The organism is Flectobacillus sp. BAB-3569, from assembly GCF_002270355.1.
Classification (GTDB): Bacteria; Bacteroidota; Bacteroidia; order Cytophagales; family Spirosomataceae; genus Flectobacillus; species Flectobacillus roseus.
On sequence record NZ_NJFZ01000019.1, the window covers coordinates 115,343 to 168,116 of the forward strand.

At 37.3% G+C, this 52,774-nt stretch carries 36 protein-coding genes (1 of these 36 only partly in view); 25 read left to right on the forward strand and 11 right to left on the reverse strand.

Features of this window, described 5'->3' with window-relative positions:
• The 8 genes from BWI92_RS17900 to BWI92_RS17935 form a co-directional block, all read left to right on the forward strand.
• Positions 1-1,874, forward strand: partial view of a glutaminase family protein gene (locus BWI92_RS17900; RefSeq protein ID WP_095165245.1) — the 3' portion only. The gene continues 532 nt to the left of window position 1, outside the view; 1,874 of the gene's 2,406 nt are visible here — the last part of the coding sequence; the start codon falls outside the window, past its left edge; its stop codon occupies positions 1,872-1,874.
• A gap of 209 nt (positions 1,875-2,083) precedes the next feature.
• Complete coding sequence (locus BWI92_RS17905) at positions 2,084-3,604, forward strand: two-component regulator propeller domain-containing protein (RefSeq protein ID WP_141234827.1); 1,521 nt, start codon at positions 2,084-2,086, stop codon at positions 3,602-3,604.
• 104 nt (positions 3,605-3,708) lie between these two features.
• Positions 3,709-4,701, forward strand: coding sequence for a triple tyrosine motif-containing protein (locus tag BWI92_RS17910; protein ID WP_095165004.1), 993 nt, complete (start codon positions 3,709-3,711; stop codon positions 4,699-4,701).
• A complete protein-coding gene (locus BWI92_RS17915; protein ID WP_095165007.1) occupies positions 4,695-6,038 on the forward strand; it encodes a response regulator in 1,344 nt (447 codons plus the stop codon). Before BWI92_RS17910 ends, BWI92_RS17915 begins: the two co-directional genes overlap by 7 nt.
• Positions 6,039-6,560: 522 nt before the next feature.
• On the forward strand, positions 6,561-9,776 hold the full coding sequence (locus BWI92_RS17920) for a TonB-dependent receptor (RefSeq protein WP_095165009.1): 3,216 nt from the start codon (positions 6,561-6,563) through the stop codon (positions 9,774-9,776).
• Positions 9,777-9,794: 18 nt separating this feature from the next.
• Complete coding sequence (locus tag BWI92_RS17925; protein WP_095165012.1) at positions 9,795-11,684, forward strand: RagB/SusD family nutrient uptake outer membrane protein; 1,890 nt, start codon at positions 9,795-9,797, stop codon at positions 11,682-11,684.
• 19 nt (positions 11,685-11,703) lie between these two features.
• Positions 11,704-12,402, forward strand: a complete 699-nt coding sequence (locus BWI92_RS17930; RefSeq protein ID WP_095165014.1) for a DUF3823 domain-containing protein — start codon at positions 11,704-11,706, stop codon at positions 12,400-12,402.
• A gap of 861 nt (positions 12,403-13,263) precedes the next feature.
• Positions 13,264-14,814, forward strand: a complete 1,551-nt coding sequence (locus BWI92_RS17935) for a replication initiation protein (RefSeq protein WP_095165016.1) — start codon at positions 13,264-13,266, stop codon at positions 14,812-14,814.
• A 52-nt stretch (positions 14,815-14,866) separates the two neighbouring features.
• On the opposite strand, the gene BWI92_RS17940 is transcribed toward BWI92_RS17935, so the two are convergent.
• Together BWI92_RS17940 and BWI92_RS17945 are read right to left on the reverse strand one after the other, a co-directional pair.
• Complete coding sequence (locus tag BWI92_RS17940) at positions 14,867-15,772, reverse strand: HTH domain-containing protein (RefSeq protein WP_095165018.1); 906 nt, start codon at positions 15,770-15,772, stop codon at positions 14,867-14,869.
• Between the two features lie 2 nt (positions 15,773-15,774).
• Positions 15,775-16,719, reverse strand: coding sequence for a ParA family protein (locus BWI92_RS17945; protein WP_095165020.1), 945 nt, complete (start codon positions 16,717-16,719; stop codon positions 15,775-15,777).
• Positions 16,720-17,314: 595 nt separating this feature from the next.
• On the opposite strand from BWI92_RS17945, the gene BWI92_RS17950 reads away from it, so the two are divergent.
• The 8 genes from BWI92_RS17950 (at position 17,315) to BWI92_RS17985 (ending at position 28,285) form a co-directional block, all read left to right on the forward strand.
• A complete protein-coding gene (locus BWI92_RS17950) occupies positions 17,315-19,600 on the forward strand; it encodes a TonB-dependent receptor (protein WP_095165022.1) in 2,286 nt (761 codons plus the stop codon).
• A gap of 37 nt (positions 19,601-19,637) precedes the next feature.
• Positions 19,638-21,032: an HmuY family protein gene (locus tag BWI92_RS17955; protein WP_095165024.1), complete on the forward strand. Its 1,395-nt coding sequence runs from the start codon at positions 19,638-19,640 to the stop codon at positions 21,030-21,032.
• Between the two features lie 37 nt (positions 21,033-21,069).
• Entirely contained in the window at positions 21,070-21,906 is an 837-nt protein-coding gene (locus BWI92_RS17960) for a hemin ABC transporter substrate-binding protein (RefSeq protein WP_095165026.1), read from the forward strand.
• 4 nt (positions 21,907-21,910) lie between these two features.
• Entirely contained in the window at positions 21,911-22,996 is a 1,086-nt protein-coding gene (locus BWI92_RS17965; RefSeq protein WP_095165028.1) for an iron ABC transporter permease, read from the forward strand.
• Positions 22,997-23,215: 219 nt separating this feature from the next.
• On the forward strand, positions 23,216-24,061 hold the full coding sequence (locus BWI92_RS17970) for a heme ABC transporter ATP-binding protein (RefSeq protein ID WP_095165030.1): 846 nt from the start codon (positions 23,216-23,218) through the stop codon (positions 24,059-24,061).
• Positions 24,049-25,071: a hemin-degrading factor gene (locus BWI92_RS17975; RefSeq protein ID WP_095165032.1), complete on the forward strand. Its 1,023-nt coding sequence runs from the start codon at positions 24,049-24,051 to the stop codon at positions 25,069-25,071. The genes BWI92_RS17970 and BWI92_RS17975 overlap by 13 nt, the downstream gene beginning before the upstream one ends.
• Positions 25,072-25,343: 272 nt before the next feature.
• Positions 25,344-25,895, forward strand: coding sequence for a hypothetical protein (locus BWI92_RS17980; RefSeq protein ID WP_141234828.1), 552 nt, complete (start codon positions 25,344-25,346; stop codon positions 25,893-25,895).
• A 203-nt stretch (positions 25,896-26,098) separates the two neighbouring features.
• Positions 26,099-28,285 carry a TonB-dependent receptor domain-containing protein gene (locus BWI92_RS17985; protein WP_095165036.1) on the forward strand — a complete coding sequence of 729 codons (2,187 nt, stop codon included), beginning with the start codon at positions 26,099-26,101 and terminating at the stop codon, positions 28,283-28,285.
• A gap of 96 nt (positions 28,286-28,381) precedes the next feature.
• Here the strand turns inward: BWI92_RS17985 and BWI92_RS17990 are convergent, their stop codons facing one another.
• From BWI92_RS17990 to BWI92_RS18015, 6 genes are all read right to left on the reverse strand, one after another.
• Positions 28,382-28,738 (reverse strand): type II toxin-antitoxin system HigA family antitoxin, encoded by a 357-nt coding sequence (locus tag BWI92_RS17990; protein ID WP_095165038.1) that lies wholly within the window; start codon positions 28,736-28,738, stop codon positions 28,382-28,384.
• A gap of 13 nt (positions 28,739-28,751) precedes the next feature.
• Positions 28,752-29,057, reverse strand: a complete 306-nt coding sequence (locus BWI92_RS17995) for a type II toxin-antitoxin system HigB family toxin (protein ID WP_095165040.1) — start codon at positions 29,055-29,057, stop codon at positions 28,752-28,754.
• A 105-nt stretch (positions 29,058-29,162) separates the two neighbouring features.
• Positions 29,163-30,242, reverse strand: coding sequence for a PepSY domain-containing protein (locus tag BWI92_RS18000; protein ID WP_095165042.1), 1,080 nt, complete (start codon positions 30,240-30,242; stop codon positions 29,163-29,165).
• A gap of 57 nt (positions 30,243-30,299) precedes the next feature.
• On the reverse strand, positions 30,300-31,793 hold the full coding sequence (locus BWI92_RS18005; protein WP_176464473.1) for a PepSY domain-containing protein: 1,494 nt from the start codon (positions 31,791-31,793) through the stop codon (positions 30,300-30,302).
• Between the two features lie 113 nt (positions 31,794-31,906).
• Entirely contained in the window at positions 31,907-34,255 is a 2,349-nt protein-coding gene (locus BWI92_RS18010) for a TonB-dependent receptor (RefSeq protein ID WP_310588928.1), read from the reverse strand.
• 385 nt (positions 34,256-34,640) lie between these two features.
• Positions 34,641-35,039, reverse strand: a complete 399-nt coding sequence (locus tag BWI92_RS18015; protein ID WP_095165049.1) for a hypothetical protein — start codon at positions 35,037-35,039, stop codon at positions 34,641-34,643.
• A gap of 160 nt (positions 35,040-35,199) precedes the next feature.
• Between BWI92_RS18015 and BWI92_RS18020 the strand changes: the two genes are divergently transcribed.
• Positions 35,200-35,673 (forward strand): hypothetical protein, encoded by a 474-nt coding sequence (locus BWI92_RS18020; RefSeq protein ID WP_095165055.1) that lies wholly within the window; start codon positions 35,200-35,202, stop codon positions 35,671-35,673.
• Between the two features lie 163 nt (positions 35,674-35,836).
• Here BWI92_RS18020 and BWI92_RS18025 read toward each other — a convergent pair whose 3' ends face one another.
• Positions 35,837-39,121, reverse strand: coding sequence for a glycoside hydrolase family 2 TIM barrel-domain containing protein (locus BWI92_RS18025; RefSeq protein WP_095165075.1), 3,285 nt, complete (start codon positions 39,119-39,121; stop codon positions 35,837-35,839).
• Positions 39,122-39,517: 396 nt separating this feature from the next.
• On the opposite strand from BWI92_RS18025, the gene BWI92_RS18030 reads away from it, so the two are divergent.
• The 4 genes from BWI92_RS18030 to BWI92_RS27040 all read left to right on the forward strand — a co-directional run bounded on the left by BWI92_RS18030 (position 39,518) and on the right by BWI92_RS27040 (position 44,871).
• Complete coding sequence (locus tag BWI92_RS18030) at positions 39,518-42,847, forward strand: PAS domain S-box protein (RefSeq protein ID WP_095165076.1); 3,330 nt, start codon at positions 39,518-39,520, stop codon at positions 42,845-42,847.
• Between the two features lie 15 nt (positions 42,848-42,862).
• Positions 42,863-43,300 (forward strand): response regulator, encoded by a 438-nt coding sequence (locus BWI92_RS18035; protein WP_095165110.1) that lies wholly within the window; start codon positions 42,863-42,865, stop codon positions 43,298-43,300.
• The gene (locus tag BWI92_RS18040) at positions 43,293-44,318 is read left to right on the forward strand and encodes a PAS domain S-box protein (protein ID WP_095165119.1); all 1,026 of its coding nucleotides are present in this window, start codon (positions 43,293-43,295) and stop codon (positions 44,316-44,318) included. Before BWI92_RS18035 ends, BWI92_RS18040 begins: the two co-directional genes overlap by 8 nt.
• Before the next feature lie 319 nt (positions 44,319-44,637).
• Positions 44,638-44,871, forward strand: a complete 234-nt coding sequence (locus BWI92_RS27040; RefSeq protein ID WP_141234829.1) for a hypothetical protein — start codon at positions 44,638-44,640, stop codon at positions 44,869-44,871.
• A gap of 130 nt (positions 44,872-45,001) precedes the next feature.
• On the opposite strand, the gene ccsA is transcribed toward BWI92_RS27040, so the two are convergent.
• Positions 45,002-48,094, reverse strand: coding sequence for a cytochrome c biogenesis protein CcsA (gene ccsA / locus BWI92_RS18045; protein WP_095165126.1), 3,093 nt, complete (start codon positions 48,092-48,094; stop codon positions 45,002-45,004).
• 557 nt (positions 48,095-48,651) lie between these two features.
• On the opposite strand from ccsA, the gene BWI92_RS18050 reads away from it, so the two are divergent.
• The 4 genes from BWI92_RS18050 (at position 48,652) to BWI92_RS18065 (ending at position 51,886) form a co-directional block, all read left to right on the forward strand.
• Positions 48,652-49,353 carry a response regulator transcription factor gene (locus tag BWI92_RS18050; RefSeq protein ID WP_310588929.1) on the forward strand — a complete coding sequence of 234 codons (702 nt, stop codon included), beginning with the start codon at positions 48,652-48,654 and terminating at the stop codon, positions 49,351-49,353.
• Positions 49,350-50,732 carry an ATP-binding protein gene (locus BWI92_RS18055; RefSeq protein ID WP_095165131.1) on the forward strand — a complete coding sequence of 461 codons (1,383 nt, stop codon included), beginning with the start codon at positions 49,350-49,352 and terminating at the stop codon, positions 50,730-50,732. The genes BWI92_RS18050 and BWI92_RS18055 overlap by 4 nt, the downstream gene beginning before the upstream one ends.
• A gap of 177 nt (positions 50,733-50,909) precedes the next feature.
• Positions 50,910-51,359, forward strand: a complete 450-nt coding sequence (locus BWI92_RS18060; protein ID WP_095165137.1) for a hypothetical protein — start codon at positions 50,910-50,912, stop codon at positions 51,357-51,359.
• Between the two features lie 170 nt (positions 51,360-51,529).
• Entirely contained in the window at positions 51,530-51,886 is a 357-nt protein-coding gene (locus tag BWI92_RS18065; protein WP_095165148.1) for a hypothetical protein, read from the forward strand.
• 6 nt (positions 51,887-51,892) lie between these two features.
• Here the strand turns inward: BWI92_RS18065 and BWI92_RS18070 are convergent, their stop codons facing one another.
• The gene (locus tag BWI92_RS18070) at positions 51,893-52,543 is read right to left on the reverse strand and encodes a transposase family protein (protein WP_176464474.1); all 651 of its coding nucleotides are present in this window, start codon (positions 52,541-52,543) and stop codon (positions 51,893-51,895) included.
• Between the last annotated feature and the right edge of the window lie 231 nt (positions 52,544-52,774).

Below are 52,774 nucleotides of genomic sequence, written 5' to 3' on the forward strand. Positions count from 1 at the left end.
CCTATGAGTGTGGACCTTGCTATATTGCTGGATATGAACAATATAAACTTTCTCCTGCAGCACAAAAAGCTATTAAGCCTGGCAAAAATATTATTGCAGTACACTGTATTAATCCAATTGGTGGTGGTTTTGTTGATGTCGGTATTCAGGAAGAATTACCCCCTGCAACACCAGTAACAGCGGCAACTCAAACGAGTGTTCAAGTAAAAGCTACTAACACGATTTATACATTTGATGCTAATGGTGTACAGGTAAAAGCGACTTTTACTTCTCCCCTATTGATGGACGAATTAGAAGTTTTGGCTCGTCCTGCTTCCTATATCACTTTCGAAACAAGTTCTAAAGATGGTCGTTCTCACAAAGTAAAAGTGAAAATGGATGTTTCGGCAGACTTAGCTGTGAATATGCCTTCTCAGGAAGTAGCAACAAAGGTATTACCAAATACCACTGGTGGATTAAAATTGATGTCGGCTGGTTCGGTTGAGCAAAAAATCCTAGGAAAACGTGGTGATGATCTTCGTATCGACTGGGGATATGCGTACGTAGCAGCAAAAAATGCTACTTTTACCACAGGAACTCCTCAAGAAAGAGTGTTGAAAAGTACCTTTGATTTTGGTACGGTTGGTCAAACTTCAAAATCTAATCACTTGATTTTGGCATATGATGATATTTACGCAGTTCAATATTTTGGTAAAAACTTGCGTGCTTGGTGGCGTAGAGATGCTTCGATGACAGCAGAAAAAATGTTGGATGAAGCTGAAAAAGATTATACAAGATTAATGGCAAAAACTGCGGCTTTTGATCAACAATTGTATCAAGATGCCCAAAAAGCAGGTGGTAAAGAATACGCTGATTTATGTGAATTAGCTTATCGTCAAGCTATTGCGGCACATAAAACTGTTGACCGTGGTGATGGTACCTTGTTGTTTTTCTCAAAAGAAAACTTTTCAAATGGTTCTATTGGTACAGTTGACGTAACTTATCCTTCAGCGCCGATGTTCTTGTTGTACAACAATACGTTAATGAAAGGTTTGTTAGAGTTTATTTTCGAATATTCTGAATCTGGAAAATGGGCAAAACCATTCGCAGCACACGATGTAGGTACATATCCATTGGCAAATGGTCAGACTTATGGCGAAGATATGCCAGTAGAAGAATGTGGCAACATGATTATCTTGGCAGCAGCTACTTGTTTGAAAGATGGCAATGGCGATTATGCTAAAAAACACTGGTCAACGCTTTCGACTTGGGTAAAATACTTGGAAGAATATGGTTTTGACCCGGCCAACCAATTGTGTACTGACGATTTTGCTGGTCACTTGGCTCGCAATATCAACTTGTCTGCCAAAGCAATCATGGGTATTGCATCGTATGCAAAAATGGCGGAACTCGTGGGCGACAAAGCTACTGCAAACAAATATCAAGCAATGGCAAAAGAGATGGCAAGCAAATGGCAAACGATGGCCGAAGATGGCGATCACTATGCTTTGACTTTCGACAAAAAAGGTACTTGGTCTCAAAAATACAACTTGGTTTGGGATGAGCTTTTGGGCTTAAATGTATTTCCAAAATCAGTAATGCAAAAAGAAATTAAGTATTACTTGAACAAACAAGAGAAATATGGATTGCCTTTGGATTCAAGAAAAACATACACTAAGTCTGACTGGATTATGTGGACAGCAACAATGACCGATTCGCAACAAGATTTCCAAGCGTTGATTCACCCAATTTGGAAATTTGCTAACGAAACAACCTCAAGAGTTCCATTGTCTGACTGGCACGAAACAACCAACGCTAAACAAGTGGGCTTCCAAGCTCGCTCGGTAGTGGGAGGATATTTTATCAAAATGCTAGAGGGAAAACTCAATAAATAAAATGAAAACGCTGTGGCTATTAGGTCTGCTGACAAATAGCCACAGTTTTCGAACAAAAGAACAGTAAATTTGGGATTTTAAATTGTTCATTTTTGTTCATTTTTTATTCAAATCTTCTCAAAATAGTCTCTACACTTAAATTAAGTATATTTACAATTTTCTGCATCTAGGAATTAAATTTATCTTTACAGGACAAAAAACACAGTAAATTGAAACTTAATCTTACAATAGTATTATTTGTTTTATGGTGCCAGCAATTAGTGGCTCAGTCTTTCAGCTTTCGTCATTATGAAGTAGAAGATAATCTTTCTTACAACTCGGTAATGTGTAGCATGCAAGACAAAAAAGGCTTCATGTGGTTTGGTACCAAAGACGGGCTCAATCGTTTTGACGGATACTCTTTTAAGGTTTTTAGAAAAATAGAAAACAATCCCAAAAGTTTAGGGAATAATACGGTTTTTGCGGTTTGTGAGGGAGACGAACATACTATTTGGGTAGGAACTTACTCTGGAATTTATCAGTATAATACCATTACCGAACAATTTAGTGTGTTACCCGACACTAAGGAACACTTTATCCGAACCATCAAAATAGACGATGAAGGAAAGGTATGGTTTATTAAAGATTACACCTTACACATTTATAATACTAAAACACAAAAAACTGAAAAATTAGATACAGGAAAAGAAAGAATAGATGTTACCTCTTTTATCCTGAATAAACAACAGGTTTGGCTAGCTACCACAGATGGTAATTTGTGGGAGTATAATATGCTCAGCAAATCGCTGAAAAAGTACAATATGTTTGAGAAATCTGCACCTGCTATTTCTCATTGGATAGACAAAATTTACGATACTCAGCAAAATGCAATTCTGATTGGTACCTCAAGTCAAGGGGTCAAATTATTTAATACCAAGACGAAGACTTATGAAGATATATTGACTTACAATTCCAATAAAACTACCATTTATGTACGCGATTTTATGCATCGCACAGAAGATGAATACTGGATTGCTACCGAATCGGGGCTATATGTTTATTACTTACAATCTCGAAAATATATCAACTTAAAACATGAATATAGTAATCCATACTCCATATCGGACAATGCGCTGTACACGCTTTCAAAAGACCGAGAAGGTGGAATTTGGATTGGAACATACTTTGGTGGTATCAATTATGTGCCTACTCAACACGTAGCATTTGAAAAATACTTTAACCAAGGAGCTAATAATAGTATTACGGGAAATGCCGTAAGAGAAATTTGCGAGGACAAATTTGGTAACCTCTGGATAGGGACTGAAGACAACGGATTGAACAGACTCAACCTCAAAACTCGTCAGTTTACCCATTTCAAACCAGACGGAAAACCCAACAGTCTTTCGCACTCAAATATCCACGGACTATTAACAGTTGGAGATAAACTGTGGGTCGGTGCATTTGAGTCAGGCTTAGATATTTTGGATATACCTTCTGGAAAAGTAGTAAAGCACTTTGTAGCAGGAAACGGGCCAAGAAGTTTGAAGAGTAATTTTGTGGAAACACTTTACCGCACAAAGTCAAATATGATTTTGGTTGCCACCTCTAACGGGCTGTTTCGTTTTCATGAAAAACACAAGATTTTACGCCTCTTTGCGATCGAACTACCTACGGGCATTTTATTACAGTCACCGAAGACAAAGAAGGGAATATTTGGGCAGGCACTACGCGCGAGGGATTACGCTGTATAGATTTTAAACATAATCGCGTAATCAATTTTCGTTCAAGCGAAAAAGATACAACCTCGATCAGTTGTAATGCCATCAATGGTATTTTTATCGACCATGCCAACCGCATGTGGGTTACTACCGAAAACGGATTGAATTTACTGGATAGAAAAACAGGAAAATTCAGAAGATTTGGAACAAAAGATGGTTTTCCGAGCGATGTTTTTTACAAAATCTTGGAAGACCAACATCATAAACTTTGGATAAGTACCTCAAAAGGCTTGTGTGCGTATGATTTTGAACGCAATAAGCTAGCTACTTATACCAAATCAAATGGAATTTTGAGCGACCAGTTTAACTATAGCTCCGCCTTCAAAGATGATGAAGGACGAATGTACTTTGGAAGTGTAAAGGGTCTAAATAGTTTTACACCTGATACTTTTATGCAAAATGCTTTTGTACCCCCAGTATATCTGACGGGTATCCAAGTAGACAATCAAGAGTTGAAGATTGGGGAAGAGAACTCTCCGCTCGAACGCTCAATTTCCTCTACCAAAAGCATCAATTTAGACCATACACAATCCACATTTAGTTTAGACTTTGCTGCCCTAAGCTATACCTCACCACAAACCACCGAGTATATGTACATGCTCGAAGGCTTAGACAAAGGCTGGAATTTATTAAAAACTAACCGCAAGGTATATTTCACAAAACTTGCTCCTGGCTCCTATACTTTTAAAGTGAAAGCATCTAATGGCAGTGGCATTTGGAGTGAAGAAACGGCCATGCTCGAAATAGAGGTAAGTCCTCCTTTTTGGGCAAGCGGAATTGCGTATATCCTTTACAGTGTAATAATTTTACTGGCCGTGTACTTTGGTGTACAGATGTACCATGAGTATATCAATCAACAGAATCAACGGAAAATTGATATGTTGGAAATTGAGAAGGAGAAAGAGATATATGCTGCTAAAATTGAGTTTTTCACCAATGTAACCCACGAAATCAGAACTCCTTTGACGTTGATCAAAGCACCTCTGGAGGACTTGTTGAAAAAGAACATTGAGAATAATGCCTTGGCCTCAGGCTTACAGGTGATTGAAAAAATACAGATAGATTGTTAGAGTTAACGAATCAACTTTTGGATTTTCGCAAAACAGAGGCTAATGGTTTTAGTTTGAATTTTGTAAAAATGAATATTAGTCAATTTTTACAAGAACGCTTCGAGGAGTTTTATCCCATGGCAACATTCAAACAAATTAGCTTTGAGTTACAACTTCCCAATGAAGATTTTTGGGCATCTGTCGACCGTGAGGCATTTCAAAAAATTATTAGTAACCTTATTGACAATGCCGTCAAATACGCTGAACATAAGGCGATTGTAAAATTATCTTCAATAGACGATAGTCGTTTTTCGATTGAAGTTCAAAATGATGGCGTACTTATTCCAGAAGATTATCGTCAGCGAATTTTTGAGCCATTTTATCGAATGAATAATGTAAAAAATCAGCGAGGCACAGGAATCGGTTTGGCACTTGCTCGTTCTTTAGCAGAGCTTCATGAAGGAACATTGAAAGTGGTTGATTCAAAAAGTAGGAATATTTTTCTTCTCGAACTACCAATTCATCATGCCTATGAATTTGATATTAGGAAAGATATTGTTTCGCTAAACGCTGAAAATATTGCTCAAAAAATAGCCCACGACGAGCGTCCAACCATACTTTTGGTGGAAGACAACTATGAAATTGCCCAATTCATTGGCGAAAAGCTTGAAGAAAATTACCATATCCTACGTGCCAATAATGGAAAAGTGGCATTGGATATCATTGAGTCTGAGTCTGTTCAGCTAGTATTATCAGATGTTATGATGCCAGTCATGGATGGTTTTGAACTTTGTAAACACCTGAAAAGCAATCAACAGTATTCGCATATCCCTGTAATTTTGTTGACAGCAAAAAATACACTTCAGGCAAAAATAGTAGGGCTTGAACTTGGTGCAGATGCCTATATCGAGAAACCTCTTTCTTTGGATTATTTACTCATGCAAATATCTAACTTACTGATTAACAGAACTAAGGTTAAAGATTATTTTGCTAATTCGCCACTGGTGCATCTCAAAAATATGGTACATAGCAAATCAGAGGAAGCATTTTTGGAGAAAATTACAGAAATTATTTTGCAGAATCTCAACAACAATCAACTGGACGTAGATTTACTAGCTGAAACCATGAATATGAGTCGCCCAACGCTTTACAGAAAAATTAAAGCCGTAGCAAATCTCTCTCCCAACGAGTTGATTATTGTGACAAGACTCAAAAAAGCAGCAGAGCTATTAGTTCAAAGTGATTATAAAATACAAACTATTGCAAGCATGACAGGTTTTAATTCGCAAGCACAATTTGGAAGAAGCTTTTTAAAACAATTTGGCATAAGACCATCCGAATATGCCAAGAAAAAATAGTGTACACTGGAGTTCGAGGTGTTAATGTAAAATAAAATTGCATTAACACGCTATAAGCCGTAGGCATTAGGCAAAAATATATGCATGATAGTGAGAAATACTTGTGCTTTAGGCTTTTTGGTATCGGCTTTCGGCGATGGGCTTTGGAAAAAAACATGTTAAAACTCTTTGCCTTGTGCCTGCTGCCTAGTTCCTAAACACATAAACTAAATCTCACTTTACACTATTAATTAATGAAAATTACCTTTAAAAATAATTCCTTAAACTCTGAGGTTATAGAGTATAAACCTACTAAGTCGAGAGAAATTTACTATTGCCCCAATATCTCCCCTAATCAAAGCAAGAATTTCTCTTAACTATCTGAAAAAACTATGATAAAATAACGTGTATTTCAATCTCAAAAAAGTCAAGGATGCTTGTCCCATCCCTGACTGGTCGTTTGTTCATACTCAACTGATTGGCGTCAGTTGTGGATTTTTATTGCTCGATAACTAAAACAATACGAACAAATCTTTCAAATTTATGAATCAATCTAGACTATTACTATCACCATGGATGAAAAAATCTGTGGTACAAATCCCCGTGGCCTGTTTGCTGCTCAACTTGATTGGCGTCAAGGATGTTACAGCAAAGACAACTGCGGGATTTTTAACCAGTAATTCAAGTAATGTCAGTAGCCTTATCGCCGATCAGACAGTAAAGGGAAAGGTTATTGATGAAAAAGGCGAGCCTATCGCTGGAGTAAACATTTTGGTGAAAGGAACACCTAACAAAGGAGCAAGTACCAATGCTTCGGGGGAGTTTACCATTAACGTAAGTAATCCAAATGCTACCTTAATTTTTTCTTCTATTGGCTTCGTTAGTCAAGAAGTAGCCATCAACAATCGCACATTTCTCGAAGTAAAACTTTTGGGAGATGTAAAAAGTCTTGATGAAGTCGTGGTAGTTGGTTATGGTACCCAAAAGAAAGAATCTTTAACAGGTGCTATCTCTGTTGTGACCTCTAAAGATATAGAAAAAGTACACGGTGGATCAACAGTAAGTTCGGGTTTGGCAGGTAAAATTCCAGGGGTAACTTTCCGTATGGCTGACGGTCGTCCAGGTGCGAGTGCCAACATCCAAATTCGTAATATGGGTGACCCTCTTTACGTAATCGATGGTATTCAACAAGATGCGGGTCAGTTTAACAACATTGCTCCCAACGACATCGAAAGTATCTCTGTATTGAAGGATGCTTCTGCGGCAATTTACGGGGTGCGTGCTGCCAACGGGGTTGTAGTGGTAACGACCAAAAGAGGAAAAGCTGGTGCTAAAAATACCATTAATGTAGATACTTACACAGGATGGCAAAACTGGTCGAGATTCCCGAGTGTAGTGAATGATTCTTACCAATGGTGGTTAGGAAAAGTAGATGCTGATGTAAACCAATTTTTTACAACAGCTATGACAAAAACTGAACTTGAAAAATATAAGGTTGGAACAGAATATGGTTACCAAACTTTCAACTGGAAAGACTTTATTATTCAAGGAAATGCTCCTCTCAATTCGTTGAATATCAGTGCAACTGGTGGTTCAGACAAAATTACGTATTACTTGTCTGCTACTCGTTTAGCTCAAAGTTCGGTATTGGGTCGTGAGTTTACTTTCCAAAGAAGCAACATCCAAAGTAACGTAGATGCGCAAATCTCTAATCGTTTGAAAATAGGCGTACAAATCAATGGTCGTATCGAAACTCGTGATCAACCGGGTATCCCTGGGGCAGATGATTACTGGTTACCAAGATTTGCCATCTTACGAAACCGTCCTTTCGAACGTCCTTATGCAAATGACAATCCTGAGTATTTGAACGATATCAAGCACAATGAAACTAACTGGGCTTATAACAACAAAAAACTAGGAGGCTATTGGCGTGAAGACTGGCGTGTAATGCAAGCCAATTTTACAGGGGAATACCAAATTCCGGGAGTGAAAGGTCTGACAGCCAGAGGAATGTACTCTTACTACATTGCTGACCGTGTGATGAATGGGCACGAATATACCTACCAAGCATATACTTATAACCCAGCAGATAATACTTACAAAGTAACAGGAGGTAGTACAAACCCTTGGCGTGAAAGAGGTACTCGTAAAATCATGCGTAATATCTATCAAGGTCAATTAAGTTACAATAATACATTCGGAAAGCATAATGTAGGTGGTGTATTTGTTACAGAACGTCAGGAACAAAGATACCAAGACCAATGGGTTCACTCCGTACCAAAAACAAACGTATTGCCATTAGTGTATTTCACAACCATGGATACCTATAACGATACAGACAACGAGGAAGCTAGAATCGGTTATATCGGTCGTTTCAACTACAACTTTGCTAACAAATATTATATTGAAGTTTCTGCTCGTCGCGATGCCTCTTGGAAATTTACTCCAGACAAACGTGTAGGCGTATTCCCTTCTGCTTCAATTGGTTGGAGAATCACAGATGAGCCATTCATGAAAAACATTTTAGGTTCAAAAAGTATTTTGGATGACCTAAAATTCAGAGCTTCTTACGGGGTATTGGGTGACGATAACATCGGTATTGGTGCTTATGATTACTTAACTGGTTATAATTACAACGCAGGAACAGTTATTTTGAGTGGTACGCCAGTGGTTACTAGCCGTGATAAGGGTCAGCCAATTACAAACATTTCTTGGTTTAAAAGTAAGGTTACAGACATTGGTGCCGACTTCTCTTTGTTAGGTACAAAATTGACAGGTAGCGTAGATTATTTCCATCGTTTAAGAACTGGCTTGAGAGGTCGTAAATATGACATCTTAGTACCAAGTGAATTAGGTTATAGCCTTCCTGACGAAAACGTAAACAGCGATGCACAATCTGGTGGTGAAATTGCCCTTCAATACAACAATAAAAAAGGAGATTTTACCTACAGCATCGGTGGAAACCTTTCTTATGCTCGTAGCAAAACCGTTGAAACGTACAAACCAATCTTCAACAACTCTTGGGATAACTACCGAAACTCAATCGAGAATCGCTACACAGGGATTTTCTGGGGTTATGAAACCATTGGACAGTTTAAAACAATGGACGAAATCAATGCGTATCCTGTAAACATCGATGGTCAAGGAAACCGTACACTTCTCCCAGGTGATTTAATCTATAAAGACTCTAACGGAGATGGTAAAATAGACCAATATGATGTTCGCCCAATTGGCTATACAACTTCAGGTCAACCAACGGTTAACTTTGGTTTTAATGTATCAGTAGGTTGGAAAGGCTTCTCGTTAACAGCTGACTTCTCAGGAGGTAGCATGTACTCTTGGAACCAAAACTGGGAACAAAGATGGGCTTACCAAAACGATGGTGCTTTAAACTCCCTTTTGACAGACAGATGGCATCGTGCTGATCCGTTCAATATCAATAGCGAATGGATTCCGGGTCGCTTCCCTGCACTCAGATACAATAACGGCGGCCATAGCAACTACAACCGTAACTCTACATTCTGGTTACAAAACGTAACATACTTACGTGCCCGTACCTTAGAATTAGGTTATCAGTTACCAAAATCAATCCTAGATAAAGTCAAAGTTCAAAGAGCACGTGTGTATATCAACGCCTATAACATGTTCTCTTTCGACAACCTCAAAGAGTATGGTGTTGACCCAGAAATTGCAGATGACAATGGTTTGCAATATCCTCAAAGCAAGTTTGTTAACATCGGTCTTAACCTTTCTATCTAATTAATTTTGAATCCGAAAATGAAAAAAACGATATATAGTATTCTTTTGGCAAGTCTTGGAATTTGTTGGTCGTGTAATGATGATGCCTTCCTTGACAGAAAACCAACCAATATTTTAACAGAACAACAAGTATGGTCTAGTCCAGACCAAGCCTTGTCAGTTTTGGGTGATTTATATAACAGATACGCAGACCTTGGTACTGTAAAAAACTGGACAGCTATCTCTGACTTCAACGAAGCATTTTGGTCTGAAGCAGGACAGTATGGAAACTTCCAAAACACAGGTTGGGACTATGGCGCTTGGGGAGCTTGGGATTACGGTTATATCCGTGACTTAAATCTCTTTATTCAAAAATGTAATAATGCTACATCCTTAGACGCTGCTTCAAAAGATCGCTTTTTGGCAGAAGCCAGATTTTTAAGAGCTTCTTATTACTTTGAATTAGTCAAAAGAATGGGCGGGGTGCCGTTAATTCTTGAACCTCTTACTTATGACTTTAGTGGCGACCCAACGTATTTGCGTAATCCTCGTGCTAAAGAATCGGAAGTGTATGATTTTATCTTGAAAGAATCCGATGATATCAAAGATAAACTTCCATCAAGTACTTCGGAAAAATCAAGAGCAACCAAAGGTGCCGTATTAGCTATGGCTTCTCGTGCCGCGCTTTACGCTGCGTCAATTGCCCGTTATGGGGTCAATACGCCAGTGGTAACGCTTCCAGGTGGTGAGGTTGGTATACCAAGTACTTTAGCAACAGGATATTACAACAAAGCGCTTGGTTATGCGCAAGATTTGATTTCAGGAAAAGCGGGAGCTTATGCCTTGTACAACAAGAAACCAGATTTGTCAGAGAACTTTGCTTCTATTTTTTATGATAAAGCAAACAACCCAGAGGTGATTTTTGTAGAAGATTTCAAATTACAGTCTGGTAAAACTCACAACTTTACTGTCGTAAATCAACCTCGTTATGGTGCAGAGGAAGAAGAAGGTGGACGTATTAACCCTTCTTTAAACTTTGTTCAAGCATTCGAAAAATTAGATAACTCCTTTGCTCCGCTTCCTACAACTTCGAGCAATGGCACACCTATTTACTATTCAAATGTAAGCGATATTTTTGCTGACCGTGATGCTCGCTTGGCAGGTACCGTGATTCTTCCAGGAAGTAAATTCAAAGGTAGATCAGTGGATATTTGGGCTGGCTTTCAGTTGGCAGATGGCTCTATCATTAGTGGTACAGACCGCGGTGCTCAAAAAGTATTACCGGGCAAAACGCTAGCTGAACAAGTTGTAGGATTTGACGGTCCTATCGATGGCTTTGAATTTACGGCTCAAACAGGTTTTTATCTACGAAAATATCTCGATCCATCAGTAGGTTCGGGTCAACGTGGGGTTCAATCTGAAGTTTGGTTTGTTCGCTATCGTTTCGGAGAAGTATTACTCAATGCGGCAGAAGCTGCCTTCGAGTTAGGTCAAAAAGATTTGTCTGCGCAATATATGAATTCGCTTCGTGCTCGTGCTGGCTTGACCAAGGCGCTTACAGGCAATGACATTAACTTCGACCGTATTGCTCACGAACGTCGTGTCGAGTTAGCATTCGAAGGTCATACACTTTACGATATGAAACGCTGGAGAATTGCTCACCTTATTCAAGACGGTAACAGCATCTCTCCTACCGAGTTAAATACAGAGCTTGATAAAGCGACTAAACGCAATACCCAGCCGTACTCACTTTGGCCGTATCGCATTTATGCGCCAAACACCGCTAATCACGATAAATGGATTTTCAAGGTTGTGAAATTGACACGTGTAACTGGCGCTGACCGCTTCTTAATGGGTAATTACTATTCAAGAATTGGCGACGATATTATCAGTAACAACCCTAAAATTGTGAGAAACCCAAATCAATAGACATTCAATTTTATTCAATATGAAAATTTTAAAATACTTCGTTGTGCTTGCCGGACTACTTTTGGTTGCCTGTTCAAAGGATAACTACGTAGCACCATCAATTACACTCAAAGGACGCATCGTGTACGGAGGCGAACCTTTAAATCTCGAATATAGTCAAGTGGGTATGCAACTTTGGGAACCAGGTTGGGGAAAATTAGCACCTATTGATGTAACAGTTTCGCAAGAAGGTACATTTTCTTCTTTGTTGTTTGCTGGAAAGTATAAATTGATTATTCCTAAAGGTCAAGGTCCATTCATGACCAAAGCCCAACAAGGCAGTTCATCGGATACTTTGTATGTTGATTTGAAGGATAATCAAAATATCGACATCGAGGTAACGCCTTATTATTTGGTTCGTAATGCCAAATTCGCTAACGAAGCTGGAGTAATCTCTTCTACCTTCGACCTCAGTAAGGTTATAACGGACGCTAACGCCAAAAATATTGAGCGTGTGAGTCTTTATATCAACAAGACACAGTTCGTGGCTGGTAGCACAAATATCGCAGCCACAAACCTATCTGGCGCTAATGTGACTAATCTAACAGGTATCAAAATGTCTGTTAACGTTCCAACCATTAATCCAGATCAAAATTATGTGTACGCTCGAGTGGGCTTAAAGATTTCTGGAGTTGAGGATATGATCTTCTCTCCTATCCAAAAAATTCAGTACAAGTAGTTAGGGTTGTACGAAGGATTTCCAATAATTTCGGATTGGGGATTTCGGAAATAAAGTAAAATACCTTTATTTTTTACAAAACATAAAAGATTACACTTCCGAAATCCAACATCCGATATCCGAAATAGACGGTTTTAGAATCCTACGTACACTCCTGATTGCAGAAGTATTACCTCCAGTTCTCAATATTTCCGCAATCAGCAATCCAAAATCTACAATTAGTCACAAAAAATAGCCTCATTTTTCTGGAATAATCCGGAAAATGAGGCTATTTTTTGTGATTTTACCATAACTAATTTCACGGAATTTTACATAAAAACTTCGTTTTTGAAAGATTAAAGCACTTTTTACCTATAACCAAAATCACGATTTAGTATAACCAATTTCACGGAACGAGTTTTTTATTTAACATAAACGGGACAGCTACCTTTCATATTCACACTGATTTTTTATTTATCTAAGAAATCAAAGAAGGACTATTTTTTTTAGAGTCGATTAAAAAAATAAACAAAAACTTTTAAAAAAAACAGCAACATCTTCTTTTGTTGTTTTTATTCTTTTTTATTCTTTTTTATGTTTAAGGGCTCTGTATCTATTTGATTTACAGTTTATTGTAGAGTTAACTATAACCAAAATCACGACAACTATAACCATTTTCACGATTAACTATAACTATAATCACGATTAACTATAACCATTTTCACGGGTAACTATAACCATTTTCACGATTAACTATAACTATAACTTGACGGAGTTATAGTTATAGTTAATTCTTTGTATATTTGTTATAGAAAATGCTCATTACTAGTAGTCACAGGTATTTTTTATAATTCTCTGTTGATTAAAACTCTGAACTGATTAATGACAAAGAAACGAACTATAGCGTTACGTAAAAAGCAGGATTATCAAGATCGTTATATCATCCGAATGCAAGGTGGTAAAGCAGGGCTTGTGGAAGCTACCTCCAAAATGGACATCCATGAGTTTCGTGTATTTATGGCCATGCTCACGATGGTATTGCCCGACGATGATGATTTTGCGGAATACGAAATTCGTACACAAGACATTATCAAGCTGTATTCGTTGAGTGATGATGGTCGATACTACGAGGCTATTCGTGATGCAGCGGAGCGACTTTTTAATAAGCGCTTTGTGATTTATGAAAAAAAAGAAGATGGCGAGATATACAAAACGACCATTCACCTAATAGACGAGACGAGTGAACCTGTCAAGAAAAGTGAGAAGAACCGTATTCGTTTAAAATTTAATCCTAAGCTAAAGCCCTATTTGTTGGAGCTTCAAAGAGAGTATCTGACTATCGATATTCGAAATATTGCAAACGTCCAAAGTCCCACATCTGTAAAAATGTACTTGATATTGAAGCATCAATTTAATTTGGGAAATCGTCGGGCACGATATTCGGTAGCACGTCTGCGAGAGATTTTAGCGATTCAAGATAATGAATATCCTATGTACGGAAATTTCAAGCAGAAGATTTTACAAAAGACAATCAATGACTTTGAGAAATATACAGATTTAGTCGTAACACAATTGGAGGAAGAAAAAGTAGGTCGTGCTGTGGATGCTGTTATCTTTCATCTGGAAGAAAAGAAAGCGCCGAAGCAACTGGAACAGATTTCTAAAAAACTTACCAGACAAGTCATCAAATCTACGAATGGAAGTATTGTTGTAGCCTCAAGAACACAGGATTTTATTGAAGAAATCAGTCCAAGTGAAGTAATTGAGTCCACTCTCATTCAATCAGAGGAAGGTGTTAGTACATTAGATCAGCTGTACGAGAACGTCAGACGCTTCAGAATCGCTAAAAATACCCTTAAAAAGTGGCTTGACGCTTACTCTGAAGAACAAGTAAAGCGTTCGATTGATTATGTAATTGCTAAAATAGATAAGGGGGAAAAAATAAAAAGTGTAGGAGGCTATATCTTTAATCGTATCAAAGATGCTGATTGGGGTAATGAAGAAGTGCCAAAAGAAGTAAAACCCAAAGGCTCCTCTCCTATCGAGATTCAAAAAGCAAACCAGCTGCAAAATGAATTGGAGAAACTGAAAGTTGACTTACAAAAAGAATATTTTCAAGAGCGTTTGGGACTAGTTCAAACCTTAGTGCAGGATGAACAATCTTTGATTGCGCAGTTGATGATACAGCTTAAAAATGACAATGCCAACGAGAGCCCTAATATTTTGGCTGAGCTTGCCCAAGCTAATTATCAGTTGTATCCTAATTTGGATAATGTTCAAGAATTTCTCGTAAACTTTGATAAAGGAGGAATATTTCAAGGATATATGTTTGAGAAAGTAGAGAAATTATATCCTACAAAATTTGCCAGAATAAGAGAGGAATTTCAGGCAAAGGCTTTAGCAAATGGACTTAATGCCAATACATTTTTTTAATATTTTTCGGTCTATCAAATGGTCATTTTGACCATTTGATAGACCGAATTTTTTAGAATACTTTTTTGAAATTGTTAAAAGATTTTTGCGCTTCGTCCAAATCTACCTTGCTTCTAGAAGCGAATGCTATTCTTATTTTTTCCAAAACATCTTCATATAAAATCTCAATGGCAGGCTCTTCTATTGCTATTGCCGAACTTGGTGCTTGCGTTTGAGATACAATGGCTTCAAATTGAGAAAGGTCTTCTATTGGTTGCTCGACTAACTGCTTAGATAATTTTTGAACCTTAGCTTTTTCGATTTTTGCTTTTCCAGAAAGAACTTCATTTCTTAACTGTGTACTAAATTTTTCGAGACCAGCCGCAAACTCAGCATCACGACGAATAGTTTTTTCTGAAACATTATATTCTTCTGCAAGTTTTTTCGCTGTTGAATTTTCCTGAGAAGTCTCCACTATCAATTGGTCATTTTGACCATTAGATGACTCCCTCTTGAAGTTTTGTCCAACATTGATTTTTTCGGTCTGGTAGCGAAGCCCTCTAAGATAGGAAGCTTGTTGAGGATTCAAATTACGACGACCCAATTGAAGGTCAATCATGTATTCCTTGGCTTCTTTAATGGAGTCGAAAGGCACCAACTGAACATTGAAATTTATCCCTAATTCACTACAAATGCTATATCGGTTGTGCCCATCTACCAACACATAAGCGGCTTCTTCTGCCGACCCTGTGCCGATAATTTCTTTGGTTGTTTCCCATACTAAAAGAGGATCTTTACAACCGTCTTTTAATAAGTTTGAACGTAATTGATCATATTCCTGAGGTAATAGAGGTGGAATAAAGTCTCTCAATTCGTCGAGAATCGTGATATTAGTTTTGATTTTTTCGACATAACTAAAAGAGTTGGTAATAGCTTCCCTTGCTTTAGATTTCAAGGTGCTTTTAAAATCTTTTGCCATAATTAGAATAGGGTTAAATACTCGGCACAGAAGGTATCATAACATTTTGCAGCTTCCGAATCTTTGTCGTACATCCTGATAGGAATTTGCTCGATTTGGGCTTTTTGAAAAGCAATCAAGTGTCGAATTTCATTACTAAAAATACGAACATGATTAAATTCTTCGCGCACCAAATCTTTGATACCATTATGAACAGTATTGTTACGAACCATCGTAAATACAATTCCATCCACTTGCAAAGAAGGGTTAAAGATTTGTCGAGCTTCCGAAACACGTTCCAATAAAGTGTTGAGACCTTTTAAGGCTGACATTTCTGGAAGCAAAGTAATCAAGCAACTATTAGATGCTTGCATAGCACTCATCGTAAGAATATTCAAAGATGGTGGGCAATCAATCAAAATAAAATCGTAGTTTTCGCTTAGTCTCGAAATAAGGATTTTAAGACGTTGCTCTCCTCCTACTTTATTGATTAACTCAGTTTCGGCTTTGGACAACTCAATGTCTGATGGACAAATATAAAGGTTGTCGGCCACCTGATAACTTGGCAAGTCTTGTAGTTTTACTAAACTTGTGTAAACTTGTTTTTCATCCTGAATATCAACGTCAAAAATCTGACTAAGATTGCCTTGTGGGTCAAGGTCGATAAGCAATACTTTGAACCCTTTTTTAGCAATGGCTTCTCCCAGATAACCAGTGGTAGTGGTTTTGCCAACACCTCCTTTGTGGTTGATAACTGATACAACTCGGGCTTTCTCGAATAGGTCTGGAGAGTAGCCATAAGCTGTCAAAACTGGCAATAAAGATTCTACGTGCTTGTCACTTAGTTTTCTTTCACCTTTAAGTGCTTTTGCTATAGTATCTTTAGGTAAATTTGCTTCACGTTCAAGCGTAGCAATCGACAAGGCATTGCGCCTTCTGATAAATCTAAGCAGTTGGTCTTGTATCATTTCTTTTGTATGTAATTATATACAAATATAATTATTTTGCATGATTTTTTATGCAAAATAATTCAGAAAATTTTCATCTATCTAATGGTCAAAATGACCATTAGATGCGTGTTCCTATTTTGGGAATAATTGCTAAAATCTGCTACAAATCATTTCTATCTAATGGTCAAAATGACCATTAGATGCGTGTCCTTCTTTTGGAATAATTACTAAAAATCTGATGTCAAATATTTTTATCTTATGGTCAAAATGACCATTAGATGTGTGTTCCTCTTTTTGGGAATAATTACTAAAATCTGTTTCAAATCATTTCTATCTAATGGTCAAAATGACCATTAGATGCGTGTCCCTCTTTTTGGAATAATTACTAAAATCTGATGTCAAATATTTCTATCTAATGGTCATTTTGACCATTAGATAAGGCTGACATTTTCCAGCTAAGAAAAACTATTTGAAAAATTATTTAAAATGATTCTAAATAATACTTGACAATTCAATTCTTTTTTACATACCTTTGTGCAGTTATTTATATTGAGTCTAAATAAAAATAGTACAAGATTTAAGGTTATTACTTATTTGAACTAGCATCAAATCCATGAAATATAAGAGTGTTGTGTTATTGCTGCTTTGTCTGGCAGCAAGCTGGCAAGTATTTGCCCAAGAAATAATCATAGAAGGGAAAATTATCAATACAGATGGATTGCCCATTGAAGGTGCTACTATCCTATTGTTAAAATCTGGAAAAGGAACTGTAAGTAAATCGGATGGAAATTTTAGTTTGCAAGTTACCCAAAAGCAGACAGAACAGATTAGAATTAGTTCAGTTGGATACGAAACCGTAGAGAGAACACTTGATTGGAGAAAAAAGACAAAAATCGAAATAACCTTAAAACCTTCTGTAAAAAACTTGGATGAGGTAGTCGTTACTGGACAACCGCAAGGTCAAACGCTCCGAAATTCTGTTTATCAAGTAAGAGTAATCGACAGAGCAAGAATAGAACAACGAGCGGCCATCAATGTAATGGGAGTTTTGAATAATGAAATAGGCTTTAGGTTTTCGAATGACATGGCATTAGGTACGACGGATATTCAGTTGATGGGTATGTCGGGCAGAAATGTAAAGATATTATTAGATGGAGTACCGATGCTTGATCGTGGGGATACAAGAGAGAGCTTGAACCAGATAGATATTAACAGTATCGAAAGAATTGAGATAGTGGAAGGTCCTATGTCGGTCAACTATGGAACAGACGCCTTGGCGGGAGTAATCAATATTATTACGAAAAAAGGAAATGCTAATCATTGGAGTTTGTCGGCTAAAGTTCAGGAGGAAACGGTGGCAAATGAATATAGTTTTAGTAAAAATGTAGGCGATGTTTGGAATGGCGTACATCTACAAAGTATTATTGGAACATGGCAACATAAGGCTCTATCCTTTTCGGCAGGTTTGACTAATCAAAGTTTTGGTGGCTGGCAAGGCAGTTCTACTGGAAGAAATAAAGAATGGTTACCTAAAACACAAACGCTCGCGAATGCTAAAGTGGGCTATCGTTTAAAAAGTGCTGAATTCTATTATCGATTAGATGGTCTTGATGAAGATATTGTCAATCTTGGGACGGTCAATATCAATACAAATCAAGCACGTGACCAGCGTTTTTTGACAACACGCCTTATGCATCAATTTCAGGGCAATTGGCAAGCAAGTGCAAAACTGACCGTAAATTTCTTGGCCGCCTATACCGACTATCAGCGAAAAACCCAAACCTCAATTTTGGATTTGAATACAGGTAAAAGAACGCTTTCGCTTGGAGCAGGAGAACAAGATATTTCGAAATTTAATAATGCAATGACACGTGCGACTGCCTATTATCGGTGGTCGAAGCTTCTGAATATACAAGCTGGTTTTGAAATCAATGCAGACCGAGCTAGCGGAGCCAGAATCGAGGGTTCTCCAAGTATCAACGATTATGCGCTATTTGTGGCGCCAGAAATAAATCTGGACTCGGTTGTACTGATTCGTCCTGGTTTTAGACTCATCAAAAATTCTGTATATGCTGCTCCTCCATTGATACCTGCATTGAATGTGAAGTTAAAATTGAGCCAACATTGGGATTGGCGCTTGGCGTATGCACAAGGATTTAGAGCGCCAGCTTTGAGAGAATTATACTTTAATTTCTTTGATGCAAGTCATTCAATTAAAGGCAATCCCAATTTGAAAGCAGAAAATTCTGACAGTTTCAATGCCTCACTGACTAGAATAGGCAACATTGGAAAGTTTCAACATAAATCAACAGTGACAGGATTTTATAATGATTTCAAAAATTTGATCAGCTATGGTACTGATCCAACGAACCCAAGTGTTTCGCAAACGATAAATATCGATAGATTTAAAACAACTGGTTTTACGATTGAACAAACTTTGGCTACGCAAAAATTACGCGCCAGCTTGGGACTTTCATACATCGGTAGATACAATCAACTATTGAGTGACGAGAGCCTTGTGAATACAGCCATGGAAAGTTTTTTGTGGTCACCAGAAGTAAATACCAATGTGAGCTATACCCTAGGATTAGGTACTACTTTGGGCTTGTTTTATAAGTTTACAGGAAAGCAACCTGCCTATCAAGCCACTACTGATGCACAAGGGAATGCTACCGCAAAGTTGACCGAAATCGGAAGTTTTCATTGGGCAGATTTTACCATAACCCAAAAACTAAAGCATGGCTTTCAGCTCAGTGTAGGAGTCAAGAATCTAGCGAATGTTACACGCTTGAATAATACAGGTACAAGCTCAGGCTCGGCACATAGTACGAGCGGACCAGTGCCAATGAGTTATGGTCGTTCCTATTTTGCGGGTATTACTTATCAGATTCATCAATAAATTTTTACCAATCATTCTCATAAATTAAAAGAAAACAATGAAGTATTTTTCTCAATTATTAGGAGCATTACTTGTAGGCGGTGCTTTGGTGGTATCGTCATGCAAAGATACAGAGATTGCTCTACCCGATAATTTAGCCCAATTTGAAGCAACCCAACAAGGAATTGATGCTGCTACAACAGAATCAGTGATAAAAGTAAAACTTTCGAGAGCTGTAGAATCTGCGACTTCGGTTACCCTACAGTTGGCGGCAACAGGGCTTACTTATGGAACGGAGTTTACAACAGAACCTGCGGCAAGCAATAACCAGATTAGTTTGCAAATACCAGCAGGAAGCAGCGAGACATCTTTTAAACTAACTAAAAAAGCAGGTATTTTTCTGAGTGGCTCAGAGTCACTCGCTGTAAAAATTGCTTCAACGACCAACTCGGTTTTGGTGGGAACAAATGCAGAATTGACCGTGAAATTTACAGCAATTGTATCGGATGGTTCAACCCTCAAACTCAATGGAGGAACTGGAGGCTCATCGGCAGTTAATTCGGTTTGGGTAGATTTTAGTAATAATAGTCAGACAGCTGTAGCTCGTGCTGCTTGGGATTTGGGTTTTTATACGGGTAGTAGTTTTGTGGTAAAAATCAATAATTTAACTGCCGCAACAGCGATTGTTACGACCAAAACAGATATAAATCAAGTAAGTGCTGCCGATACCGTTGGCAAAAACTTGACTTTAGGATTTGAAACGGCTCATTTTGCTTTGGTCGATGATGTGACAGGAGATATTTCTAAAACCGTGATAGCCGCAGTTTCAGCAACCGATGCAGACAATAAAGTCTATATTTTGAACAGAGGAACTGGCGGGGCTACTGCCAAGAAAGATTTGATAAAACTACGTGTATTAAGAAATACATCTGGTGGATATACTTTACAGTATGCCAAACTAAATGAAACGAGCTATCAAACTATGACAATTGCTAAAGATGCCTCTTTGCAATTCGTTTATACCTCATTCGATAGCACAAGTCCAGTTTCGGTAGAGCCAGCCAAAGAAAAATGGGATATTCAATGGACAGGGGCTTTGTATAAAACGGCACTATCAGCAACAGCAGATATTCCTTATTATTTCTCTGACCAAGTATTTATTAATCATTTGGCTGGAGTGCAAGCCGCAGAGGTTTTGACTAGCACCGTAAGTTATAGTGCTTTTGCGGAAAGTAATATTAGCTCAGTAACGTTTAGCAATAGCCGTTCGGTAATTGGAGCCAATTGGAGAGCTACTACTGGAACCGTTGGCGTAAAAACAGATAGATTCTATGTGGTAAAAGATGCCATTGGAAACGTCTATAAATTGAAATTCTTAAACTTTACTTCTGCTGATGGAGGTGAAAGAGGCTATCCAAATATTGAATATAAATTGGTGAAAAAAGCGCAATAGCATAAAGAGGTAAAATAACACTCACTTATTATTAGTTATGAAAAAACTCATTTTAGGATATTTATTGCTTTGCAATATTTCTCTTTTCGCACAAACAAAAACACCGAGAATCGTCTCTATCAGTGGCGCTGTTACAGAGATATTGGTTGGTTTAGGTTTACAAAATCAAATTGTTGGCACGGATGTAACCTCCAACTATCCAGCCTCAATCGAGAAACTCCCAAAGGTTGGGCACAACCGCGGTATAGGTGCAGAAGCAACTTTGGCATTACAACCTACCATTGTGATTGGAACGAAGGATGAAAAAGGAACTTCCTTTTTGAAACCAGAGGTAGAATCTCAATTCAAATCGGCGGGAGTAAAAGTTCAGATGTTTACGCAAACCTATACCGTAGAAGGCACTAAAAAACTGATTGATGAAGTAGCGTCATACTTTGGAAAAAAGGTAGAGGCACAACGTTTAAAACAGCAGATTGATATTGCGCTGAAACAAGTCAAAAAGCTCAAATCCTCGCCCAAAGTTTTGTTTATCTATGCACGAGGTATGGGAGCGTTGTCGGTGGCAGGTAATGGCACTTCAGTAAAAAGTTTGATAGAATTGGCAGGAGCGCAAAATGCAGTCAATGATTTTGAGAACTTCAAACCACTCACTCCTGAGGCACTAATAGCAGCAAATCCAGATTATATCTTGTTATTTGATTCGGGTTTGGAAAGCATAGATGGCACAGCGGGATTATTAAAAATTCCTGGCGTAGCACAAACTAATGCAGGAAAGAAAAAGCAGTTTATCACCATGGACGGAGCCTTGTTAACGGGTTTTGGACCTAGAGTGGGCTTAGCAGTGTTGGAACTGAATAAAAAAATTAACCTTTAAACCCATGAATAATTCAACTGAAGTGCGGTTTGTAGACACCCTATTGACAAGAAACGCTAGCTCTTTTACCAAAAATGGACTTATTCTTCTTGGTCTGACACTGGTACTTATCACCGCTGGTTTGTGGGCAGCAGGCTTGGGTGCAGTATCAATATCATTCCGTGATGTTTGTTATATTTTGGGTCAAAAGCTAGGACTTGTCAGTGGTGCTGTCAACGACCAAGCCAGTGTAATCCTTACGGTAATTCGCTTGCCTAGAGTGTTGATGGGGATTCTAATAGGGGCAGTATTGGGAATGACAGGAGCTTCAATTCAAGGTCTTTTTCGGAATCCATTGGCCGACCCAGGTCTGATTGGTATTTCTTCGGGAGCTTCGTTATTTGCGGTATCAATGATTGTGTTAGAACTTCATTGGTTGAGTGAATGGCAAATGCTAGGTTTGTTTGGTATGTCTATCATGTCATTTGTAGGGGCTTGTTTGACGGCTTTTGGAGTATATCAATTATCCAAAGTCGAAGGAAAAGCGTCCGTTTCCAATATGCTTTTAGCAGGAATTGCCATCAATGCTCTTTGCGGAGCAATTACAGGCTTGTTGACGTATCTTGCCAACGACGCTCAGTTGAGAAGTATTCAGTTTTGGGGACTAGGAAGTTTGGGTGGAGCTACTTGGGAAACACTTCAAGTGGGAGCTATAGGATGTTTTTTACCTTTGGTAGCTATTCCAAAATTGGGAAAATCGCTCAACGCCTTTGCTTTGGGCGAAGGTCAGGCGCAACATTTGGGAATCAACACCAAGCGTTTGAAGGTACAACTTATTTTATTGACAACATTAGGGGTTGGCATTTCTGTAGCACTTTGTGGTACCATAGGTTTTGTTGGTTTGGTAATTCCGCACATCACACGTATGTTGGTAGGTTCTGACCATCGAATTGTTTTGCCTGCGTCGGCGTTGATGGGAGCTATTCTATTGACTTTTGCCGATTTAATTTCAAGGACGATTGTCGCGCCAGCCGAGTTGCCTATTGGAATTGTCACCGCTATTGTTGGAACCCCAAGTTTTATAGCGATACTTATCAAAAATCGTCGATAGGAGAAATAGAGTTATTAGTTAATAGTATGAAAGTTATTGGAATACGCTTGTAATCAGCAGAATATCGACAATGTATGTCATAGGAATAAGTATTCATGCAGAATTAGATTGTTTAGGCACTAAGCAAAGAGTGTTAAAATGGTTTAGTAACCAAAGACATGCTTTTTCCAAAAGCCCACCGCTGAAAGCCGATACCTGATTCCCCAAACCCTTTTTAACATGATTGAAGTTCAAAATATCAATTATAGCATCAATAAACGAAAACTCTTAAGTCAGGTGAGCTTTGATTTTCCTAGTGGAAAACTCTTGGCAATCATGGGTGCTAATGGCGCTGGAAAATCTACTTTACTGAAAGTATTGAGTAAAGAACTGCCATGTCAAGAGGGTAAAGTTAGACTAGCACATCGTAACCTAAATACCTATCGATCGGATGAACTAGCGCAGATAAGAGCAGTATTAGCACAACAAAATACCTTAGCATTTGAATTCAAAGTGGATGATTTGGTAATGATGGGTCGGTACCCGCATTTCACTTCTCGGCCCAACGCCCAAGACCGAGCTATTGTAGAATACTGTTTAAACCAAACAGGTGTCGCCCATCTTGCCAATCGTACTGTACATACTTTATCGGGAGGCGAGCAACAACGTGTGTATTTGGCAAAAGTCATGGCGCAGTTGCTCGATTATGAATCGCTATTTGATAAAAATTATAGGTCAGAACAGCTCAAATACCTGTTTTTGGACGAGCCTGTAACAGGGTTAGATTTATTTCATCAACAACAATTATTGACAACAGTAAAAGAGTTAACTCAAAGAGGTTTCTGTGTGGTCGCGATTCTTCACGATTTGAATTTGGCAATGCAGTTTGCCGATTCGGTACTATTACTCAAAAAAGGGAAAATCGTGGATTATGGTGTCACGCAAAAGGTTTTACAACCTGATGCTATACATGAAACCTTTGGGATTCAAGTAAAATTATTTCAGGATAGCCAATTGGATTATCCCTTTATTATTCCATTTCAAGAAAATATTTATCATAAAACAGCAAGGATATGTCAAGTATAACCCTTTCTCTCAAAGAGATATATCAAAATTTTCAAGCCGAAAATCCAAAAGTTAGAATAAGAGATGCTGCCAAGCAATTGGGCGTTTCTGAGGCAGAGTTGCTTGCCACCGCGATTGGCGAAGGCGTGGTACGACTGAGTGGTGATTTTAGAGAGTTGATAAAACAAATTCCTTCTTTAGGATATGTAATGGCGCTTACTCGCAACGAAAGCTGCGTGCATGAGCGTAAAGGAAAATATGAAAAGGTATCTTTCAACAACCACGTTGGTTTGGTACTAGGCGAAGATATCGACCTACGTTTGTTTATGAGCCATTGGAAATTTGGTTTTGCTGTTGAAGCTCAAAATAAAAGCCTTCAGTTTTTTGATGAAAATGGCAATGCTGTTCATAAGATATTCTTGCAAGAAAATAGTAATCTTGAGGCATTCCGAAATATTGTTTCAACCTTTCGCGATAATGAACAGTCATCAATATTGGAGGTAATTCCTGAAATTGAATTTATGGCTCCGCCAGCTAATCCTGATTTGGATGTTGAGGCATTTCAGGAAGCTTGGTTAAAATTGGAAGATACCCACCAGTTTTTTCCTTTATTACAAAAATTTGGGGTAAATCGTCAGCAAGCTTTGGCTTATGCACCAGAAGGATATGCACAAAAAGTTTCGGTGGAGCAAGTAAAACAGGTGCTAGAAGAAGTATCAAGTACCAATACCGAAATTATGATTTTTGTGGCTAGCAAAGGCTGTATTCAAATTCATACAGGCTTGGTTCAAAAACTGGTAGCTATGGGTCCATGGTTCAACGTTTTGGATCCACAATTCAACCTACATTTGCGTGAAGATCATATTGCTGAGGCTTGGCTTGTGAAGAAACCAACCAACGATGGTATCGTCACAAGTTTGGAGCTTTTTGATGAAAACTTCCAACAAATTGCTTTAATTTTTGGAAAAAGAAAACCTGGCAAACCAGAATTAGAAGCTTGGCGAGAAGCCTTGGAGAAATTTATAAACTAATGATTGATTTTGTAGAATCGGTACCGTTTGTGGTACCGATTTCTTTTTGATTAAGAAATCTTCATGGATAACCAGCTATTTCGAAAATAGCCTATTTTCATCTTCTGTCTACCTCTTTCTCTTTCCTAAAATTCCTAAATATTTCTTTCTTTATGGCTCTTACATATGTTTTAGGAGCAATGAATAGATTGCTCAAATAGAAAAGTTAATGATTTCAATCATTGCTGAAGATTGTTTAAAATATTAATTTTGTTGAAATTTCTATAAAAATATTGAAAGCAATCACGAGCATATTTCTATTCATATTATTACTAAATTCTATTTTTAGTAAAAGTATTGCCTTGTTGATGGTTCATGAAGCTCCACAAATTGAACAAGAAGATGTTGTTTCTGAACGAATAGAAGTGGGTATGCCAATGATTCTACCTTATACTTTTGACTTTCATAATAGGGTAGAAGGAAGAGCCTTGGTAGAACACGATGGGAAATTTTATAGTGTAGTGGAAAAAATCTATCGAAATGATAGTTTGATAACAGTGTTGCAACTCAATGAAAAAGCTACGCAAAAAATCAAACAAATAGCGCAAGAAGTTAAATCAGAAAGTGGGCAAATACCAACCTCAGAGCCAATCCAAAAAGCATTAGAACTCTGTAAAAATTTATTGGTAGAATATTTGCCAAATATTAACTATTCTACTGTCTCGTTTTCTAATAGTATTTCTTGTATTAAGCTAAAAAAGACCTTTTATTATACTACTTCATATCATTTTTCGTATTATTTAAGACTTCTCAAACCTCCGTGTTTTAGTTATACTTATAATTAATTTGTATTTTGTTAGTTAATATATAAATCATAAATATTTTTATGATACTTATTATCAAATATTTATGATTTATAATAAGTATATTTTCTAATTATTAAATACAAAATAATTAATCTTTAATTTCTCTAATTCTCAACTCCCAAATGGAGTTGAGAGTTATGCTTTTATCCAATAAGTGAACTATTACATTTTGACGAGAAGAAATGAATTTAACATATTCTATAACTACATTATTATTAACTGTTTGGTCTCTAAAAACCAATGCTCAAACCGCTGATTCCACTAAATCCAAAGAGTTACAAACCATTACAGTAGAAGGAAAAAGTCTTCACGATGATATAAGTCGCCTGTCAGGCATTACTGGTACGTATATTATGGAAGGTAAGAAAAGCGAGGTGCTGAAGGTCTCCCAATTGAACGCCAGTATTACCGACAAAACGGGTCGTCAGATATTCGCTAAAGTCCCTGGAGTATTTGTGTATGATATGGATGGAACGGGGAATCAGGTCAATATTTCGACTCGCGGACTTGACCCACATAGAGGTTGGGAGTTTAATATTCGCAAAGATGGAGTCATTACCAACTCAGATATGTATGCTTATCCTGCCAGTCATTACAGTGTACCTATGGAAAGCGTAGAACGTATTGAACTGGTTCGCGGAACAGGTGCTTTGCAATATGGAGCACAGTTTGGCGGGATGCTCAACTATGTCAGTAAGCAAGCTAGTGAACATAAAGCGATTGAATTGGAAGCTATTTCGACGGCGGGTTCTTATAATCTATTGAGCAATTATGTATCGATGGGCGGAACACTCAAAAAGTGGAAATATTATACCTATTTTCTACAAAAGTCAAGAGACGGATACCGTGATTATGAGCATACCAATATGAATGCTCAAGGCGCTGTGGTGCAGTTTGCGCCGAATGAAAAATGGAATTTTAGATTAGAATGGGCTCGTTCGAGCTATCTATACCATATCCCAGGGCCGTTGACAGATGCCATGTTTGCTACTGATCCGACTCAAGCAACACGTACCCGCAACTACTTTAGCCCGACAATTAATGTACCATCGTTTAGAGCAACTTACCGTTTGAGTGCTAACACAACGGTAGAGTTTACTTCTTCGGCAGTTATCGGAACTAGAAATAGTGTGATGTTTGATAAACTAGCGACCATTCAGGATACACTAAACCGTGCGACTCTACAATACGCTAATCGTCAGGTAGATATTGACCGTTTTAATAGTTTTACCAATGAGTTGCGTGTCTTGAGTCATTACAAAATCGGTCAGATGGAAAGCAATTTGGCAAGTGGTGTGCAGGTAATGACAAACGATTTACATCGTACACAAATGGGTAAGGGTACAACAGGCGATGACTATGACTTGACCTTAGTAGACCCTGTTTGGGGCAGAGATTTATATTTTGCTACCAACAATATCGCTATTTATGCAGAGAATAGCTTTAATGTTTTAAAAAATCTGAAAGTCAATGCAGGGGCGCGGGTCGAGATGGGAGAGAGCCGTATGAGTGGAAAGATTAGCTATTATCCAGAAAATAGAATTCCAGTATCCATCAAGCACCAATATCCTTTGTTGGGAGCTAGCTTTAGCTACAAACCGAGCGTAATAGGAGAAATTTATGGTGGTTTTTCTCAGATGTATCGCCCAATGATTTTCAAGGATTTAGTGCCGAGTTCTATCTACGAAAAAGTAGATCAAAACATCAAAGATGCTAAGGGATATAATCTTGAATTAGGATATAGAGGTCGTAAAGGTTTTTTAAGATGGGATGTGACAGGATTTTTGTTGAGATATGATAATCGTTTTGGTACCTTGGGCATTACTGATGAGACAGGTACATTTATTACTTACCGAACTAATATTGGAAATTCGGAAACAAAAGGCTTAGAGGTTTTCATTCAAGGAGATTGGAATTTGAGTAAAAAAACGTCTATCTCCATTTTCACTTCGACCTCATTTATGGATGGAAAATATGTTTCAGGTGAAGTCAAAACGGGTAATACGAATATTTCTGTGGTAGGCAATAAGATTGAGAGTGTACCTGCGGTAATTACACGCAATGGTCTAACCTTCAACATAGGGGCTATTAGCTCAACGCTTTTGTATAGCTACACTTCTGAAACATTCGCAGATGCGCTAAATACTCGCACGCCAAATGCAAGTGGAGCTATTGGTTTGGTGCCTTCGTATGGTATTCTGGATTTGAATGCAGCTTGGAGATTGAGCGACATGATTCAGTTGAAACTGAATATCAACAATATTACAAACGAAAATTATTTTACCAAAAGACCGCTATTCTATCCTGGTCCAGGCATTTGGCCTTCGGATGGACGTAATGTACAACTGTCTTTGACGGTTAAGATTTAGTGATTTATGATTGAGTGGATGAGTGGTTTAATATGTATTTTCTCCGAAGAGACGAAATTCTAATACAATCACTTATCCACACAATCTCAACTCACTCTAGGAGAGTAAAATATGTGCTGGAATACCAAGATGTTGATGGAGGTATTTCATAAATCGTACACTCATGGGCTTCTTACCATTAAGTATTTCTGATATACTACTTTTACTCATTCCTATTTGCTTTGCTAAGCTGATTTGATTTAATCCTTGTTCCTCCATTTCGAATTTTAGCGCTTCTATGGGAGATAGAGCTTCAATTTTATGGTGCTTTAGCTCGTATTCATGAACTAAAATTGATAATAACTCAAGTAAATCGCCCTCCTTTGTATTTGGCTTAGCATGAAAAATAGCCTCCATTTTTTTTAATGCAGACTCATACTCTTCTTCAGTTTTTATTGGTTTGTTAATTTCCATAATATTGGTAATTCTAAGAGCTATGTTCGATGGTTTTTACATTTATTTTATCATATTCCTTGTGTGTACCTATGAACTTGACAAAACAAAGTTGAAAATCATAGTTAAACGCAGCAACAAGTCGATATTTATTCCTACAAATATTAAAGACAACTCTCTCATTTCCAACATAGTCGGCGTCTTTGAAGTCTGCAACAACAGACTGAGGCGTAGAATAATTATTACTCTCAATTTTACCATACCAATATCTTAGGTTAGGTTCCGAATCAGGATAGTTAACCCAAAAATTTTTGAGAGTTTTAAGGGCGTGAATGCGCATTATTTTAATTTTTTAACTGAGTATAAAGTTCGCTAATAGTGAACTAAGATACAAATAAACTAGATAAAATATGCTTTCACTCGTTTTGACTAGAAAACAATTTTTTTATTTCACCTTTCTCCACCACAACAAAAAGCCTGTAACTGACAATAGGGCAGGGCTGAGTCCTAAAATAACATAAAGTATTTTGAGTAAAATACCTCCGTAGTTACCTACATGGAGCGGATAAAACAGCGCTTCGACTTTGTCCCAAAATGCCATTTCTTCAAATCGTCCCATACTGCTAAACGCTCCTGTTTGAGCGTCAAATTTGACAAAATTCCCTCCTGCAAACAAGTCGTTTTGCCCCGCGATATTTCCTCGAACATTAAATTTCTTTTCGGGTTGGGTTGGGAAATAGACATAATTCGGCACTAAATCTGGCATTTTTAGTCTGGCTTCCTGATACATTTTGTCGATTGAAGCTCTTGCAAGTGTATTGGGAGAAGCTAATTCTTTTTCTACTGCCCATTTATCTGTTTCAAAAGCAAATAAATTCATCCAAAAGCCTGTAAAAAACACGACTATATTGAAAAGTAACGCCCAAACGCCAACAATTCTGTGTAAGTCTGAGGAGATGGTACGCCAGTTTTTGGTTTTGATTTGCACTTTGAAAGTAAGTACTTTCCAAATAAATTTTCGGTAAACAATCAATCCCGTAATTATCGAAATGAGCATACAAATCCCCATAATGGCTGTTAGCACCGCGCCAGGCATTCCTAGATGGAAAGAAAAATGGAATTGAAATAGCCAATCCATCAATCCAGTCACAAAAGTGTCGCTTCGCCCTGTACGGATGATTTTGCCTGTGTATTGGTTGATATTCAAGCCACCCAAATCATAGGTCATTAGTTGGGCATCGTTGAGATATAAACGAAACTTGTATGACTCATCAGGAGCCGCCACAGGGTTTATCCATGAGGCACCATCTAATCGAGGATATTCTTTGACAATTACCTGATAGAGAGTATCTAATGAAAGAGGTTTTCCTGTAGGAACTACCTTCGTAGAGGTATGGTCGAGGAAGTGTTCTAGTTCATCTTTGAAGACTAATATTGAGCCACTTACCCCTAGGAGTAATAAGAATATTCCTGTTACTAAGCCAAACCACTTGTGAACACTATAAATATTTCGATAAATACGCATGATTGTTGATGTTCCTAAAAATCGGCTATCAGTTATCTGATAGCTGATAAATGAAAATTATTTAGTTTTGATAAAAATGGCAAGACCAAAAATACTTACCACCAATACCCCAAAGGCTGCGAAAGTCATAACGCCATCTCTGATATCTTTTCCTAGGCTTTCTAAACCATTGTATTTGTGCAAGAAAGCAAACGAAAATCCCTCACGACGGTCAGCATCGGTCACTTTGGCTGCTAAACGATTGGTGGCAGGCTCAATATAATAAGTTGTATGCTCAGGAGTATCGTAGGCTAGTTTTATGACAGGTAATCTTTTATTGACAAAGCCGTATTCTCCCGCAAATTTAGTGATGATTTTAACCTCCTTTAAATCTGTGTCACTTACTGACAAAGACGATTTGTTGTCCATCATTTCACAACATTCTTCACCCCCTTTTGCTTCTCGATTCGAGAATTGATTGGCAAGGTATTCAGCATAGACTTTATAACCATCCTTTAACGGTTTATGCTCATTTATTGTAAGATATTCGAAGCTCGTTTCTTTAGTCTCCCAGTTCTTTTTGATGAGTTGCCAATAAAGTTGTTCATTCATTTTTACCAAAGAGATATTGCTAACGCCTTTTAAGTTCACTAATGAATCTTTGGCTATTGCTTGAGTTTGAATAACTGGTTCGCTAATATATTTTAGTCTTTCATCAGGGGTAAATTTCCTAGTTGCGTGATAAATTCCTGAAAAGGCGAAAGTAAAAGTGACAAAACTAGTCCAAAGTCCGATAGAACGGTGATATTTTTTGAAAACGCTTACTTGATTTTCTTTTTTCGCAGGTTTGAATTTTCCCCACATAAAGCCATAAATCACTAGTCCGCCGATGGCTGAGGCAATGATGATTATTAAAAAAATAATCATCACAATGATTCGAATGGTATTGTTACTAATAGCATTCAGAAAATCCCAATTATGGAAAATATCAAAGATTTTGATGAAAACTTTCCTTTTAGTATCGTTGAAAACAATAAAGCGACTTTGCTCTGTTTCTACATATAGATCCATTTTATCTGGTCTATCAAAGGATACTTTATAAGCAGGTAAAATTCGGTTTACGTAAGGATATTCTTCGGTAAACTCCGTAAGTTTTTCTATGTTGGTAATTTTACTTGTTGAGTCCGCCAACATAAAACGAGCAATTTGCTCAGCAAATAATACATCACCATTTGGTAAAGATTTTCCATCTATTGTATTAAAATACTGTAAGTTACCTTTGGTGTCTTTGACTTGGTAATAGCATTGTTGATTAAACTTAGCAAAACGAATATTCTTGAATGAAGTGATTTGATTTTGTGTTAAAACTTGTCCAGCGCTTAGTTTGACATCAGTTTTCTTTACTGTTTCTGCTTTATAAAATTCATTGGCAATTTTGGTTTTAAACCAATGGGACATAAATGGGTGCATTACGCCTGAAGCTGTCCAAAATATCGTTGGAACGAGCGCAATAATTCCTATAATACGATGCCAACGATACATATTTCGTTGAACCCATTTTTTGAAACCCATCTTTTGACTTTTAGTGTTTTTATCCTCAATATCCATAGTTGCTGATTGTGATACTTTTAAGATGAAAAGAGTTTGGTTATAGCATATCAAGCTGCAACCAAACTCTTTATGAATTATTTTCCGATAAAACTGTATTGAATACCCATCACAAACGTGCGTGGTGCAGCAGGAGTGAAGGTCGTGCGGTCGGTAGAAGCGTTACCTCTTGTAGCATTTGTGGCATAAAGCGCGTCTGTGGCATTCATGATATTGGTAAATACCTCAAAGCCTTTCCAACGATAACCAATACGGAAGTTGACCAAATCATATCCACCGTAAGTCACGGTATTGATTTGGTTTTGATACCATTGACCTACGTGTTGCCATTCTAAAGCTGTTCTTAAGCCCTTAAACCAAGTAGGATAGTAGCTCACTTCGGTGTTCCACATCCAGCGAGGAGCTGAAGGCATATCTTTGCCATTTACATCTTTGATGGCATCGGTGGCTCTCTGACTTAAAATAAACTCAATAAAGCGGTGCATTGAGTAAGTTCCACCACCACGAACAGATAATTCTTGGCTTGGGCGGTAGGTGATACCCAATTCTATTCCTTTATGTTCAGTTTTACCTGCTGCCTGATAATCCGTAGAGTTGTCGGGTTGACGAATATTTAACAATTCGTTACGACCGTCCATTTGATAAATCGATGCGTCGAGGTACACTTTGTTTTTGAATAATGAAGCCCAACCACCAATTTCAGTATTGGTAAATGTGGCAGGAATCAAGTTATAATAAAACAAATCTCCGTTTGCGGCGGGGGTTGGTCTTTTGCGGAAAATAGCCGTCAAACCAGAAGGAGCAAAGCCTTGTGAGTAGTTGAAATAAATACCTTTGCTATTGCCAAGATCATAAGTTAATCCCAATTTCGGCGTTACATTGGTATAGGTTTTGCCACCTCCAATACCTAATCCTGTGGTTTTATCAATATCCAAATTGTTTACGTAATCAAAAGTCATATTGTCATAACGCAACCCTGCTGATACATGCAATTTTTGGATTGGCTCAAAATCATATTGTAAGTAAGCCGCTGTATTATAGATTTTTGCGTTATAATCTGCAATTTTAATATCTGGACGCTCCTTTGTAATGGTATATTTCTCTACTGATTTTCCATCAGCTCTTAATTTCGCTGCTAAGTCGATTTGATATGACCAGTAATCATTTGGAGAGTAGTCGATGCTCGCCCCTGCGATTATTTTTGAGTTAAGAAAATCAAATTTCTGAGTGTGTTGTGTAATCAATCCCAAACTTCTAAAATTGTTTGAGTTGATTTCGCCTCTTGCGGTAGTTGCTCCCGAAGTCCAACGAATACCGTAGCTTGGATTTTGACCATGTTCATTATCTCTCGCAAAAGCGGTTACGTAGGTTTGAGAACCTTTTGCCCAATCCTTTTCAAAAGTTAATCTAGTACGTAAAGAGTACGCTTTACGATAGGTAAAATCCGTGGTACTAACATATTGACGATTATAGAATGCTACACTATCGACACTACCGCTCGTTTGCGAATTATATTTTGCATAAGAAAGGGTATAAATCAAGCGAGCTTTTGGATTGATTTGGTATTCCAAACGAGCGTATTGGGCATTTTTAGTATAGTCAGAGCTAGCCATCCATGCGTTAGTTTGGTCTGATACTAATCCTCCTACATATACACCTAGTTTACCGATTGTTGCGCCAGCACCGTATTGTACTCGACGGAAACCCCATTGGTCAAATTGAATACCAGCGCGTGCAGTAGGTACTGCCGTAGGTCTTTGTGATATAAAGTTTACTGCTCCACCAACAGCCTCTGGTCCATAAATAGAAGATACAGGGCCTTTTACCACTTCGATTGAGCTTACCGTAAATTGGTTCATTTCCAACAATGAGTTATGATTGAACACACCCATTGGACGAATAGGAACGCCATCTTCCATGTACAAATAATAGGCGTTAGTAGTCATAGGCTGGCGAATCGACATAGAATGTTGTTCATTACCTAAGTTTACCATCAAAACACCAGGCGTTTTGTTTACCACTTCATAAATAGCCGTAGGTTTAGCCTCTTCTATTTGCTTTGGTGTTAATTTACTAATGGCAATCGGAGCTTCAGTTCGTAAACCTGCCTCACGGTTGGCGGTTACTATAACTTGTTGTAAATCATGAGTTTCTTGCTCTAATGAAACTGAAATAGTCTTTTGATTAGCTGTGGAAATCGTTGTTTTTTTATACCCAACAAAAGAAATAGTGATGCTTGCTGGTGTGTTTTTTAGACTGAACAGACCTTGTTGATTTGTAACTGCACCAGCACCATTGGCTTCAATATTGGCGCCGATTAAAGGCTCATGAGTAAAACTGTCAAATACTTTCCCTGTAATTTGGGCATTAGAGATGAAGGCGATTGTGCTGAATAGCATAACCGACAGGATACGTAAAAAATACATAATAATGTTTTAACTTTAAAATTGGAAAAAAGTACTTGAGGCACAACGGTACCTTTTTGCTGGCATTACAGCAAAGGCAACGAAAGGTCTCGGTATGAAAATGGAAAGTTTAATCAGGTAGGATTTTATCTTACCTGATTTTTATTTGGAGAAATCAATAGCACGAGGGGCATATTTTTCCGAAAACAGATACCGTTTATTTCAGATATCGGAAGTTGGATTTCGGAAGTGTAATCTTTTACATTTCTTAAAAAATAAAGGTATTTAACCTTATTTCCGAAATCCGCAATCCCAAATCTGAAATAGCAGAAAATCCTTCATACAGTACTATTACTCCATAGATTGATGCTATGCAGTACTATCGAAAACCCAAGAAAATGAGGAATTAAGCCACAGTTGGTGGTTTAAGGAGAAAATGGAAATAGATAGAAGAGTAATTATTGTTGTAGATAGGAAAAGAGCATTTCTTTTTTATCTCAATAATATCATTTTCTAGTACTAAATCATGATTAATGGAAGGTACAATACAAGGAATTTCAAGGAGAATTCTGGCAAAAGCCATTCCTTTTTCTGAGGTTTCTTTTTGGTCTGCTGCGGCTACTCGTTTAGCCAAATAACATTTACCATTACAGTGTAAATCTGGTCTAAAACGATTTTCACAAAGATTTTGGACAATATAGTCTTTACGAAGATTATAATCAACATATACCAATGGTACGGCCATCATCCTGATAAACAGAAGGATAGCTAGTAACAAGGCCGCTATATTGTATTGTTTCTTCAAAATTTTGGTCTAAATTTTCTGGACAAAGATAATCCAGCATTTTTAATCTAGCAAATGGATATACTGATATATCTGGGAAGAATCCCTGATTCTTATTAGTTATGTTCAATGTTTTTCTTAGAAATTTGCACTTTATTAAGAGATTTAAGACTTTATAAATATGCTTTATTCGTTTTTATTAGCTTTTCATTCGTTTTGGAGATGGGTTGTTTTGCTTACGTTGGTGTTGAGTATCAGTAGAGCTTTTTTGGGTAAAAAAGGACATAGATCGTTTTCTAAAAAAGACCAACAACTAAGCTTATTAACTTTGATTTCGGCACATATTCAACTAACTGTTGGCGTAGTATTGTATGCTATTAGCCCGATTGTAAGTTATTTCTGGAATAATTTTGGAAAGGCAGTTCATGAGCGACAAATTCGCTTTTTCGGAATGGAGCATATTACCGTCATGATTTCAGCGGTTGTAGTCTTGACGATTGGTTTTTCAAAAGTCAAAAAGCAAAAAGAAGATTATCAGAAGTTTAGCGCTATGCTCTTTTGGTTTGGTATTGCACTTCTATTGATATTAAGCTCCATACCATGGTCATTTTCTCCGTTGACAAGCCGACCCAACTTTCGAGATTTTTTGGGGTAGGAGATAGGATTGATAATGTAAAACTAGCATCAGTATTATTTGAAACTAAAAATTGCGAGATTATCCGATAATCTCGCAATTTTTAGTATTTGTCCACAGGGAATGATACTAGTTCAAGACTTAGTCTTGGACTTATTTTTTACAGTTTGTTAAAGCGTTTACCCTAAAAAACTATCTTCCTTTTGACATTTGTGATACTTTCTTTACCCAAAGTCATTGGTTTCAAATAGAAAGAGTAGGTATAATCCTTTGCAGGAATCTGATGCTGTTCCAGAGGGGCAGCCACCTCGCTCCATGAATCGTTGCCACCTACACCCATTTGCACAAGGTCGATATTGAGGGTAATATAGCCTGCATCTTGCAGTTTGTAGGTATGTTTGGCGTTTTGAATATTGGCCTCAGTATAAGGCCAAGCGCTCATGCTTAGTAAGCTATCTGCCACTACCAACAAACCTGTTTGTTGTTTATTGCCCAAAAACATCCAGCGAACATCGGTACGATTACCATTTTCTTGCGGTACTACATAGTTTTCCATAAACTCCTGAATAGCCTGTGAATAGATACCCACATCCATTCCTTGGCGTTTATCGGTGTAGTTTTCCATCGGACCACGACCAAACCAAGTAATATGCTCAAACTCACGACGTATTCCCATTTGCATACCAACTTTAGGTAGATTGGGAAGTTTAAATTTTGGTGAAAAATGATAAGTTACTTTTACAACTCCTTGAGGATTAATGAGATATTGGATTGTGACATTTGCGCTATCGCCTACAAGACTATAGTTTGTTGTGACTAAAATGCCTTTATTCGACTTTTCAGTTTTTAGGTCTTTTACTTTCAATTGGACGTTATACCATTCTTTCATTTTGCGCTGAGGTTTCCAACCACGACGGTCATTGTCGGTCAATGGACGAGAGAAATGGGGGAGGAGTGGAGCGGATATTTGCTCTTTACCATTCAACAAATACGAGCTTAAAGCGCCAGATTCTTTTGAAAAGCTAAGTTTAAAGTTTTTATCAGAAACAATAACCTGTTTTTGCTCATCGTCTACTTTTAAAGAGGATTTTAACGAAATAGTTTCTTTAATTTTTGCCTTAATTTCTAATTGATTACTGGCAACAACGAAACCTTTCTCAGCCCAAGGCTGAGTTTCTGGCAACAGAAACGAAATCTGAATATGATATTCTGAATTAGGTTTTAATACGGGTAAATACGAGGCAATATTCAGTTGTGTGGAAGCTCCTGCCTCCAGATTTAACTTTGGTAATGCCACCGATTTTACGAGATGCCCCTCTTCAAAAACTTGCAATTGCATATCATAATACGAGGCATTGCGATGAGCATGACGATTGAGAATTTGAATTTGTTTTCCTTCCAAATTACTCCATGTAACTTCTATACCTTGAAAAATTCTTTTGGCTTCAAACATGGCAGACTTTGGACTTCCATCGGCGTTTACTACGCCTTTTATGGTAAAATTATCAAAGTATTTTTCTCCAAAATCGCCGCCATAGGCATAATAAGGCTTACCTAAAGAATCCAATTTTACTAATCCTTGGTCTTTAAATTCCCAAATACAACCCCCAATTACGCGTGGAGTTTTACGGAAAATATCCCAAAACTCTTTCAAATTACCTGCACTATTTCCCATGGCGTGGGCATATTCACAAAAGAAAATCGGGCGTGTATCACCATTAGGTTGATTTACCAAAAGCTCTGGCGTATAGATGCTAGGGTACATGCGACTGACCATGTCTACGTAATACTGGTCGAGAGGGTTTTGAGTTCGATGCGAGTGGTCGTTGGGTTTGAGATAACGTGGGTCTTTAGGATCCATATAGCCCTCCAATTTGGGACTTCCCATGGCTGGCTCATAATGTACTGGGCGAGTAATATCAAAATCATGCAACCAGGCCGCCATGGCTGCATGGTTTGGTCCACGACCCGCTTCGTTTCCTAAACTCCAAAAGATAATAGAAGGGTGATTTTTGTCACGCATCGCCATACGATTGCTACGTTCCAAATAAGCGCTTGTCCAAGCGGGGTCATTGCTGAGTTTGCCACCCAAACCATGTGTTTCGAGATTGGCTTCGTCAATGACAAAAATGCCATATTCGTCACAAAGTTCATATAGATAAGGATCGCTAGGATAATGACTAGCACGAATACAATTGAAATTGAATTTCTTAATAGTCTGAATATCAGATAATATGTCTTCTCTCGACAAAGCTTTCCCTTTGGTCGGATGATGGTCTGGACGGTTTACACCATACAGATAGGTCTCACGTCCGTTAATTAAAAGCTTGCTGTTTTTGGGAGAAAATTCAATGGAACGAAAACCCACTTTACAGCTTTTTGCTTCCAGTGTAGCACCTGTGCTATCTTCTAAAGACATCACTAAGGTATAGAGATAGGGGTCTTCGTCGCTCCATAAATGAGGTTGGTTGACTTTACTTTCCAAAATCCCAAATTTGGCATTGTCCAAACGTGGATATACTTCATTGACAATACTTTCGACGGTACAAGAGAGTGGGGCAGTCCAGACTGGTGCGTTCTTTTTATCGTAAAGTTGAGCTTTGATAAGCGTCTTTTTCGAAATAGGTTTTCCTGTAAAATTATCAATACGAGGGCGAAGACTAAAAAGCGCCTCTTTGGAGTCTTTTCCTAACTTGGTTTGATAAAAGAAATCGGCAATACGAAGGCTTGGTTCGGTGTGTAGGAAGACTTCGCGGTGAATACCACTCATACGCCATTGGTCTTGGTCTTCTAAGAAAGAACCATCACTCCAACGGATTACCCAAACTGAAATAGTATTTTCTCCTTCTTTCAAATAGGGAGTAATATTGAACTCAGAAGACAGAAAAGAATCTTCGGCATAGCCTACAAACTTGCCATTGAGCCACACTTTATAAGCCGAACTTACCCCTCCAAAATGTAGATTGATTGTTTGCCCTTTCCAAGAAGCTGGAACCGTAAAACTTCGCTGGTAACAACCTACACCATTATAGTCTTTTGGCACAAAAGGTGGGTTGACAGGACGAAAAGGATATACAGCACTTTTATAAATAGGCTTGTCATAACCTTGCATTTCCCAAGAAGAAGGTACAGGTATTTTTTTCCAACCTTGTACTTTTTGTTGATAAAAATCTTGTGGTTCATCGCCAGGTTTGAGGGCAAATGCAAAATCCCAGTCACCATTGAGTGACATATAGCGTCCGCTTTGCTCACGAGGCTTTTGGATGGCATCTTCGACGGACGCATAGGAATAGGCGGTAGCCCTTGAAGGCTCTCGATTGATACCACTTACTGATGGATCTTCATAAGGTTGTGTTTGATAAACCGTAGGGACTACGGGTATAGGAGCTGGAGTTTTATCAACTAGTTGAGCCAAAGATACAAACGGTACAAACGCCAATGCCAGTCGAAAAAAGGTAAAATATTTCATGAAAATAGAATTAGATTCAAGACTAAAAATCTTTTCACTGTTTCTCAAAGAATATAATTTGATATACAAGCAGTGAAAGAAAATCAAAATTAATTCTAATACTCCTTTAAAAAGTTCTATATTTTTACAATAGATTGTATGATATTATCAGAGTTAATAAGCTTTTATGAAGTTATGGATGAACATTGTGTCAAAGTGATACATAAAATATTGACAAAATGCTTATCGGTTTTTAAACGTTAGAAAATTTTCTGTAGAAAATCATTTTTAAAGTAAGTAATATATTCTATTTTGCTTTATTAGAATGCAAATTTGCCTAAGTATACTCAATAATAAATTACCAACCTCACTTGTTTTGAGGTTGATTCATATTGTTTATACTAAAATCAACAGAGTATGTTGGCTATAATAAAGCATATTTCAAAACCCTATCTTCTGTTTACAATTGAGCAAAATAACTTTGTGGTTACTGAGCTCAATACAGCTTATTTGAACTACTCAGGAGTATTGACAAAAACACAAGTATACGGTCATTCTTTCGAGGAGTTAGAGGCTCTTTTTGTACAAAATGAAGTGTATTTCAAGGAGTCTTTGCTTTCATTGAAAGAGGTATTAGCTACAAGCGCTCCCAATACAGTATACATAAGTTTGAATAATACCGAGGTTGAAGTTCAAAATACGTACTTCCAAGAAAATGGTATTCAATACATCCTCCATATTATTACGATTGCCGAGAAAAGTAGTATATATCTTCCTGAGCTTTTTGAGACGGTAGTAGCGCATACTACCGATACGATTCTTATCATGGATACCTTCAAAGAAGGCGCCGAACCTAAAATTTTATTTGCTAATAAGGCGTTTTGTGACCTTGTAGGATATTCTTTGAGCGAAATTCTGGGCAATAGCCCTATGATGTTTACTGGAGCAGAAACAGATCGTGAGCAAATTGATCGTTTACGTACCTCATCGGAAAATTGCCAACCAATACAACTGTCACTTTTAAATTATAAAAAAACTGGTGAAAAGTTTTGGTTAAATATTTCTGTAACACCAATTTATGACAAAGCAGGTAATTTGATTCAATGGCTGTCAATAGGACGTGATATTACAATTTATAAAAATGAAGAACGGAGAAAAGCATTTAAAGAAAAAGTTCGAACCTTATTTAGACAACCCCAAAGTTTAAACTTTATTCTTTCGGAATTAAGCGATATGTTTATTAATGAGCTGGAACTAAATGCAGTAGAGATATGGCTCAATAGTTTTAATCAAGATATTACGCGATTTGGGAGTCAAGAAAACTATGTATTCTCAGATGCACAATCAGGAGCAGATTTTGCCATGCAGGCTTTTGTTTCTAGGCAAGACATATCGGTATCCGTGAAACCGTCGGGTAAAAAAACGGTAGGTATCGTAATGCAAACTTCAAAGGGTCTTTGGGGAGTATTAACATTGGGCATTCTCAATAATCAATTTTCTGAATTAGAGTTAAGTTGGTTTAAAAAACTGGGAGAATTGTTAATTAATGAAATTGAACGAAAACAAGTAGAACAAGAGTTAAAACAAATATTCAATTTTGCACCTGATATAATTTGCATACTTGGCTTAGATGAATATTTCAAAACTGTAAATCCTGCATTTTGTGATCTGTTGGGTTATTCAGAAAAAGAGTTATTGAGTAAAAAATTCTATGAGTTTATTTATCCAGGAGACCGAAAGCCTACCCTAAATGCTTTCAAATCAGAAAAGGACTTTTCGAAAGTCTATCCTTTTGAAAATCGTTATGTGACCAAATCAGGTGAAATTTTGAGCATTGCTTGGCGTTCGACTATGCGCATGGATGGAAAACATTTATTGGCGATTGGTCGCGATATTACCGAAGAGTTGAAGCTACAGCAATTGTTGCATCGCACCAATTTATTGTCCAAAATCGTGAGTTGGGAAATCAATTTGAAAACACATAGTATCTATGTATCAGATGTGATTCATGAAGTATTTGGCTACACACAAGAGGATTTTAAACTCAGTACAATTGAGGCTTTGGTTGAGGTTTATAAAGAGGGAGAACATCGTAAAAGAGCATTATTCTACATCAATAGAGCTATCCAAACAGGCGAAAATTGGGATGAGGAATTTATCATTCTATTACCTAATGGTACCGAACGATGGGTTAGGGTAATTGGTGAAACGGCTTTTGTCGATGGCAAATGTGAACGAGTATATGGCAGTGTACAAGATATCAATAATAGAAAAATTAATGAATTAGCTCTTCAGGAGGTAATTCATCAGAAAAATGAGATTCTAGAAACCACTGGCGATACCTTTGTAATGCTCAATCAAGAATGGGTGGTAACCTATTGGAATACTCAGGCATTTATCTTAACGGGTATCTCAAAAGAGCAAATCATAGGAAAAGTGATATGGGAAGTTTTTGCTGAAAGTATTGATACAGAGATTTTTACTAATCTTGAATATTCTCGTAAAAACATATTGCCCGTTACTTTTGAGTCGTTCTATGCGCCTATCAACAAATGGGTAGAAATTCGATGTTTCCCTACGGAAGATATTATGAGCGTTTATGCTCGCGATATTACAGCGCAAAAAATGGCTCATCAACAGCTTAAAGAAGAAAGAAACTTGCTTCGGACGTTAATAGATAATTTGCCTGAGACCGTTTATTTTAAAGATACCGAAGCCCGAAAAGTTATTAGCAATCGAGTTGACTATTTATTCTTGGGAGCTCAAAATGAACAAGAGGTCTTGGGGAAAACTGATTTGGAATTATTTGATAATGAGCTAGGTAAAATCGGGTATGAACATGATATTCATATTCTACAAACTGGTGAGCCTTTGCTGAACTATGGACAATTACATCAAACCCCAGGAAAGCCAGATTTATGGTTAGAGTCGAACAAAGTACCTGTTAAAAATGAAAAGGGCGATATAATGGGAGTACTAGGTATTGGGCGCGATATTACGATTCAAAAGCAACAAGAATTAGAACTAAAAAAACTTAATCTTGAGCTAGAAGAATACATCAAACAACTGGAGTTGTCTAATACCGAATTGGAACAGTTTGCTTACGTGGCTTCGCACGATTTGCAAGAGCCGCTTCGAATGATTACCAATTTCCTTTCTCAAATCGAGCACAAATACGAGTCAGTTCTCGACGAGCGAGGGAAGCAATATATTTGGTATGCAGTCGATGGAGCTAAACGAATGCGACAGATTATCTTGGATTTACTGGACTTTTCGAGAATAGGGAGAATAGAAGACAAAAAACAGTTGGTTGACATCAGCGAAGTGCTAAATCATACCCGAAATATGCTCCATCAAGAAATTGTACAAAGTAAGGCCCATATTAAGGTTAGTCAGATGCCTGTTATTTTTTCGAGTAGATTGCGCATTGAGCAAATCTTTCAGAATTTGATTAGTAATGCACTTAAATACCGAAATCCCGATATTAATCCGATCATAGAGATAGACGCCAAAGAAACACTTACACATTGGATTTTTTCGGTGAAAGACAATGGCATAGGTATTGAAGAAGAATATTTTCAAACCATTTTTGTCATTTTTCAACGCCTACATACCCGTGATGAATACGCTGGCACAGGTATTGGTTTGGCTATTGTCAAAAAAATCGTTGAGATGCTGGGCGGAAAAGTCTGGGTTGAATCTGTTGAATACCAAGGTAGTACCTTTTATTTTTCTATAAAAAAATAATACACATACAACACTATGAAGAAAGGACATATCTTATTAGTCGAAGATAATGAAGGAGACATTCTTCTTACTCAAGAAGCTTTTGAACATTCATCTCTTGTCGATAAATTGAGCGTTGTTCGAAACGGAAAAGAGGCTATGGATTTTTTAACCAAAAAAGGAAAATATGCCCATGAAGCTCCTCCTGATTTTGTCTTGTTGGATGTTAATATTCCCAAGAAAAATGGGCATGAAGTTTTACGGTTTATCAAAAACACTGAAAACATCAAGCATATTCCTGTGGTGATGTTTACCACGTCATCGGCACCCAAAGATATTAGTATGGCATACGAAAATCATGCTAACTGCTATATTACGAAGCCTGTAGATGTAAAATCATTTCAAACTACAGTGAGTCAAATCGAAAAATTTTGGTTATCTCTCGTTCAACTATCTCCTAATCACTGTGCATAGAGACGCATTTCCATATAATATATTGGTCATAGAAGATAACATGGGCGATTTTATCTTGATCAATGATTATTTGTTTGAGATGATACGTGAACCCCAAATTACGCATTGTCAAACCTTTAAGCAGGCGCAATCCGTGTTGCAAAAGTCTGAAGAAAAGTTTGATATGATTTTGCTTGATTTATATCTTCCAGATAAAAATGGGCAAAGCTTAATAGACGCTGTTTTGCAGATTTCTCAAGATGCTCCAGTGATTATTTTGTCTGGTAACTCTGATTTAAGCTTTAGTATAAAATCTATTTCTTCGGGGGTAGACGATTACTTAATTAAAGATGATTTGAGACCAACAACACTTTATAAAAGTATAGTTTATTGTATTGAAAGAAGGAAAAAAAGACAAGAGCTTCTTGAGTCAGAGCAGCGCTACAATGAGCTATTTGACTTTAGTCCGCAACCTATGTGGGTATTTGATTTGGAAACGCTTGACTTTATGGATGTTAACTTAGCCGCTATCAAACATTATGGCTATAAACGCTCTGAGTTTTTGTCGATGAAAATATCAGACATTCGTCCCGTTGAGGAAATACCAGCTTTACTAGAAGATGTAAAAGAAACTCGTGTCGTAAATCCGTATTTTGCAATAGGAGTATATAAACATTTAAAAAAGAATGGTGAAATTATCTTAGTAGAAATTCGAGCCAACCCAATTATGTACAAAGGTCGAAAAGCAAGGGTTGTGTTGGCTAACGATATTACCGAAAAAGTCAAATACATTGAATCAATCGAGTTACAGAATAAAAATCTTAGTGAGATCGCATGGATTCAGTCTCATTTGGTACGAGCGCCTTTAGCGCGTATTATGGGAATTATTCAGATGTTTGAACACAATACAAAAATGTCAGAACCTGAAAAGCAAATGTTTTTTGAGCACATCATCACTTCTGCACATGAGCTGGACGAATTAATTATGGAAATAAGCCAGAAAGCATATTTAGCCAAAACAAAGTTTGCTGAAGAGTAGGGTTTGTATAAAAGACTAGGTAAACATGAGTTACCTCTATTTAGTGAATTGAGATTGAGTGGATGAGTGATTATTTTTAATATGAATTTTACCTTTAGAGACGTAATGTTTTGCGTCTTAAGCTGAGTCAATCATAGCATAGTAGCATCAAAAAAGCGGTCGAAAAACAATTTTCGACCGCTTTTTTGATGAATAGTTTAACCATAAGTCTAATTCCAACATTCGGTAAGACGTATGTTTTATGCAATTTATTTCATAAAACCTTAATAATAAGACTACTTTGTAGTGTTATTATCCAAATTACTATTATCTAAACTGTATGAAGATTAAGAGTAAACTTTCGCAAGGGTGTACTATGCCCTTACTATTTCTTCTGTTATCCCATTTTTCATTTTCTCAAGTACAAGATAGTTCGATGGCAAAACCTCAAAGTTTCTTTTCGGGCAATATCGTAGCAAAAATTGAATGTTTAACGGTTCAAGTAAGTGCTTTAGAAGCTGAAAACAAAGCCCAACAAGTCGAGTTTGAGTGTTTGATATTGGCAGTATTATGAGACTCACTCAGTTACACTGTTTGGAAACCATGCAAGAAGTTTAAAGGCTTTTGGATAAAATAGCAATCGTCCCGAAGGTAAGTTTTTTGACACTTAAGTTCAGGATGATTGCTATTTTGGTTGTTTCGTACTACCTACTTTTACCAAAAATCTTTTGATATTTTACGTAAGAAAATATGCTTAAAAGGGTCAGTACTATCACCGTGTAATAGACTGAAGGAGGGATAGGGACAGGGTCACCTGCCGCATAGGAATGAAGGCCAGACAAATAGTAGTTAACTCCCAAGTAGGTCATAATTACCGTGCCAAAACCAAACAAAGCCGCAAAATTAAACGCATATAGGCCTTGTAATTTTGGAATAAAGCGCATGTGCAAGATGAATGAGTACACCAAAATGGTTACGAGTGCCCAAGTTTCTTTGGCATCCCAGCCCCAATAGCGTCCCCATGATTCGTTGGCCCATACACCTCCCAAATAGGTTCCTATGCTAATCATGGCTAAACCACTCAGCAAAATGATCTCGCTGATAATGGTTAATTCTTTGATGGTTTTGAGGATATTTTCTTTGTTCTCTGAGTTGGCAAAGATCATTAATAGCAAATTGAGCATTCCTACCACAGCACCCAGCAACAAGAACCCATAGCTTCCTGCTTCGAGTGATACGTGGATGGTTAACCAATAGGATTTGAGTACAGGCACCAATGGCGTAATCTCAGGGTCGAGCCAGCTCATACTTGCTACCAACAAAATAGTGGCAGCCAAAGTGGTTGTGGCAGCCAATCCTCCCAATGATTTTCTGGAAAATAAAATTCCTGCCAAAGTCGTAGTCCAACCAATATAAATCATGGATTCGTACCCATTACTCCAAGGCGCTCGTCCTGAAATATACCAGCGTAATCCAAGTCCTAAAGTATGAAAGAATAGCCCAACGAATACAATCCAAAATGAAATAGAAGTGATTTTTGACTGTATTTTAACTTTTTTTACGGTTACAAATAAAAAGGTAAAGGTTAGAACCAAACTTAGAATTCCGTAGAAATTTCGAAGTCGGTTAAAAACATCTAGTTTATTCAGAAATAATTCGGATTCAAGTTTGGTTTCAGAAGGAACCAAGTCGCCACCAGTTATGGTTTGATAAGCTCTAATTTTTGCCAATACTCCTGTTGCCTGACTAAAATCTTGGTGATTCACACCTTCATTTAATGCTTGAAAATACGATGTCAATAATTGCTGTGCATCCGAATTACTAGTATTGGCTACTTGGTGATTGTGCATAACATCGGGCAACGACAACCAAGTATTGGTGCTATCTTGTTTTTGAGGAAAAATTCTGATTAACGTTCCCGAAAAGACCATATTCATAATATTGACCTTTTCATCTAGTTTGATGACCGCTTTTTCAAAAGTTCCTTGGTCTTTTGGCATCATAGCCTGTGCTTGTCTTACGGCATCTTCAAGCAAGTATTTTCCATCTGCCGAAAAGAACGATACATAACTTAGGGTATTAGCATCGGTTTTCAATATTTTTTTAAGCTCTGGATGGTCAGGTACTTGAATGATACTTTCTTTTTCCCATTGTCCAGGGAAAAGCAACATTGATAATAAAACCTGATCAGAACTCAAATCTCCAATCGATGATTTTTTAGCAACTTTTCGTAAGATTTCACTGCTATGCGTATTCATTGGTTTGATACGACCGTTGAAATCTTGGACAAATAATTTTCCAAATTCTGCGGCATGATTGGCAGGAATTGTCGAAGTTGCATCAGCATAAACTGCTCCAACCGAACTCAAGGAAAGCAAGCAGAAGATAATAACTGATTTTTGGTAATCTTGAAGTTTTTTAATCAATTGCGTAAAACGACTATTCTTCATAAAGAAGGTCATCACCATTCCGATGGTTAGTAAGAAATAACCCAAATAGGAGAATAGCGTGCCCCAATAATCGTGGTTAACGCTCAGATAGGTTCCTAATTCGTCATTATCATAAGAAGATTGGAAAAAACGATAGCCATCATAATCCAAAATATGATTCATGTAAATTCTGATATCCTGATTCACATGGTTGGCTTGGTCGATAAGTTTTACTTCACTGGCATACGAAGAAGGGTTTTCTGTGCCAGGATATTTTTCTAACTCAAAATCTTTACACAATAACGAAAAAGGAAGTACTTCTTGTTTGGAGCCATAACTAACTGACACATTGGTATTTCCAAATGTCAAAACCTGAGGCTCGCCATTTTCTCCCTTACGACCAGTTACCATCACTCTTTGGGCTTGTCCGTTGACTTTTACGGTCATATTAAGCCCAACCATGCTTTCATTTTTGATTTTTTTCGAAGCCGATTCAATTGAAACAATTCCTTTTGAGACAAAATCTCCAATCACAAAATTACTTCCACCAACACTATATAAGGAACGCAAACGCAAAGGATATTTTCCACCAGCTTGTAATGAATCTTGCTTTTGGGTTGTCATAACTGTTTGACTAACAGCTTTATTGATAGAAAACGAAAGCGTGTCAGCTTCGAGAAAGACATTAAAGGCATTGGGTAAAACCTGATTGGTGAAATTGAAATCGACCCCATTGATTTGCATTTGCTCGCCTTGTTTGACAAAATATTCCTCACGACCGCCTGCACCAGCTACCACTACTTTTATCATGGCTTTACCGTTAGGACTATCTATTGCTTTTTGAACAGGATTTGGAATAAATTTATCAAGATTAAATTCTACCAAATTACTTCCAATTTGATAAGAATTACTAAATGAGTTGTTTCCTAAAGAAGAGAAAAAGACAGGCTCATCAAAAGAATATGATTTGTCATTTTGTTGAACTTTAAAAATCAAGAAAGTTTCGGCAGACAAATAAGTGTTTGAAGTTTGTCCCTCACGAATATGCATCATGCCTTCTGTGCCGAAGTAACGAGTAATACCAGCCCCAATCAAAATCACAATAATGGCCAAGTGAAAAGTAAGCGAGCCCCACTTTTTGAGTTGTATCAGTCTGTAACGCTGAATGTTAGCAAGAATCGAGGCAGAAAATAAGAATAGCAAAATTTCAAACCAAAGACTTCTATAAACTAGGACTTGAGCTGAACTTGTTCCAAAATCATTTTCAATAAAAGTACCTACACCAATGGCAATAGCAAAAAGTAATAGATATGCACCAGCAGCTCTAGTAGAAGTAAGTGTGTTAAATATATTTCTAATAATGTTCATTGTAGTTAGGATATGCTAAAATCTGGACCTTATTGTATCATAATTATTTTGTAAATGTACTTCGTGTCTTTGATTTTATCTACAAGTTCTGATGAATTCTAATTTCTTCCCGTACAGCCAATTCGCGAATGCATCATACTTTATATATGTCGCAAACCAGTACTTTATACCTAGATGGAATAGCGAATAAAATGGTTGGGTGAAGGGGTAATTTTTTTTGAAAAAAAATACTCAGTCATAATTAAGTCTTGGACTTATCTGTTTAAAACAGTTTACAAACAGATAGTTTAGAGCATCTCTAGCAAGCATAGCTAAAGACTATTTGCTTTGCTTGTGCATAAACTTATCTTTGTACTTTGGTACTTTTAGGAGTTTAGCTAGAAAAATGGATACCCAATAGCTAAAAATTAGTAACAGGAATAATTATATTACCAATATATTGGTGATAAACTGTGATAGTATCTTGTTGATTATGAATACAATCCATTAATTGATACACGATTAACTATTAACTTCTTGTACCTAATTAGTACCAAACACCACATACAAAAACGAGAATGATGAAACGTATTTTGCTGATAGAAGATGAAATCAGCGTTGTTACATTTATTAAAAAAGGGCTTACAGAAGAAGGATATGAGGTTTCGGTTTCGCTCACTGGCGAAGTAGGATTTCAAATGGCATCGTCATTTCAATACGATTTGATTATTCTCGACATCATGTTGCCCGACAAAAATGGCTTAGAAGTGTGTAAAGCTATTCGTCAAAAAAATGTAAAAACGCCCATACTATTCCTGACAGCTTTGGGAACAACCGAAAACGTTGTTATCGGGCTCAATTCAGGAGCAGATGATTATTTGGTAAAACCTTTTAAGTTTATAGAACTCCACGCACGCATCAATGCCTTGATTCGTCGCAACGAACAAAGTGGCTCTGATGATTCGCAGGCGCCACAACATATCTATCAGATTGATGATTTGGTGATTAATGATGATTCAAAAATTGTAACCCGCAATAACGAAACTATTACGCTCACCGCCACCGAATATCGTTTGTTATTGGCACTGATTCGTAATCGAGGTAAAGTGCTATCTCGCTTGGATTTATTGGAAAGTGCATGGGATATCAACTTCGATTTGGGAACAAATTTGGTAGATGTTTATATTAATTATTTAAGAAAAAAGATTGATGCGCAGTCACCCAACAAGCTTATTCATACTGTTGTAGGAATGGGATATGTCCTAAAAGTAAAGTCATGAAAACACGTACCAAAATGGCAAGCATCTTTTTTACAAGTTGCTTGCTGATCATCTTGTTGTTAGGAACAGCGGTGTACTACTCTTTTGACAAATATTCGCACGTAGATTTTGACAAGCGAGTACAAACACGTGCGATTATTGCTAGTAAATTTTATTTAGAAAAGGATACTAACAAGTCGGAGGCCTATAAAATGATTCGTGAGCAGTTTTTTGAAAAACTGCATAAAGAAAAGGAAATGGTGATTCAGTTGGAGCCTAATATAAGTTTTAACTCCTACGCTACAAAATACCATTTGCCAGAAGAGCTTCTATTTCAAGTAAATACAAAAGGGAAGGCAACCTTACGAGATGGTGACGTGGTATATTCAGGTCTAAAATACAAGCAAGGCAATAAGACTTCAATTGTGGTGGTGTCTGCCGAAAATTATTTTACAGCTCACCATCTAAGTTATCTGAGAAATGTACTATTGATTGCTATTGCACTTGGCACTCTGTTGACACTTTATCTTTCGATTTATTTCTCGACCCATATCTTCGATCCTGTAAAAAAGATAACTGATAAAGTACGCCAAATAAGTACAGATAATATTCATTTGCGTTTGGATGAACCTGCCAATAATCATGAAATTGGAGAGCTGGCAAGTACCTTTAATCAGTTGTTAGACCGATTAGAAACGGCTTTTGAAATACAGAAAAACTTTGTCAGTAACGCCTCACATGAACTGGGAACGCCTCTTACGGTTATTATTGGTGAGGCTGATTTGGCATTACGAAAAGAACGTACTACCGAAGTCTACCAAGAGGCTATTCATAATATTTTAGTACAAGCCGAGCGATTAGACCATATTACTAAATCCTTGTTGTTTCTGGCACAAAGTGGTTATCAAGGTGATAAACCGACCCGTGAAATTGTTCGTACCGACCAATTGCTTTGGGATGTCAAAGAAACATTTGATAGACTTTCTCCTAAAAGTCATATTATCGTCGACCTAAATGAAGTGCCCGAAGACCCCAAAAGGTTGAAAATTATGGGTAATAGGCAACTATTATTGGTGGCATTTTCCAATATCATTGGAAACGCCTGCAAATATTCTCATAACAAACCCGTAACAATTTCAATTAAAGCTACTGATTCGGAGGTAATTATGGTGATAAAAGACCAAGGAATAGGTATTCCCGAAGAAGAAATTTCTCAGATTTTTAATCCTTTCTTCAGAGCGTCAAATACCCAACTTTTTGAAGGTTATGGGATTGGTTTACCACTTTCTAGAAATGTTATCAAAATGCATAATGGACATTTACAGGTCGACTCACAGGTTGGTGTTGGTACCACGTTTACCATTCGTTTTCCTCATATCTTGGCTAATAAGACTATGTAAGCATTCAGCTCTGGGCATTCAGCAGTGAGCTTTTGCCGAAAGCCCAAAGCTGAATGCCGAATGCCCACTAATCTCAAATCCCCAATCATCTCCCTTTTCTTTAATCCCTTTCTAATACCACTCTTAACCAGCACTAATACCGTTTGATGAAGTTTGTATAAATAATCTTGAAACTTTATGCAAAAGAATATCAGACTTCTTATTCCTGTAGATTTTACGAATACTACCCTTGAGACCATTGAGTGGGCGCTATCCGTTTTTGATGAAAATCCTGTAGAAATAGTCTTGCTATTGGCTCGTGAAATGGAATATTCTATCACTGAAATGATTTTGTATAGACCAAAGCCTTTCCTCGACGAAGTATTTACGACCAACTTCAAAGCTTCTATTGCTGAGCTTCGTCAGATGTACACGAATACTTTAGCAAAAATTCATGTAGAAGTATTTCACGGAAACACCGTGCAAGCCATGAAGAATTTTCTAGAAATACATACGATTAATTGTATTTGTTTGCCACCGTTAGGTTTGTATAAACCCGTAAAAGATAGTTTTGACCCTAGAAAATTGCTACAAAAGTCTAATATATCGGTTATCGAAATGCCATTATATGCCTCTGTAGAGGTCTGAAGCCTTTTTAGCCTTTGTTGGAGTTATCTCCACGAACCGTGCGTCTGCTACAAACCAGTTAACTTATGCCCTCATTACTTGCCGTACTAGATGGAGAATCTCCAACGAGTACGGCATAATTATTGACAGAGATTCAAGGTTTACCTATTAAAATATAACTAAACACAGCCATGAAAATTAAAAGATTACTAATGTTCACTCTATTCACATTGATATTCTTTGCTTGTTCAAAGCAAGATATTGTTAATGATACTGTGTGCGGGGTTACAAACCCTGTTTCAAACCTTCCTTGGTTAAATAAGTTTACTGAGAAAATGCAAAAAGGTGATTATGGAGATTGTAGTAGATGTGTAATGTATTTGGAAAAATATAATTCACGTGATATTCTTGTTGTAGAGAATTTTCCTGACAATTGTGTTTTGTGCGAAGTTAGGGAATGCGATGGCACTTATGTGAAATTTAAGGACTTTGAGGAAAATCAAAATTTTATCAATAATTTAAGAAAGGATAAAATTATTTGGAAATAGACTTTATCACGGTTTATTATTTATTGTTCTGAAAGTAACTCTAAGATTATGTAATCCAACAGCAATATCCATGATTCGATCTAGGATTTGACTGGTTCTCAGGCGTATTTTCTCCTTGACGACTCTTAATCTTTTTACCCTTGCAAAAGCATGTTCTACTCTGACTCTTACTTGGGCAATTGCTTTGTTAATTTGCTTCTGAAGGGTAGTTAATGGGTGGTGTTTTGAGCTTTTATAAGGTAAAATAACATTTTCATTCTCTTTATGAGCCCCTAAAAATCCTAAGTCAGCTATTATCGTTACTGGGGAAGGTTTAAGACCTATTTCATCCCATAAGGTTTTATCATGCAGACTTCCCTCGTAGGTTTCTCCAAGATAATGGATGTAAGTATTGGAATCTGAAAATACTAAGTTTTTTACAGTATGTGTCTTCTTTTTTCCACTATAAAACTCTTTTTGAAGCTCATAGTCTGTACTTCTACTAACCTGTCTTTCAGTGACATCACATAAAATATAATCTAAGTTTTCATCAATACTAAAACTACCCTGACGCTGAGCTAGAAAGTTTAAACGATCTAAGGTTTCATGTAAAACCACCAAGAGATACTTGATCCATTCACTTACTTTTGACTGGCATATCCCAGAATACTCTGCCATAAAAGATTGACTAGGGTTTTGCTTTAAGTAGTGCAATATGAACTTTAGTTTGGCTTCATTCCCATACAGGCTACTTAACTTAGATTCTTTAACTTGTTTATACTTGCGTAAAGTCCCTTTGAGGGTATAGTTGCTAACTCGTTCCTCCATAAGAGGACAAAAAACTGAATATAAATGTGTGTATTCTCAATGATTAAGTGTAGTTAATGTGTTAATTTTGTTCATGGCTCG

What these genes read in the sequence shown, in the direction of transcription:
- BWI92_RS18025 (WP_095165075.1), bottom strand. Translation starts at nt 39,121, where the DNA reads ATGAAATATTTTACCTTTTTTCGACTGGCATTGGCGTTTGTACCGTTT.
- BWI92_RS18050 (WP_310588929.1), top strand. Translation starts at nt 48,652, where the DNA reads ATGATGAAACGTATTTTGCTGATAGAAGATGAAATCAGCGTTGTTACA.
- BWI92_RS17945 (WP_095165020.1), bottom strand. Translation starts at nt 16,719, where the DNA reads ATGATACAAGACCAACTGCTTAGATTTATCAGAAGGCGCAATGCCTTG.
- BWI92_RS17965 (WP_095165028.1), top strand. Translation starts at nt 21,911, where the DNA reads ATGAATAATTCAACTGAAGTGCGGTTTGTAGACACCCTATTGACAAGA.
- BWI92_RS18060 (WP_095165137.1), top strand. Translation starts at nt 50,910, where the DNA reads ATGCAAAAGAATATCAGACTTCTTATTCCTGTAGATTTTACGAATACT.
- BWI92_RS17910 (WP_095165004.1), top strand. Translation starts at nt 3,709, where the DNA reads ATGTGGGTTACTACCGAAAACGGATTGAATTTACTGGATAGAAAAACA.
- BWI92_RS18055 (WP_095165131.1), top strand. Translation starts at nt 49,350, where the DNA reads ATGAAAACACGTACCAAAATGGCAAGCATCTTTTTTACAAGTTGCTTG.
- BWI92_RS18005 (WP_176464473.1), bottom strand. Translation starts at nt 31,793, where the DNA reads ATGGGTTTCAAAAAATGGGTTCAACGAAATATGTATCGTTGGCATCGT.
- BWI92_RS17920 (WP_095165009.1), top strand. Translation starts at nt 6,561, where the DNA reads ATGAATCAATCTAGACTATTACTATCACCATGGATGAAAAAATCTGTG.
- BWI92_RS17970 (WP_095165030.1), top strand. Translation starts at nt 23,216, where the DNA reads ATGATTGAAGTTCAAAATATCAATTATAGCATCAATAAACGAAAACTC.
- ccsA (WP_095165126.1), bottom strand. Translation starts at nt 48,094, where the DNA reads ATGAACATTATTAGAAATATATTTAACACACTTACTTCTACTAGAGCT.
- BWI92_RS18035 (WP_095165110.1), top strand. Translation starts at nt 42,863, where the DNA reads ATGAAGAAAGGACATATCTTATTAGTCGAAGATAATGAAGGAGACATT.
- BWI92_RS17985 (WP_095165036.1), top strand. Translation starts at nt 26,099, where the DNA reads ATGAATTTAACATATTCTATAACTACATTATTATTAACTGTTTGGTCT.
- BWI92_RS18010 (WP_310588928.1), bottom strand. Translation starts at nt 34,255, where the DNA reads ATGTATTTTTTACGTATCCTGTCGGTTATGCTATTCAGCACAATCGCC.
- BWI92_RS17925 (WP_095165012.1), top strand. Translation starts at nt 9,795, where the DNA reads ATGAAAAAAACGATATATAGTATTCTTTTGGCAAGTCTTGGAATTTGT.
- BWI92_RS18020 (WP_095165055.1), top strand. Translation starts at nt 35,200, where the DNA reads ATGCTTTATTCGTTTTTATTAGCTTTTCATTCGTTTTGGAGATGGGTT.
- BWI92_RS17990 (WP_095165038.1), bottom strand. Translation starts at nt 28,738, where the DNA reads ATGGAAATTAACAAACCAATAAAAACTGAAGAAGAGTATGAGTCTGCA.
- BWI92_RS27040 (WP_141234829.1), top strand. Translation starts at nt 44,638, where the DNA reads ATGAAGATTAAGAGTAAACTTTCGCAAGGGTGTACTATGCCCTTACTA.
- BWI92_RS18070 (WP_176464474.1), bottom strand. Translation starts at nt 52,543, where the DNA reads ATGGCAGAGTATTCTGGGATATGCCAGTCAAAAGTAAGTGAATGGATC.
- BWI92_RS17950 (WP_095165022.1), top strand. Translation starts at nt 17,315, where the DNA reads ATGAAATATAAGAGTGTTGTGTTATTGCTGCTTTGTCTGGCAGCAAGC.
- BWI92_RS17975 (WP_095165032.1), top strand. Translation starts at nt 24,049, where the DNA reads ATGTCAAGTATAACCCTTTCTCTCAAAGAGATATATCAAAATTTTCAA.
- BWI92_RS17930 (WP_095165014.1), top strand. Translation starts at nt 11,704, where the DNA reads ATGAAAATTTTAAAATACTTCGTTGTGCTTGCCGGACTACTTTTGGTT.
- BWI92_RS17995 (WP_095165040.1), bottom strand. Translation starts at nt 29,057, where the DNA reads ATGCGCATTCACGCCCTTAAAACTCTCAAAAATTTTTGGGTTAACTAT.
- BWI92_RS17960 (WP_095165026.1), top strand. Translation starts at nt 21,070, where the DNA reads ATGAAAAAACTCATTTTAGGATATTTATTGCTTTGCAATATTTCTCTT.
- BWI92_RS18000 (WP_095165042.1), bottom strand. Translation starts at nt 30,242, where the DNA reads ATGCGTATTTATCGAAATATTTATAGTGTTCACAAGTGGTTTGGCTTA.
- BWI92_RS17955 (WP_095165024.1), top strand. Translation starts at nt 19,638, where the DNA reads ATGAAGTATTTTTCTCAATTATTAGGAGCATTACTTGTAGGCGGTGCT.
- BWI92_RS18065 (WP_095165148.1), top strand. Translation starts at nt 51,530, where the DNA reads ATGAAAATTAAAAGATTACTAATGTTCACTCTATTCACATTGATATTC.
- BWI92_RS17940 (WP_095165018.1), bottom strand. Translation starts at nt 15,772, where the DNA reads ATGGCAAAAGATTTTAAAAGCACCTTGAAATCTAAAGCAAGGGAAGCT.
- BWI92_RS18030 (WP_095165076.1), top strand. Translation starts at nt 39,518, where the DNA reads ATGTTGGCTATAATAAAGCATATTTCAAAACCCTATCTTCTGTTTACA.
- BWI92_RS17935 (WP_095165016.1), top strand. Translation starts at nt 13,264, where the DNA reads ATGACAAAGAAACGAACTATAGCGTTACGTAAAAAGCAGGATTATCAA.